39 protein-coding genes are annotated in these 44,550 nt (G+C 72.1%); 32 read left to right on the top strand and 7 right to left on the bottom strand.

The genetic code is table 11. From position 1 onward, the window contains the following. Positions 1–700: polysaccharide deacetylase family protein (locus IH45_RS0129035; protein ID WP_030674931.1), on the top strand; the 700-nt coding region annotated here is incomplete at its 5' end. Then, positions 700–1,905: a YncE family protein gene (locus tag IH45_RS0129030; protein ID WP_030674928.1), complete on the top strand. Its 1,206-nt coding sequence runs from the start codon at positions 700–702 to the stop codon at positions 1,903–1,905. The genes IH45_RS0129035 and IH45_RS0129030, both read left to right, overlap by 1 nt. Before the next feature lie 58 nt (positions 1,906–1,963). Here the strand turns inward: IH45_RS0129030 and IH45_RS0129025 are convergent, their stop codons facing one another. Continuing rightward, positions 1,964–3,634 carry a hypothetical protein gene (locus IH45_RS0129025; protein ID WP_030674923.1) on the bottom strand — a complete coding sequence of 557 codons (1,671 nt, stop codon included), beginning with the start codon at positions 3,632–3,634 and terminating at the stop codon, positions 1,964–1,966. A 130-nt stretch (positions 3,635–3,764) separates the two neighbouring features. Next, positions 3,765–5,960 carry an elongation factor G-like protein EF-G2 gene (locus IH45_RS0129020; RefSeq protein WP_030674920.1) on the bottom strand — a complete coding sequence of 732 codons (2,196 nt, stop codon included), beginning with the start codon at positions 5,958–5,960 and terminating at the stop codon, positions 3,765–3,767. A 321-nt stretch (positions 5,961–6,281) separates the two neighbouring features. Between IH45_RS0129020 and pgsA the strand changes: the two genes are divergently transcribed. From pgsA to IH45_RS0129005, 3 genes are read left to right on the top strand one after another with little or no spacing between them, the layout of a single operon-like run. After that, positions 6,282–6,938 carry a phosphatidylinositol phosphate synthase gene (pgsA, locus tag IH45_RS0129015; protein ID WP_003984818.1) on the top strand — a complete coding sequence of 219 codons (657 nt, stop codon included), beginning with the start codon at positions 6,282–6,284 and terminating at the stop codon, positions 6,936–6,938. After that, positions 6,935–7,900, top strand: coding sequence for a phosphatidylinositol mannoside acyltransferase (locus IH45_RS0129010; RefSeq protein ID WP_030674918.1), 966 nt, complete (start codon positions 6,935–6,937; stop codon positions 7,898–7,900). The genes pgsA and IH45_RS0129010 overlap by 4 nt, the downstream gene beginning before the upstream one ends. Then, positions 7,897–9,057, top strand: a complete 1,161-nt coding sequence (locus tag IH45_RS0129005) for a glycosyltransferase family 4 protein (RefSeq protein ID WP_030674915.1) — start codon at positions 7,897–7,899, stop codon at positions 9,055–9,057. Before IH45_RS0129010 ends, IH45_RS0129005 begins: the two co-directional genes overlap by 4 nt. Positions 9,058–9,281: 224 nt before the next feature. Here IH45_RS0129005 and IH45_RS0129000 read toward each other — a convergent pair whose 3' ends face one another. Beyond that, a complete protein-coding gene (locus tag IH45_RS0129000) occupies positions 9,282–9,995 on the bottom strand; it encodes a VC0807 family protein (protein ID WP_063763066.1) in 714 nt (237 codons plus the stop codon). Between the two features lie 184 nt (positions 9,996–10,179). Between IH45_RS0129000 and IH45_RS0128995 the strand changes: the two genes are divergently transcribed. From IH45_RS0128995 to IH45_RS0128940, 12 genes are all read left to right on the top strand, one after another. Then, a complete protein-coding gene (locus IH45_RS0128995) occupies positions 10,180–10,725 on the top strand; it encodes a membrane protein (protein ID WP_030674908.1) in 546 nt (181 codons plus the stop codon). Between the two features lie 131 nt (positions 10,726–10,856). Next, complete coding sequence (gene pdxS / locus IH45_RS0128990) at positions 10,857–11,786, top strand: pyridoxal 5'-phosphate synthase lyase subunit PdxS (protein ID WP_030674906.1); 930 nt, start codon at positions 10,857–10,859, stop codon at positions 11,784–11,786. Positions 11,787–11,832: 46 nt separating this feature from the next. Next, a complete protein-coding gene (gene pdxT, locus IH45_RS0128985; RefSeq protein WP_030674905.1) occupies positions 11,833–12,420 on the top strand; it encodes a pyridoxal 5'-phosphate synthase glutaminase subunit PdxT in 588 nt (195 codons plus the stop codon). Between the two features lie 111 nt (positions 12,421–12,531). Beyond that, entirely contained in the window at positions 12,532–13,284 is a 753-nt protein-coding gene (locus tag IH45_RS0128980) for a YebC/PmpR family DNA-binding transcriptional regulator (protein ID WP_030674903.1), read from the top strand. A 156-nt stretch (positions 13,285–13,440) separates the two neighbouring features. Continuing rightward, positions 13,441–14,064 (top strand): crossover junction endodeoxyribonuclease RuvC, encoded by a 624-nt coding sequence (gene ruvC, locus IH45_RS0128975; protein WP_030674900.1) that lies wholly within the window; start codon positions 13,441–13,443, stop codon positions 14,062–14,064. Further along, positions 14,061–14,681, top strand: coding sequence for a Holliday junction branch migration protein RuvA (gene ruvA, locus IH45_RS0128970; protein ID WP_030674897.1), 621 nt, complete (start codon positions 14,061–14,063; stop codon positions 14,679–14,681). Before ruvC ends, ruvA begins: the two co-directional genes overlap by 4 nt. A gap of 169 nt (positions 14,682–14,850) precedes the next feature. Beyond that, positions 14,851–15,879 (top strand): Holliday junction branch migration DNA helicase RuvB, encoded by a 1,029-nt coding sequence (gene ruvB / locus IH45_RS0128965; protein WP_050515265.1) that lies wholly within the window; start codon positions 14,851–14,853, stop codon positions 15,877–15,879. A 162-nt stretch (positions 15,880–16,041) separates the two neighbouring features. Then, complete coding sequence (gene yajC, locus IH45_RS0128960) at positions 16,042–16,599, top strand: preprotein translocase subunit YajC (RefSeq protein WP_030674891.1); 558 nt, start codon at positions 16,042–16,044, stop codon at positions 16,597–16,599. Positions 16,600–16,749: 150 nt separating this feature from the next. After that, positions 16,750–18,537, top strand: coding sequence for a protein translocase subunit SecD (gene secD / locus IH45_RS0128955; RefSeq protein WP_030674888.1), 1,788 nt, complete (start codon positions 16,750–16,752; stop codon positions 18,535–18,537). A 1-nt stretch (position 18,538) separates the two neighbouring features. After that, positions 18,539–19,687, top strand: coding sequence for a protein translocase subunit SecF (gene secF / locus IH45_RS0128950; RefSeq protein WP_030674885.1), 1,149 nt, complete (start codon positions 18,539–18,541; stop codon positions 19,685–19,687). Then, positions 19,684–20,232 (top strand): adenine phosphoribosyltransferase, encoded by a 549-nt coding sequence (locus IH45_RS0128945; RefSeq protein ID WP_030674881.1) that lies wholly within the window; start codon positions 19,684–19,686, stop codon positions 20,230–20,232. The genes secF and IH45_RS0128945 overlap by 4 nt, the downstream gene beginning before the upstream one ends. Before the next feature lie 219 nt (positions 20,233–20,451). Next, the gene (locus IH45_RS0128940; protein WP_030674878.1) at positions 20,452–22,959 is read left to right on the top strand and encodes a RelA/SpoT family protein; all 2,508 of its coding nucleotides are present in this window, start codon (positions 20,452–20,454) and stop codon (positions 22,957–22,959) included. 61 nt (positions 22,960–23,020) lie between these two features. On the opposite strand, the gene IH45_RS0128935 is transcribed toward IH45_RS0128940, so the two are convergent. Then, a complete protein-coding gene (locus IH45_RS0128935) occupies positions 23,021–24,250 on the bottom strand; it encodes a DUF349 domain-containing protein (RefSeq protein ID WP_030674875.1) in 1,230 nt (409 codons plus the stop codon). A gap of 252 nt (positions 24,251–24,502) precedes the next feature. Continuing rightward, positions 24,503–25,330: a peptidylprolyl isomerase gene (locus IH45_RS0128930; protein ID WP_030674872.1), complete on the bottom strand. Its 828-nt coding sequence runs from the start codon at positions 25,328–25,330 to the stop codon at positions 24,503–24,505. Between the two features lie 155 nt (positions 25,331–25,485). On the opposite strand from IH45_RS0128930, the gene IH45_RS0128925 reads away from it, so the two are divergent. The 4 genes from IH45_RS0128925 to IH45_RS0128910 all read left to right on the top strand — a co-directional run bounded on the left by IH45_RS0128925 (position 25,486) and on the right by IH45_RS0128910 (position 29,773). After that, positions 25,486–26,205, top strand: a complete 720-nt coding sequence (locus IH45_RS0128925) for an MBL fold metallo-hydrolase (RefSeq protein WP_030674869.1) — start codon at positions 25,486–25,488, stop codon at positions 26,203–26,205. A gap of 10 nt (positions 26,206–26,215) precedes the next feature. Beyond that, positions 26,216–27,478: a histidine--tRNA ligase gene (hisS, locus tag IH45_RS0128920; RefSeq protein WP_030674866.1), complete on the top strand. Its 1,263-nt coding sequence runs from the start codon at positions 26,216–26,218 to the stop codon at positions 27,476–27,478. A gap of 209 nt (positions 27,479–27,687) precedes the next feature. Continuing rightward, the gene (locus IH45_RS0128915; protein ID WP_030674863.1) at positions 27,688–28,332 is read left to right on the top strand and encodes a vitamin K epoxide reductase family protein; all 645 of its coding nucleotides are present in this window, start codon (positions 27,688–27,690) and stop codon (positions 28,330–28,332) included. Positions 28,333–28,417: 85 nt separating this feature from the next. Further along, the gene (locus tag IH45_RS0128910; RefSeq protein WP_030674860.1) at positions 28,418–29,773 is read left to right on the top strand and encodes a replication-associated recombination protein A; all 1,356 of its coding nucleotides are present in this window, start codon (positions 28,418–28,420) and stop codon (positions 29,771–29,773) included. 58 nt (positions 29,774–29,831) lie between these two features. Here the strand turns inward: IH45_RS0128910 and IH45_RS0128905 are convergent, their stop codons facing one another. Next, on the bottom strand, positions 29,832–30,590 hold the full coding sequence (locus tag IH45_RS0128905; protein WP_030674858.1) for a DUF2470 domain-containing protein: 759 nt from the start codon (positions 30,588–30,590) through the stop codon (positions 29,832–29,834). Positions 30,591–30,775: 185 nt separating this feature from the next. Between IH45_RS0128905 and rpsD the strand changes: the two genes are divergently transcribed. Further along, a complete protein-coding gene (rpsD, locus tag IH45_RS0128900) occupies positions 30,776–31,387 on the top strand; it encodes a 30S ribosomal protein S4 (protein WP_003984683.1) in 612 nt (203 codons plus the stop codon). 51 nt (positions 31,388–31,438) lie between these two features. On the opposite strand, the gene IH45_RS0128895 is transcribed toward rpsD, so the two are convergent. Then, positions 31,439–33,667 carry an ATP-binding protein gene (locus IH45_RS0128895; RefSeq protein WP_030674856.1) on the bottom strand — a complete coding sequence of 743 codons (2,229 nt, stop codon included), beginning with the start codon at positions 33,665–33,667 and terminating at the stop codon, positions 31,439–31,441. Positions 33,668–33,846: 179 nt separating this feature from the next. Between IH45_RS0128895 and IH45_RS0128890 the strand changes: the two genes are divergently transcribed. From IH45_RS0128890 to aroQ, 10 genes are all read left to right on the top strand, one after another. After that, positions 33,847–34,281, top strand: a complete 435-nt coding sequence (locus IH45_RS0128890; RefSeq protein ID WP_030178044.1) for a DUF948 domain-containing protein — start codon at positions 33,847–33,849, stop codon at positions 34,279–34,281. Positions 34,282–34,289: 8 nt separating this feature from the next. Further along, the gene (locus IH45_RS0128885; RefSeq protein ID WP_030674854.1) at positions 34,290–34,643 is read left to right on the top strand and encodes a DUF6167 family protein; all 354 of its coding nucleotides are present in this window, start codon (positions 34,290–34,292) and stop codon (positions 34,641–34,643) included. Beyond that, positions 34,643–37,312, top strand: a complete 2,670-nt coding sequence (alaS, locus tag IH45_RS0128880) for an alanine--tRNA ligase (RefSeq protein WP_030674852.1) — start codon at positions 34,643–34,645, stop codon at positions 37,310–37,312. Before IH45_RS0128885 ends, alaS begins: the two co-directional genes overlap by 1 nt. A 13-nt stretch (positions 37,313–37,325) precedes the next feature. Further along, positions 37,326–37,790, top strand: coding sequence for a Holliday junction resolvase RuvX (gene ruvX, locus IH45_RS0128875; RefSeq protein ID WP_030674850.1), 465 nt, complete (start codon positions 37,326–37,328; stop codon positions 37,788–37,790). A 125-nt stretch (positions 37,791–37,915) separates the two neighbouring features. Next, entirely contained in the window at positions 37,916–39,763 is a 1,848-nt protein-coding gene (gene mltG, locus IH45_RS0128870) for an endolytic transglycosylase MltG (protein WP_030674848.1), read from the top strand. 120 nt (positions 39,764–39,883) lie between these two features. After that, on the top strand, positions 39,884–40,723 hold the full coding sequence (locus IH45_RS0128865; RefSeq protein WP_030674845.1) for a shikimate dehydrogenase: 840 nt from the start codon (positions 39,884–39,886) through the stop codon (positions 40,721–40,723). Positions 40,724–40,839: 116 nt separating this feature from the next. Further along, positions 40,840–42,024 (top strand): chorismate synthase, encoded by a 1,185-nt coding sequence (gene aroC, locus IH45_RS0128860; protein ID WP_030674842.1) that lies wholly within the window; start codon positions 40,840–40,842, stop codon positions 42,022–42,024. Continuing rightward, positions 42,021–42,602 carry a shikimate kinase gene (locus IH45_RS0128855; protein WP_030674840.1) on the top strand — a complete coding sequence of 194 codons (582 nt, stop codon included), beginning with the start codon at positions 42,021–42,023 and terminating at the stop codon, positions 42,600–42,602. The genes aroC and IH45_RS0128855 overlap by 4 nt, the downstream gene beginning before the upstream one ends. Further along, entirely contained in the window at positions 42,599–43,690 is a 1,092-nt protein-coding gene (gene aroB / locus IH45_RS0128850; RefSeq protein WP_030674837.1) for a 3-dehydroquinate synthase, read from the top strand. Before IH45_RS0128855 ends, aroB begins: the two co-directional genes overlap by 4 nt. Beyond that, positions 43,687–44,124: a type II 3-dehydroquinate dehydratase gene (gene aroQ / locus IH45_RS0128845; protein WP_030674834.1), complete on the top strand. Its 438-nt coding sequence runs from the start codon at positions 43,687–43,689 to the stop codon at positions 44,122–44,124. The genes aroB and aroQ overlap by 4 nt, the downstream gene beginning before the upstream one ends. Positions 44,125–44,550 lie beyond the last annotated feature (426 nt).

The following is a 44,550-nucleotide window of genomic DNA, read 5'->3' as shown; positions in this document are numbered from 1 at the left end:
GGCCTCCGGCTCCCCGTCGCCGGGCGGCACCGGCCCGCCGGCCCCGGGGGCGCGCCCCTCGGGTCCGGGCGCCGCCCGGCCGCCGACCCGCGCCCCCGGCCTGCCCGTACAGATCCAGCACGGCCCGCCGCGCGGCAGCGCGGTCGCCCTCACCTTCCACGGCCAGGGCGACCCGAAGACGGCCACCGCGCTGCTCGGCGAGGCCGAGCGGGCCGGCGCCCGGGTGACCGTACTGGCCGTCGGCAGCTGGCTCGACGAGCAGCCCGCGATGGCCCGCCGCATCCTCGACGGCGGCCACGAGCTGGGCAACCACACCCTGCGCCACCTCGACATCTGCGCCCTGCCGGCGGACGCCGCGTACGCCGAGATCACCGGCTGTGCACAGCGGCTGCGCGCGCTGACCGGCACGATCGGCAGCTGGTTCCGGCCCTCCCGCGCGCAGTACGCCACCGAGCTGGTGATCCGGCTGGCCCGCCGGGCCGGATACCCGCACGTCCTCTCCTACGACGTCGACTCCCTCGACGCGGACGACCCGGGCGCTCCCGCCGTCCGGCGCACCGTACTGGACCGGACCCGTGCCGGATCCATCGTGAGCCTCCACCTCGGGCACCCCGGCACGGTTGCCGCGCTGCCCCCGATCCTCGACGGCCTGCACCGGCGCGGACTGCGCGCGGTGACGACAACGGAGCTTGTGACCTGATGGCTGACCGCACCCGTATCCAAGACCCGAAGCGTGTACGCGGCGGCCGCCGGGCCGCGCTGCTGGCCGTCGCCTGCGCACTGGCGGCGGCGGGGTGTGGTGACGGCGGGACGAAGGCCGCCCGCCACAGCCCCGGCGCCTCGGCCCCGGCCTCGCCCGCGAAGGCCGCCCGGCCCCTGCTGCCGGGCATGCCGCCGCTGCTGGACGAGCACGACCTGTACGCGGCGGACCGCCCCGGCAAACTGGCGCCGCAGGTCAAGGACTTCCCCTCGCGGGTGTACGTGCCGAACACCGGCTCCGACACGGTGAGCGTCATCGACCCCAAGACGTACAAGGTCATCGAGACCATCCCGGTGGGCGTGCAGCCGCAGCACGTCGTCCCGTCGTGGGACATGAAGACGCTGTGGGTGAACAACAACCGCGGCCACGACCTGACGCCGATCGACCCGGCGACCGGCCGGTCCGGCGGGGCGGTGGACGTGCACGACCCTTACAACCTCTACTTCACGCCGAACGGCAAGTACGCGGTCGTGATGGCCTCCATGGACAAGGAGCTGGTCTTCCGCGACCCGAAGACCATGGAGGTGCGCAAGACCGTCCCGGTGACCTGCGCGGGCGTCAACCACGCGGACTTCTCGGCGGACGGCAAGTACTTCATCGTCTCCTGCGAGTTCTCCGCCGAGCTGCTGAAGGTCGACACCGAGAAGATGAAGGTCATCGGGCAGCAGAAACTGCCGTTCCGGGGCGCGATGCCGCAGGACGTGAAGATCTCGCCGGACGGGCGGACCTGGTACGTCGCGGACATGATGGCCGACGGCATGTGGGTGCTGAACGGCGACACATTCGAACAGCCCCGGCTGATGCCGACCGGCAAGGGCGCCCACGGGCTCTACGTCAGCCGCGACTCCAGGACGATGTACATCTCCAACCGCGGCGAGGGCTCGGTGTCCCTGCTCGACTTCAAGAGCGGCAAGCTCGTGGACAAGTGGCACATCCCCGGCGGCGGCAGCCCCGACATGGGCGGCGTCTCCGCCGACGGCAAGGTGCTCTGGCTCTCCGGCCGCTACAACTCCGAGGTCTACGCGATGGACACCCGGACGGGGAAGACGCTGGCCAAGATCCCGGTGGGGGAGGGGCCGCACGGACTGGCGGTCTATCCGCAGCCGGGGCGGTATTCACTGGGGCACACGGGGATCTTCCGGTAGGCGGTGCCGCGGGTGGCGGGCCCGGCCGAAGTCGCCGGCCGCCCGCCGCGACCGGCGGCTACGCGTGGTACTCGTCCGCCTTCTTCGGCTCCGCCGCCTGCACCTGACCGCTCAGCACCAGCGAACGGCTGTCGAAGCGCGCGATGTCCACGCCGTTCTCCTTGAGCACGCCCAGCGCGGCGGAGTGCACCACGCGCAGTACCGGCGTCGCGGCGCGCAGCGCGTCGTCGGCCATGAAGCGGTGCCGCCAGGGCTTGTCGGCCCAGGCGTGCCGCAGGCCGAACGGCTCCGGCAGGGTCAGCTTCCCGCCCAGGAACTCCAGGAAGCCGGGGAACCAGGTCAGCGGGGCGCGGGCGGCGAGGCGCACCACCTCGCTCGCGTTGACCAGCGGCAGGTTCACGGACTTGGTCTCCCAGAACTTGACCGTCTTGGAGACGCTCTTGGTCTTCGGCGAGGGCTTGGAGGTGAACAGCGGGTTGACCGGGCCGAGGGCGTGCCCGGTGACCTCGACGCGCAGCGTCTCGTGCAGCACGGTGACGGTGATCAGCAGCGTTATCACCAGCTGGCCGTCCCACAGCACGAACTGCACACCGAGGTAGTGCCGGCTGCCGGCGCCGAACTGCTGCTCGTTGCAGATCCGCTCTATCTCGTGGCCGCGGACCTGGAACGCCTCCACCTCCGTGCCCGAGGGGCGGGAGACCGAACCGGCCTTCTCGCCGACCGGCACCACGATCCAGTGGCGTACGGAAGGGGCGTCCTTGAAGCCGCCGGTGTGCAGCGGGCTGCGCTCCAGCAGGCGCAGCCGGTCGTGGATGGCGCGGATGACATCGTAGCTGCGGAACGGGTTGATCTCGCCGCCCTCGTCGACGGGCCGCAGTTCCTCGGCCATCTGCCAGCTGCCCCAGCGGGTGCCCATGCCGAGTATGCCGTTGGGGCCCGCGTAGAAGGCGACGTTGCTCTGCTGCTCGGCGGTGAGCTTGGCCAGGTTCTGGCGCATCTGCTCGGCGGCGGTCTCGTTCGGGTCGCGGGGCACCGCCTCGGGGATCTTGGCGCCCACGCCGCCGCCTTCGAGCAGGCCCTTCCAGGCGTCCCGCAGGTCCCGCGCGGTGGCCTCGCTGATCCGCTTCGCCCACCACCAGCCGATCACCGGCACCACGACCATGGCCCGCAGATACACCGACCAGAAGCCGGTGAACGGCAGCTTGACCAGGAACAGCACGGCGAGCCCGGCCATCGCGATCATCAGCGCCACGCCGAGCGCCGAGGTGCCGGTGCCCTGCGCCCTGGCGAGCAGCTTCTTGAGCTGGAAGGCGCCCAGCCACAGCAGCACGCCGGGCAGGAAGAGCAGCCCGAAGACCAGCATGATGACGGTCAGTTTGACGTCCCGGATCTTGCGGATGCGGCTGGCCGCCAGGCAGTGCTCGACGACCGTCTGCGGTTCGATGCCGAAGGACTGGATGAGCGCGCCGCGGGCCCCGCCGAGCATCCGCAGTTGCAGCGCGCGGGAGAACGCCTCACCCAAGTTCGGCTCGAAAAGGGAGAGTTTGGGCGGCTTGATCGTCGACTTCGCGGTGTCGGAGTCCGCCTTCGCGATGTCGGCGAGCGGATTGTCCCGGTACGCCGCCGAGGCCAGCGCCTGGGTGGCCGCGGTCTGCCCGGCACCGCCGGACAGCGGGACCTGTGCCCCGGGACTGAAGTCGAAGCCGTCTGCTGCCACTGCCGCCCCCATCGCCCGCACGCATCCGCTGCTGCGGCCTTCTTCCCAACTACCGCCGATCGCACACCTTCTGAGCTGCGATCACAGCCTACCGGCCGACGGCCGCCCGGGAAGTGCCGAGGGGCCGACGGCCGGCCAGGCCTCACGAGCCGTCGTCCTCCTGCTCCCGCAGCCGCGCGGCGAGCTGCGGCGGCATCGGCTCGTGCCGCGCGTAGGACCGGTGGAAGCGCCCGGTGCCGTGCGAGAGGGAGCGCAGGTCCACGGCGTACCGGCTGATCTCGATCTCCGGCACCTCGGCCCGTACGAGGGTGCGGCCGTGCCCGGCCTGCTCGGTGCCCACCACCCGGCCGCGCCGCCCGGACAGATCGCTCATCGCCGCGCCGACGTACTCGTCCGCCACCAGGACGGTCACCTCGGCCACCGGCTCCAGCAGGTGGATACGGGCGTCCGAGGCGGCCTCGCGCAGCGCCAGGGCGCCCGCCGTCTGGAACGCGGCGTCCGAGGAGTCGACCGAGTGGGCCTTGCCGTCCAGCAGCGTGACCCGGACGTCGACCAGCGGATACCCGGCCGCCACCCCGCGCGCCGCCTGGGCCCGTACGCCCTTCTCGACGGACGGGATGAACTGCCGGGGCACCGCGCCGCCCACCACCTTGTCCACGAACTCGATGCCACTGCCGCCGGGCAGTGGCTCCACCTCGATCTCGCAGATCGCGTACTGGCCGTGCCCGCCGGACTGCTTCACGTGCCGCCCCCGGCCCGCCGCCTTGTCGCCGAAGGTCTCGCGGAGCGGGACCTTGTACGGCACGGTGTCGACCTGTACGCCGTAGCGCGACCGCAGCCGCTCCAGCGCCACGTCCACATGGGCCTCGCCCAGGCACCACAGCACGACCTGATGGGTGCCCTGGTTGTGCTCCAGGCGCATCGTCGGGTCCTCGGCGACCAGGCGGGACAGGCCCTGCGACAGCTTGTCCTCGTCCGCCTTGCTGTGCGCCTGGATGGCCACCGGCAGCAGCGGGTCCGGCATGGACCACGGCTCCATCAGCAGCGGCGCGTCCTTGTCGGAGAGCGTGTCGCCGGTCTCCGCGCGGGTCAGCTTCGCCACACAGGCCAGGTCACCGGCGATCGCCCTGGTCAGCGAGCGCTGGGCCTTGCCGAACGGGGCGGACAGCGCGCCGATCCGCTCGTCCACGTCGTGGTCCTCGTGGCCCCGGTCCGTGAGGCCGTGCCCGGACACGTGCACCGTCTCGTCCGGGCGCAGGGTGCCGGAGAAGACCCGTACCAGCGAGAGCCTGCCGACGTACGGGTCGGAGGAGGTCTTGACCACCTCGGCGACCAGCGGGCCGGCCGGGTCGCAGGTCAGCGCGGGGCGCGGCTTGCCGTCGGGGGTGGTGACGGCGGGGGCCTCACGCTCGGCGGGGGTGGGGAAGCCGCGGGCGATCAGGTCGAGCAGCTCGATGGTTCCCAGCCCCTGCCGGGCGCCCTCGGCGGCCGGCGCCGCGGCGAGCACGGGGTGGAAGGTCCCGCGCGCGACCGCCGTCTCCAGATCCCCGACGAGCGTCTTCAGGTCGATGTCCTCGCCCGCCAGATAGCGGTCCATCAGGGACTCGTCCTCGCTCTCGGCGATGATGCCCTCGATGAGCCGGTTGCGGGCCTCCTCGATCAGCGGCAGCTCGTCGGCCTCCGGCGCGCGCTCGATACGTTCGCCGGAGGAGTAGTCGAAGACCCGCTGGGTGAGCAGGCCGATCAGTCCGTGCACGGGGGCGTGGCCGTCGGCGCCCGCCGTGCCGTACAGCGGCAGGTACAGGGGGAGCACGGCGTCCGGGTCGTCGCCGCCCAGCGTGCTGCCGCACAGCCGGGTCATCTGGTCGAAGTCCGCGCGGGCCGCTTCCAGGTGGGTGACGACCAGCGCGCGCGGCATGCCCACCGCGGCGCACTCGTCCCAGACCATACGGGTCGCGCCGTCCACCCCGTCCGCCGCCGAGACGACGAAGAGGGCCGCGTCCGCTGCCCGCAGACCGGCCCTCAATTCCCCGACGAAGTCGGCATACCCGGGGGTGTCCAGCAAATTGATCCGGATGCCGCCCCAGTCCACCGGGACCAGGGACAGCTGTACCGACCGCTGCTGCCGGTGTTCGATCTCGTCGTAGTCCGACAGGCAGCCGCCGTCCTCGACCCGGCCCGCCCGGTTGACCGCGCCGGTCGCCAGCGCCAGCGCCTCCACCAGCGTCGTCTTCCCCGCACCACTGTGGCCGACCAGCACCACATTCCTCAGGGACGTGGGCTGGTCGGCCGATGTCGCCCTGCCGGCGGCTCCTGGATGTGTCCTCTTCTCGCCCATGTGTCTCGCCTCCCGGTCGACACTTTGCGGTGGTTCGAGCTTTCCACCCTGGTCATGGCACGTCCATACATCGCACAAGGGACGATCAGGGATCTTGCGGGACGCGCCGTACGGCGCGCCCGCGGCGGTGCGACCGTCCGCGCCCCGCGGTGTGACGCCCCGCACCCCGGCGGCGCGACGGCCGCCGCGGCGCCGTCCTGGCCGGTCACCGGCAGTGCCCCGGGCCGTGGTGCGTTCGCGGTACGCGGGTGCCGCCTGGCTACGATGGGCCAGCCGGTGGCCCCTTGACCGCGCGGCCCGTATCGACCTTTCGGGAAGGCCATGCTGAACACGTACGCGCGTGCATTCTTCACGCGTGTCCTCACGCCATTCGCCGCCCTGCTCATCCGCCTCGGGGTCAGCCCGGACGCGGTCACCCTCGTCGGCACGGGGGGTGTGGTGGCGGGGGCCCTGGTCTTCTTCCCGCTCGGCGAGTTCTTCTGGGGCACCATCGTCATCACGCTCTTCGTCTTCTCCGACCTGGTGGACGGCAACATGGCGCGGCAGCTGGGCCGCTCCAGCCGCTGGGGGGCCTTCCTCGACTCCACCCTCGACCGGGTCGCCGACTCGGCGATCTTCGGCGGGCTGGCGCTCTGGTACGCGGGGGCCGGCGACAGCCTGTGGCTCTGCGCGGTGGCGATCTTCTGCCTGGCCAGCGGGCAGGTGGTCTCGTACACCAAGGCCCGGGGCGAGAGCATCGGACTGCCGGTGAACGTCAACGGACTCGTGGAGCGGGCCGAGCGGCTCGTCATCACGCTGGTCGCGGCCGGCCTCGCCGGGCTGCACGCCTTCGGGGTGCCCGGCGTGCAGTACCTGCTGCCGGTCGCGCTGTGGGTGGTGGCCGTCGGCAGCGCGGTCACCCTCGCCCAGCGCGTGGTGACCGTACGCCGGGAGTCCGCCGAGGCCGACGCCATCGCACAAGGGGGGAACAGCGCGTGAAGCGCCCGACCATCGACCGTGAGCAGCTGACCGACCGGGCGTACGCCCTGGGCTGGAGCGCGGTGAAGAGACTGCCCGAACCGGCCGCCAACGCACTGGGCCGGCGGATCGCCGACGCGGTGTGGAAGCGGCGCGGCAAGGGCGTGCTGCGCCTGGAGGCGAACCTCGCGCGGGTGGTGCCGGACGCCACGCCGCAGCGGCTCGCCCAGCTGTCCCGGGCCGGGATGCGCTCCTACCTGCGCTACTGGCTGGAATCCTTCCGGCTGCCGGTCTGGAGCAAGGAGCGGATAAGGAACGGCTTCGCCCCGGCGGACGTGCACCACCTGGAGGAGGGGCTCAAGAGCGGCCGCGGCGTGATCCTCGCCCTGCCGCACATGGGCAACTACGACATCGCCGGCGCCTGGGTCACCACCAAGCTGGGCGTGCCCTTCACCACCGTCGCCGAACGCCTCAAGCCCGAGTCGCTCTACGACCGGTTCGTCGCCTACCGCGAGGGCCTGGGCATGGAGGTGCTGCCGCACACCGGCGGCGCCGCGTTCGGCACCCTCGCCCGGCGGCTGCGGGCGGGCGGCCTGGTCTGCCTGGTCGCCGACCGGGACCTGTCCGCCTCCGGCATCGAGGTGAAGTTCTTCGGCGAGGCGGCGAAGATGCCGGCCGGGCCCGCGATGCTCGCGGTGCAGACCGGGGCGATGCTGCTGCCGGTCACCCTGTGGTACGACGGGAGCCCCGTCCTGCAGGGGCGGGTGCACCCGGAGATCGAGGTGCCGCAGACCGGTACCCGGGCGGAGAAGGCCGCCGCCATGACGCAGGGGATGGCCGACGCGTTCGCCTCCGGCATCGCCGATCATCCGGAGGACTGGCATATGCTGCAGCGGTTGTGGCTCGGTGACCTGGAGCCGCGCCGGCCCGCCCCGGCCCCCGCCGCGTCCCCCGCCGACGCCCTGCGAACGGAGCAGCCTTGAGGATCGGGATCGTCTGCCCGTATTCGTGGGACGTCCCCGGCGGCGTCCAGTTCCATGTGCGGGACCTGGCCGAGCACCTGATCCGGCTGGGGCACGAGGTGTCCGTACTCGCCCCGGCGGACGACGAGACACCGCTGCCGCCGTACGTGGTCTCCGCCGGACGTGCCGTACCCGTGCGGTACAACGGCTCGGTCGCCCGGCTCAACTTCGGCTTCCTGTCGGCCGCCCGGGTCCGCCGCTGGCTGCACGACGGCGCCTTCGACGTCATCCACATCCACGAACCCGGCACGCCGTCGGTCGGACTGCTCGCCTGCTGGGCGGCGCAGGGCCCGATCGTGGCCACCTTCCACACCTCCAACCCGCGCTCCCGGGTCATGATCGCGGCGTATCCGATCCTGCAGCCCGCGCTGGAGAAGATCAGCGCGCGGATCGCGGTGAGCGAGTACGCCCGGCGCACCCTGGTCGAACACCTCGGCGGCGACGCGGTGGTCATCCCCAACGGCGTGGACGTGGACTTCTTCGCCCGGGCCGAGCCGCGGGAGGAGTGGCAGGGCCGCACCATCGGCTTCATAGGGCGCATCGACGAGCCCCGCAAGGGCCTGCCCGTCCTGATGCGGGCGCTGCCGGGGATCCTCGCCGCGGTGCCGGACGCGCGGCTGCTGGTCGCGGGCCGCGGCGACGAGGAGGAGGCCGTCGCGGAACTGCCCGCCGAGCTGCGCTCGCGGGTGGAGTTCCTCGGCATGGTCAGCGACGAGGACAAGGCGCGGCTGCTGCGCAGCGTGGACCTGTACGTCGCGCCCAACACCGGCGGCGAGTCGTTCGGCATCATCCTCGTCGAGGCGATGTCGGCGGGGGCGCCGGTGCTGGCCAGTGACCTCGACGCGTTCGCGCAGGTGCTGGATCAGGGGGAGGCGGGCGAGCTGTTCGCCAACGAGGACGCGGAGGCGCTGGCCGCCGCGGCGGTGCGGCTCCTCGGCGATCCGGCGCGGCTGGCCGAACTGCGCGAGCGCGGCAGCCGTCACGTGCGGCGGTTCGACTGGTCCACTGTCGGTGCCGACATCCTCGCGGTGTACGAGACGGTTGCCGCGGGGGCGGCGGCGGTGGCTACGGATGAGCGGACGGGGCTGCGGGGGCGGTGGGGGGCGGCTCGGGAGTAGGTGGGGTGCCTGGCCCGCGCTTCGCGCGGATGCGCATTTGCTTGGTCGTGGGGCGGGGGCGCGCAGAAGGCCAACTCCTCGTTGCCGGGGACGCGACCTTGTGTTCATTCGCGGCCGGGGCCTCGGTCGCCTGCGGGGATGGCCCCCTACACGCCCCCGTCGGTTGGGCGAGTGCGGGCCGGTGGGGGAGGTTGAAGGAAGCCTGGTGCGCGCCCACCAGGTGGTCAGGTCCGCGTGAGCGTGGGTGCCACGGGCGTGTCCTGGGGCTTGGGTGGTGCTGTCGTGCTGCGAGTACCCAGCAGGGACATCCCGTACCGGGCGCGGAAGCGGCGGGCGCGGCGGAGTGTGATCAGTACGGTGGCGCCCAGTACGACCACTGTCTGGCAGCGGCCGATCAAGGGGACCACGTCCACGGGGAGTGTCAGGGCCGTGATGGTGCTCACGGCCGCGTCGAAGAGCTGGCCGCCGCCCCATATCGCGGTGAGTTTGCGTAGTTCTCGGCGTAGGGCGGGGGTTGTCTGCCACAGGTGGTCGCGTTCGGCCGCCGCTGCTTCGCCTCCGAGTCGGATGCCGAAGTGGTAGGCGAACGGGCGCCGGGCCAGCAGTGAGCCGGCTATCCACGCGCCCAGGGCCAGCGACATGCCCACGTCCTTGAGCAGGAGTACGCGTGGGCTGCCGCTGATCAGTGAGGTGGCGGCGGAGACGGCGAGCAGGCCGGCGACGAACAGGTCGATGCTGTCCGCCCGGCGGCGGGCGGCCAGGGACCAGGCCACCCGCAGGGCCGGGACCGCGCTGCTGAGCAGGAGCGCCAGCCACTGTTCGGCGCCGCGTGCCCGCAGGATGTAGAAGAGCGCGAGGGGCAGTACGGCGTTGATGGTGACGGAGCGGGTCAGCGGGCCCCAGGGGCCGCGGCCGCGGTGCCGTTCGGGCTGTGACACGGGACGGCCTCCTGTTCGGTGTGGGAGGGAATCGGGCTTGCCCTGTACGGAAAACGCTAGGGACGGGGGCCGTCGGGCGGATCGGAGTACGGGTGGGTTCCCGGGGACGCCGCCTCCACCCGTACGTCCAGCACCGGCGTCCACCCACGGGTTGACCGCGGGTGGGCCGGTACTGTGACCCGGCGTGACCACTTTGATCTGGATCGCGGCCGCCCTCGTCGTCATCGGCGTCTATCTGAGCTGGACCGCGGGGCGGCTGGACCGTCTGCACGCCCGCATCGACGCGGCCCGCGCGGCGCTGGACGCGCAGCTGCTGCGCCGGGCCTCGGTGGCCCAGGAACTGGGGACGTCGGGCCTCCTCGACCCGGCCGCGTCGATCGTGCTCTACGAGGCGGCCCACGAGGCGCGGCAGGCGGCCGAGGAGCAGCGGGAGGTCGCCGAGAGCGGGCTGAGCCAGGCGCTGCGCGCGGTCTTCGACGACGAGGGGCAGCTGGAGGCCGTACGGGAGGCGCCCGGCGGTGAGCAGACGGTCACTGAGCTGACGGCGGCGGTGCGCCGCGTGCCGATGGCGCGGCGGTTCCACAACGACTCCGTGCGGGCGGCCCGCGCCGTACGCCGGCACCGGGTGGTGCGCTGGTTCCGTCTCGCGGGCCACGCGCCGTTCCCGATGGCGTTCGAGATGGATGACGAGCCGCCGGCCGGTTTCGGGGACCGTTCGGGAGGCCGTTGATCTGGGGGCCTGGTTCCGGCGCCCGCGGGCCGCACGAGCCACCGCCTGGTAATTGGCCCTTTTCAGTGGCCCGGGGCAAACGGTTTTGTGGGCGGCGGAGTACATCCGCCTGCATCGAGTGAGGTCATACCGTGTCCACCACGCCCAACGCCACGCCCGCCACCGCTCCCGCCGGTACGCCCGAGACCGGAACCGCCCGAGTCAAGCGCGGCATGGCCGAGCAGCTCAAGGGCGGCGTGATCATGGATGTCGTCACGCCGGAAGAGGCGAAGATCGCCGAGGACGCCGGCGCCGTCGCGGTCATGGCCCTGGAGCGGGTCCCCGCGGACATCCGCAAGGACGGCGGCGTGGCCCGCATGTCCGACCCGGACATGATCGACGGGATCATCGACGCGGTGTCCATCCCCGTCATGGCCAAGTCCCGCATCGGCCACTTCGTGGAGGCCCAGGTCCTGCAGTCGCTCGGTGTCGACTACATCGACGAGTCCGAGGTCCTCACCCCGGCCGACGAGGTCAACCACTCCGACAAGTGGGCCTTCACCACGCCGTTCGTCTGCGGCGCCACCAACCTGGGCGAGGCCCTGCGCCGGATCGCCGAGGGCGCCGCCATGATCCGCTCCAAGGGCGAGGCCGGCACCGGCAACGTCGTCGAGGCGGTGCGCCACCTGCGCCAGATCAAGGGCGAGATCGCCAAGCTGCGCGGCTGTGACAACAACGAGCTGTACGCCGCCGCCAAGGAGCTGCGCGCCCCGTTCGAGCTGGTCAAGGAGGTCGCCGAGCTGGGCAAGCTGCCGGTCGTGCTGTTCTCCGCGGGCGGTGTGGCCACCCCGGCCGACGCCGCGCTGATGCGCCAGCTCGGCGCCGAGGGCGTCTTCGTGGGCTCCGGCATCTTCAAGTCCGGCGACCCGGCCAAGCGCGCCGCCGCCATCGTCAAGGCCACCACCTTCTACGACGACCCGAAGGTCGTCGCGGACGTCTCCCGCAACCTGGGCGAGGCCATGGTCGGCATCAACTGCGACACCCTCCCCGAGGCGGAGCGCTACGCCAACCGCGGCTGGTGAACGGGCCCGGACACGAGGCGACGGCGAGCGGGAGAGCGACGGACGGATGAGTAACCCCACCATCGGCGTGCTGGCCCTCCAGGGCGACGTGCGCGAGCACCTGACGGCGCTGGCCACCGCGGACGCCCTGGCCCGGCCGGTGCGCCGGCCCGAGGAACTGGACGAGGCCGACGGCCTGGTCATACCGGGCGGCGAGTCGACGACCATGTCGAAGCTGGCGGTCGTCTTCGGCATGCTGGAGCCGCTGCGCGCGTTCGTACGCTCCGGGAAGCCGGTCTACGGCACCTGCGCGGGCATGATCATGCTGGCGGACAAGCTGCTGGACGGGCGCGCGGACCAGGAGACCCTGGGCGGCATCGACATGATCGTGCGCCGTAACGCGTTCGGACGGCAGAACGAGTCCTTCGAGGCGGCCGTCGAGATGGCCGGCGTCGAGGGCGGACCGGTCGAGGGCGTCTTCATCCGGGCGCCCTGGGTGGAGTCGACGGGCGCCGCCGTCGAGGTACTGGCCACGTACGACGGGCACACGGTGGCGGTCCGGCAGGGTAACGTCCTCGCCACGTCCTTCCACCCGGAACTCACCGGCGACCACCGGGTGCACGCGTCCTTCGTGGACATGGTGCGCCGGGCCTGACGGTCCCGCCGGGCCGGGGCCGCCGCCCTCGTGTGTGCGGCGGCCCGATCCCGTCCCGGTAGGATCTGTGGCGTTCGTTTCTCAATCTGGTTACGCGAAGGAGACAGGCGGATGTCCGGCCACTCTAAATGGGCTACGACGAAGCACAAGAAGGCCGTGATCGACGCCAAGCGCGGCAAGCTCTTCGCGAAGCTGATCAAGAACATCGAGGTCGCGGCCCGCATGGGCGGCGTCGACCTGGACGGTAACCCGACGCTCTACGACGCCGTCCAGAAGGCGAAGAAGCAGTCGGTCCCGAACAAGAACATCGACTCGGCGATCAAGCGCGGCGGCGGCCTGGAGGCCGGCGGTGCCGAGTACGAGACGATCATGTACGAGGGTTACGGCCCCAACGGTGTCGCGGTGCTCATCGAGTGCCTTACCGACAACCGCAACCGTGCCGCCTCGGACGTCCGCGTGGCCATGACCCGCAACGGCGGCTCGATGGCCGACCCGGGCTCGGTGTCGTACCTGTTCAACCGCAAGGGCGTGGTGATCGTCCCCAAGGGCGAGCTGACCGAGGACGACGTGCTGGGCGCGGTCCTGGACGCCGGCGCCGAGGAGGTCAACGACCTCGGTGAGTCCTTCGAGGTGCTCAGCGAGGCCACCGACGTGGTCGCGGTCCGCACCGCGCTCCAGAAGGAGGGCATCGACTACGACTCGGCCGACACCAACTTCGTGCCGACCATGCAGGTCGAGCTGGACGAAGAGGGCGCGCGCAAGATCTTCAAGCTGATCGACGCGCTGGAGGACAGCGACGACGTGCAGAACGTCTTCGCCAACTTCGACGTCTCGGACGAGGTCATGGCCAAGGTCGACGCCTGACGGGCGGACGGCCGCGCACGTGCCGGCGGGCCGGCGGGGACACACCCCGCCGGCCCGTTCTGCGTTGTCAGTGGCAGCCGATACTGTGCTGATCAGGGGTTACCCGGCCCCGCGTCGAACAGCTGGTGCACAAGGCAGAAGTGGGGGAGCGGGCCGATGAAGGTGCTGGGGGTGGACCCGGGGCTGACCCGCTGCGGCGTCGGCGTGGTCGACGGCGTCGCGGGCCGTCCGCTGACGATGGCCGGCGTCGGCGTCGTACGGACGCCCGCCGACGCCGACATCGCGCACCGCCTGGTGCTCATCGAGGGCGGCATAGAGACCTGGCTGGACGAGCACCGGCCCGACTGCGTCGCCGTCGAGCGCGTCTTCAGCCAGCACAACGTCCGTACGGTCATGGGCACCGCCCAGGCCAGCGCCGTCGCGATGCTGTGCGCCGCGCGCCGCGGACTGCCCGTCGCGCTGCACACCCCCAGCGAGGTCAAGGCCGCCGTGACGGGGTCGGGCCGCGCCGACAAGGCGCAGGTCGGCGCGATGGTCACCCGGCTCCTCCGGCTGGACGCGCCGCCCAAGCCGGCCGACGCGGCGGACGCGCTCGCGCTGGCCATCTGCCACATCTGGCGCGCCCCCGCCGTCAATCGCCTCCAGCAGGCCCACGCGGCCAACCGCCTCCAGCAGGCCCAGGCCGCCGCCCGGGCCCGCCCGGCGCCCGCCGCCACCCGACGCATCCCCGCACGCGCTCCCGGACTCCGGTCCGAAGCACCCCAGAAGGGCACCCGATGATCGCCTTCCTCTCCGGCCCGGTCGCGGCCCTGGCCCCGGACACCGCCGTCGTGGAGGTCGGCGGCATCGGCATGGCCGTGCAGTGCACCCCGGGCACCCTGTCCGGCCTGCGCGTCGGCCAGCAGGCCAAACTGGCCACCTCCCTCGTCGTACGGGAAGACTCCCTCACCCTGTACGGCTTCGCCGACGACGACGAGCGCCAGACGTTCGAACTCCTCCAGACCGCCAGCGGAGTGGGCCCGCGCCTGGCGCAGGCCATGCTCGCCGTGCACTCCCCGGACACGCTGCGGCTCGCCGTCGCCAACGGCGACGAGAAGACGCTCACGGCCGTGCCCGGCATCGGCAAGAAGGGCGCCCAGAAGCTGCTGCTGGAGCTGAAGGACCGGCTCGGCGCACCCGTCGGCACGGGCGCCGCGGGCGTCGGCAGCGCCGTGACGGCCGGGTGGGGCGATCAGCTGCACGCCGCGCTGATCGGCCTCGGGTACGCCACCCGTGAAGCCGACGAGGCGGTGGCCGCCGTCGCGCCGCAGGCCGAGGCGGCGCTCGCCGAGGGCGCGGCACCGCAGGTGTCGCAGCTGCTCAAGGCGGCCCTCCAGTCGCTGAACCGGGCCCGGTGAGCCCGGTGCGAGCCCGGGCCGACGCCGTCGGCCACCCCCGTAAGAACCGCGACGCGCAGCCGGCCGACCGAGCCGGTACGACCACGTGAGGCAGGACGCAGTGAACTGGGACGAGCCCACCGAGACCGCGGCCGGCCCGCTCCAGGGCGGTACGGACGAGCGCGACCGGCTGGTGGGGCCCGACGCGGACGGCGAGGACACCGCGGTCGAGGCCGCCCTGCGCCCCAAGGACCTGGCGGAGTTCGTGGGCCAGGAGCGGGTGCGCGAACAGCTCGACCTGGTCCTGCGCGCGGCCCGCGCCCGCGGCGCCACCGCCGACCATGTGCTGCTCTCCGGCGCCCCCGGCCTCGGCAAGACCACCCTCTCCATGATCATCGCCGCCGAGATGGGCGCCCCGATCCGCATCACCTCGGGCCCCGCCATCCAGCACGCCGGCGACCTCGCCGCGATCCTGTCCTCCCTCCAGGAGGGCGAGGTGCTCTTCCTCGACGAGATCCACCGGATGTCCCGGCCCGCCGAGGAAATGCTCTACATGGCCATGGAGGACTTCCGCGTCGACGTGATCGTCGGCAAGGGCCCCGGAGCCACCGCCATCCCCCTGGAGCTGCCGCCCTTCACCCTGGTCGGCGCCACCACCCGGGCCGGTCTGCTGCCCCCGCCGCTGCGCGACCGCTTCGGCTTCACCGCCCACATGGAGTTCTACGCCCCCGGCGAACTGGAACGCGTCATCCACCGCTCCGCCGGACTCCTCGACGTCCACATAGAGGCGGACGGCGCCGCGGAGATCGCCGGCCGCTCCCGCGGCACCCCCCGTATCGCCAACCGTCTGCTGCGCCGCGTGCGCGACTACGCCCAGGTCAAGGCGGACGGCGTGGTCACCCGCGAGACCGCCGCCCAGGCCCTGGACGTCTACGAGGTCGACGTCCGCGGCCTGGACCGCCTGGACCGTGCGGTGCTGACCGCGCTGCTCAAGCTGTTCGGCGGCGGCCCGGTGGGCCTGTCCACCCTGGCGGTCGCGGTGGGGGAGGAGCGGGAGACGGTCGAGGAGGTGGCCGAGCCCTTCCTCGTACGGGAGGGCCTGCTCGCCCGTACGCCCCGGGGCCGCATCGCCACCCCCGCCGCGTGGGCCCACCTGGGTCTGACCCCGCCACACCAGCAGGCGGGGGGCGCCGGGCAGCAGGGCCTCTTCGGGGCGTGACGGCGCGGGGACTCGCCGGGTCAGGAACCGCGGTGCCATGCTGGGCGTTGTTCCACTGGTGCGGACTCGCTTAGACTCCGCCGATGCCGACCGTATGGTCCGGCATTCCCACCCCCGTATATCAGACCGCCGCGCCGCGGTCGTGCGAAGGATTTCCGTCCCGTGAGTATCGTGACTCTCCTCCCCTTCATCGTCCTCATCGGGGCCATGTTCCTGATGACCCGGTCCGCCAAGAAGAAGCAGCAGCAGGCGGCCCAGATGCGCGACGAGATGCAGCCCGGCACCGGCGTCCGGACGATTGGGGGCATGTACGCCACCGTCAAGGAGATCCACGACGACACCGTCCTCCTGGAGGTGGCCCCGGGCGTGCACGCCCTCTACGCCAAGAACGCCGTCGGCGCGGTCCTCGCGGACGAGGAGTACAACCGCATCCTCGACGGTGCCGAGGGCAAGGACCACCCGGTCGTTCCGGACGACGCCTCCTCGCTGACCGAGGGCGCCACCTCCGCCTCCGCCACCACCTCCGACGACAAGCCCGCGAACCTGGACAAGTCGCCGAAGGCCGACCTCTCCAAGTCCGAGCCCGCCGCCGACGCGAAGGACGTCGAGGACGTCAAGGACGCGAAGGACGCCGGCAAGGCCGAGGACGCCGACGAGGCCGGCACCGGCACGCAGGCGGGCAAGGCCGACAAGAAGGACGGCGGCGCCGACGCGAAGTAGCCACGCGCCGACGGAACCGCGGCGCGCCGTCCGAGCGGTGCACCGCGGTTCCCGGACGGTCTAGGCTCCGGCGGGGGCACGTCCCCACTACACTTCGTGGCCGCCCGGCACGGCACCGTGCCGGGCGGTTGGACAGGGAGATACGAGAAGGTGGCAGCACCGAAAAAGGGCCGCAGGTCTCCTGGGGGTCAGGGAAGGCCGGGGCGCACCCTGGTCCTGATCATGATCGCCATGGTGGCGCTGATCGCGGGGATGTTCATCTCCGGCACCTCGACGCCCCGGCTGGGCATCGACCTCGCCGGCGGTACGAGCTTCACGCTGCAGGCGCGCAACATGCCGGGCAAGCCCAACGCGATCAACGAGACCAACATGAAGACCGCCGCGGGCATCATGGAGCGGCGGGTCAACGGTCTCGGCGTGTCCGAGGCCGAGGTCCAGACCCAGGGCACCAACCACATCGTCGTCAACATCCCCAAGGGGACGGACGCGAAACAGGCCCGCCAGCAGGTCGGTACCACCGCTCAGCTCGGCTTCCGGCCGGTGCTGACCACCACCGCCGGTACGAAGACGCCGTCGGCCACCCCGACCCCCAGCCCTTCCGCGAGCAGCGGCAAGAAGGACGACGGGAAGAAGGGCGACGACAAGAAGGACGGCGACAAGGCGGACGGGAAGCCCTCCGCGACGCCGTCCGCGAGCAACACCACCCAGGGCCGCGCCGTGACCAGCGCCCTCAAGAAGGGCCCGTCCGACCCGCCCAGCGTCTCCGGCAGCCCCTCGGCCAAGCCGAGCGGCTCCCCGTCGCCGCAGCCCTCCACGGGCGCCGACGAGATCCCGGCCGCGCTGCAGAAGCAGCTCGCCGACCTGGACTGCTCCACCGACAAGCTGCGCTCGCAGGCCGGTGAGAAGGCCGCCAACACCAAGCCCACCGATCCGGTCGTGGCCTGCAAGGACGACGGCTCGCAGAAGTACGTGCTGGGCCCGGTCGGCGTGGAGGGCACCGACGTCAAGGACGCCTCCGCGGTCTTCGACAGCCAGGGCGGCCAGGGCTGGATCGTCCAGATGGACTTCACCGGCGCCGGCGGCAAGAAGTTCGCCGACATCACCGGCAAGCTGGCCGCCAAGGCCCAGCCGCAGAACCAGTTCGCCATCGTGCTGGACGGCGCGGTCGTCTCCGACCCGCGGGTCAGCCAGCAGCTCAACGGCGGCAGCGCCACCATCTCCGGCGGCTTCACCCAGCAGACCGCCGAGGACCTGGCGAACATGCTGTCCTACGGTGCCCTGCCGCTCTCCTTCAAGATCGCCGACGAGACCACGGTCACCGCGGCGCTCGGCGGCGAGCAGCTCCAGGCGGGCCTGATCGCGGGCGCCATCGGCCTGGCGCTGGTCGTCATCTACCTGGTCGCCTACTACCGCGGGCTGGCGCTGGTCGCGCTGGCGAGCCTCGGGGTCTCCGCGGTCCTGACGTACGCGATCATGACGTTGCTGGGCCCGGCCATCGGCTTCGCGTTGAACCTGCCGGCCGTCTGCGGCGCCATCGTCGCCATCGGCATCACGGCCGACTCCTTCATCGTCTACTTCGAACGCATCCGGGACGAGATCCGCGAGGGCCGCACGCTGCGTCCGGCCGTCGAACGCGGCTGGCCGCGGGCCCGGCGCACCATCCTGGTCTCCGACTTCGTGTCGTTCCTGGCCGCGTTCGTGCTGTTCATCGTCACCGTCGGCAAGGTGAAGGGCTTCGCGTTCACGCTGGGCCTGACCACTCTGCTGGATGTCGTCGTGGTCTTCTTCTTCACCAAGCCGCTGATGACGCTGCTGGCCCGGCGGAAGTTCTTCGCGAGCGGCCACCCCTGGTCCGGGCTGGACCCCAAGCGCCTGGGCGCCAAGCCGCCGCTGCGCCGCCGTCGCACCACCGCCCCCACCGAGACGAAGGAGGCGTGAGATGTCGAAGCTCGGCAACATCGGCGCCCGGCTCTACCGCGGTGAGGTCGGTTACGACTTCATCGGCAAGCGGAAGATCTGGTACGGCATCTCGATCCTGATCACCATCACGGCCATCGTGGGCCTGGCGGTGCGCGGCCTGAACATGGGCATCGAGTTCTCCGGCGGCGCGGTCTTCACCACGCCGAAGACGAGCGTGTCCTCCTCCGAGGCGGAGCACAGGGCCGAGGCCGCGGCCGAGGGCCACCAGGCCGTCGTGCAGAAGCTCGGCGGCGGCGGCCTGCGCATCCAGATCAGCGAGCTGGACACCGAGCAGTCGGTGCCGGTGCAGGAGGCCCTGGCCAAGGACCTGAACGTCCCGGTCAAGGACATCAACACCCAGCTGGTCGGCCCCAGCTGGGGTGAGGAGATCGCCAACAAGGCCTGGATGGGCCTGGGGATCTTCATGATCCTCGTGGTGATCTACCTGGCCATCGCCTTCGAGTGGAGAATGGCGCTGGCGGCCCTGATCGCGCTGATCCACGACCTGACGATCACCGTCGGCGTGTACGCGCTGGTCGGCTTCGAGGTCACCCCGGGCACCGTCATCGGTCTGCTGACCATCCTCGGTTACTCGCTCTACGACACCGTCGTGGTCTTCGACAGCCTCAAGGAAGCGTCCAGGGACGCCACCAAGCAGACCCGCTTCACCTACAGCGAGCTGGCCAACCGCAGCATCAACTCGACCCTGGTGCGCTCCATCAACACCACGGTCGTGGCGCTGCTGCCGGTCGCCGGTCTGCTCTTCGTGGGCGGCGGTCTGCTCGGCGCCGGGATGCTCAACGACATCTCGCTCGCCCTGTTCGTCGGCCTGGCGGCCGGCGCGTACTCCTCGATCTTCATCGCGACCCCGCTGGTCGCCGACCTCAAGGAGCGCGACCCCGCCATGAAGGCGCTGGCCAAGCGGGTGCGCGCGAAGCGTGCCGCGGCCGCCGCCAAGGCCGACGCGCCGGAGCGCCGGGAGGACGCCGCGGCGGACGCCGTGGACGAGGACGCGCCGCAGGACGCGGACGGCGCCGAGGACGCGGCCGCGGCCGGCATGGTCGGCCAGCGCAACCAGCCCGCGGCCCGCAACCGCGGCCGCGGCCGCCCGTCGGGCAAGCGCCGGTGAGCGCCCCCGAGGGCCTGCGGGAGCTGCTGCTCAGCCGTATCGCCGACGTCCCCGACTATCCGAAGCCCGGCGTGGTCTTCAAGGACATCACGCCGCTGCTCGCCGACCCGGCCGCCTTCGGCGCGCTGACCGACGCGTTCGCCGCGCTGTGCGAGCAGTACGCGGCCGACAAGGTCGTCGGCCTGGAGGCGCGCGGGTTCATCCTGGCCGCTCCGGTGGCCGTACGGGCCGGCATCGGCTTCGTGCCCGTACGCAAGGCGGGCAAGCTGCCCGGGACGACGCTCCGGCAGGCGTACGACCTGGAGTACGGCACGGCCGAGATCGAGATGCACGCCGACGCCCTGAAGCCGGGCGACCGGGTGCTGGTCATCGACGACGTGCTGGCCACCGGCGGGACGGCCGAGGCGTCGCTGGAGCTGATCCGGCGGGCCGGGGCCGAGGTCGCGGGTGTCGCGGTGCTGCTGGAGCTCGGTTTCCTGGCCGGGCGGCAGCGGCTGGAGGCGGGCCTGAAGGGCGCTCCGACGGAGGCGCTGATCACGGTCTGAGGGGTTCCGGCCGGGCCGTACGGCAGGTGAGCGCACCGCCGCCGTCCGACCGCGAATTCCGCAAAAAGCGAGCAAAAGGGCATCCGGAACAAACCCGGGTGCCCTTTTGCTGTCATGTGCGGACCCGGCGGCCGCGGAAGAGCCCGGGCGCCGGGGTCGATACCATGGCAGCCCGACCCGTTCGTGGTCTTGTGGTCCGGACCCTCTTGAGGAGTGCTCTTGCCAGACGAGGCCCAGCCGCTTTCTCCCGGACTCCGCCCGGGGGCGTCGCAGCCCGCCCACCCGGACCGGCCCGGCCCCGCGGACGCGGCCGCCTCGGGAACGCAGAAGGCGCACCAGCCGAGCGACGGCACCGGTGTGCCCAGGTCCCAGCCGCCCGCCGTCCGGCCCGCCGCGTCGCCCGTACCGGCCAAGCCCACCCCGCCCGTCTACACCGGCCGTTCGGGCTCCTCGAACCGGGTACGGGCCCGCCTGGCCCGCCTCGGCGTGCAGCGGCAGAGCCCGTACAACCCCGTGCTCGAACCGCTGCTGCGGATCGTGCGCAGCAACGACCCGAAGATCGAGGCCGCCACCCTGCGGCAGGTCGAGCGCGCCTACCAGGTCGCCGAGCGCTGGCACCGCGGCCAGAAGCGCAAGAGCGGCGACCCGTACATCACCCACCCCCTCGCGGTCACCACGATCCTCGCCGAGCTGGGCATGGATCCGGCCACCCTCATGGCGGGCCTGCTGCACGACACCGTCGAGGACACCGAGTACGGCCTGGACACCCTGCGCCGCGACTTCGGCGACCAGGTCGCGCTGCTGGTGGACGGCGTCACCAAGCTGGACAAGGTCAAGTTCGGCGAGGCCGCGCAGGCCGAGACCGTGCGCAAGATGGTCGTGGCGATGGCCAAGGACCCGCGGGTCCTGGTGATCAAGCTGGCCGACCGGCTGCACAACATGCGCACGATGCGCTACCTCAAGCGCGAGAAGCAGGAGAAGAAGGCCCGCGAGACGCTGGAGATCTACGCTCCGCTGGCGCACCGCCTGGGCATGAACACCATCAAGTGGGAGCTGGAGGACCTCGCCTTCGCGATCCTCTACCCCAAGATGTACGACGAGATCGTGCGGCTCGTCGCCGAGCGCGCCCCCAAGCGGGACGAGTACCTGGCCATAGTGACCGACGAGGTCCAGGCCGACCTGCGCGCGGCGCGCATCAAGGCCACCGTCACCGGCCGGCCCAAGCACTACTACAGCGTCTACCAGAAGATGATTGTGCGGGGCCGCGACTTCGCCGAGATCTACGACCTGGTGGGCATCCGCGTCCTCGTCGACACCGTCCGCGACTGCTACGCGGCGCTCGGCACCGTCCACGCCCGGTGGAACCCGGTCCCGGGGCGGTTCAAGGACTACATCGCGATGCCCAAGTTCAACATGTACCAGTCGCTGCACACGACCGTGATCGGTCCCAGCGGCAAGCCGGTCGAGCTGCAGATCCGTACGTTCGACATGCACCGGCGCGCGGAGTACGGCATCGCCGCGCACTGGAAGTACAAGCAGGAGGCCGTCGCCGGGGCGTCCAAGGTGCGGACCGACGTACCGAAGAACAAGGACGATGCCGTCAACGACATGGCGTGGCTGCGCCAGCTGCTGGACTGGCAGAAGGAGACCGAGGACCCGGGCGAGTTCCTGGAGTCGCTGCGCTTCGACCTGTCCCGCAACGAGGTCTTCGTCTTCACGCCGAAGGGTGACGTGATAGCGCTGCCCGCCGGTGCCACCCCCGTGGACTTCGCCTACGCGGTGCACACCGAGGTCGGCCACCGGACCATAGGCGCACGGGTCAACGGGCGGCTCGTACCGCTCGAATCGACCCTGGACAACGGCGACCTGGTGGAGGTCTTCACCTCCAAGGCGCCCGGCGCGGGACCGTCCCGCGACTGGCTGGGCTTCGTGAAGTCGCCGCGCGCCCGCAACAAGATCCGCGCCTGGTTCTCCAAGGAGCGCCGGGACGAGGCCATCGAGCAGGGCAAGGACGCCATCGCCCGCGCGATGCGCAAGCAGAACCTGCCGATCCAGCGCATCCTCACCGGCGACTCGCTGGTCACCCTCGCCCACGAGATGCGCTACCCGGACATCTCGTCCCTGTACGCCGCCATCGGCGAGGGCCACGTCACGGCGCAGAGCGTCGTACAGAAGCTGGTCCAGGCGCTCGGCGGACAGGACGAGGCGACCGAGGACATCGCCGAGTCCACCCCGATCCGGCCGCGCTCCAAGCGGCGCTCCAGCGCCGACCCGGGCGTGGTGGTCAAGGGCGTCGAGGACGTGTGGGTGAAGCTGGCCCGCTGCTGTACGCCGGTGCCGGGCGACCCGATCATCGGCTTCGTCACCCGCGGCAACGGCGTCTCGGTGCACCGCGCCGACTGCGTCAACGTCGACTCGCTGTCCAAGCAGCCGGAGCGCATCCTGGACGTCGAGTGGGCGCCCACCCAGTCCTCGGTGTTCCTGGTCGCCATCCAGGTCGAGGCACTGGACCGCTCCCGCCTGCTGTCGGACGTCACCCGCATCCTCTCCGACCAGCACGTCAACATCCTGTCCGCGGCCGTCCAGACCTCCCGCGACCGGGTGGCCACCTCCCGCTTCACCTTCGAGATGGGCGACCCGAAGCATCTGGGGCACGTGCTGAAGGCGGTGCGGAGTGTGGAGGGCGTGTACGACGTGTACCGGGTGACGTCGGCGCGCAGGCCGTAGCGATCACGTACGAGGGCCCCGGTACGAAGATTCGTACCGGGGCCCTCGTTTGTGGCTTTGGTCAGCCGCCGAACTCCTCAAGGCCCTTCAGCGCCTGGTCCAGCAGCGCCTGGCGCCCCTCCAGCTCACGGGCGAGCTTGTCCGCCTTGGCGTCGTTGCCCGCCGCGCGGGCCGCGTCGATCTGCTTCTGCAGTTTGTCGACCGCGTCCTGGAGCTGGCCGGTCAGGCCGGCCGCCCGCGCCCGCGCCTCCGGGTTCGTGCGCCGCCACTCGGCTTCCTCGGACTCCTGGATGGCGCGCTCGACGGCGTGCATCCGGCCCTCGATCTTCGGGCGGGCGTCCCGCGGCACGTGGCCGATGGCCTCCCACCGCTCGTTGATCGAACGGAACGCGGCCCGCGCCGCCTTCAGGTCGGAGACGGGGAGCAGCTTCTCGGCCTCGGCGACCAGCTCCTCCTTGCGCGTCAGATTCTCCCGCTGCTCGGCGTCGCGCTCCGCGAACACCTCGCCGCGCGCCTGGAAGAAGATGTCCTGGGCGCCGCGGAAGCGGTTCCACAGGTCGTCCTCGTGCTCGCGCTGGGCGCGGCCCGCGGCCTTCCAGTCCGCCATCAGCTCGCGGTAGCGGGCCGCGGTGGGCCCCCAGTCCGTCGAGCCGGACAGCGCCTCGGCCTCGGCGACCAGCCGCTCCTTGGCCTTACGGGCCTCCTCGCGCTGCGCGTCCAGCGAGGCGAAGTGCGCCTTGCGCCGCTTGGAGAACGCGGAGCGGGCGTGCGAGAAGCGGTGCCACAGCTCGTCGTCGGACTTGCGGTCCAGGCGCGGCAGGCTCTTCCAGGTGTCCACCAGGGCCCGCAGCCGCTCGCCGGCCGCCCGCCACTGCTCGCTGGCCGCCAGCTCCTCGGCCTCGGCGACCAGCTTCTCCTTGGCGTCCCGGGCCTCGTCGCTCTGCCGCGCCTTCTGGGCCTTGCGCTCCTCGCGGCGCGCCTCGACATCGGTGACGAGCTGGTCCAGCCGCTTGCGCAGCGCGTCCAGGTCGCCCACCGCGTGGTGCTCGTCGACCTGCTCTCGCAGATGGCCGATGGCGGCCGTCGCGTCCTTGGCGGACAGGTCGGTGGTCCTGACCCGCCGTTCGAGGAGGCCGATCTCGACGACCAGGCCCTCATACTTGCGCTCGAAGTAGGCGAGGGCCTCTTCGGGGGTTCCCGCCTGCCACGATCCGACGACCTGCTCGCCGTCGGCGGTACGCACGTACACGGTCCCCGTCTCGTCGACGCGGCCCCATGGGTCGCTGCTCACAGCGCCTCCTCCACATGATGCCGACGGGAGCGCGTCGCCCCCCGGCATCGTCCACAGTTTCTGTCCGGCGGGGCAGCGCCCCGGCCGGTCCGACGGGTGTCTTGCGGGTGCGGGTGGCAGCCGTCGGAGCAGGCACCCTACACAACGCCAATCTAGGCGACCGGCGGGCCGGCTGTCCGCATCCAGCGCGACCGAAATTTCGCGGTTCGCACACCGCAAGGGCGGCTCCGGCGCGCCCGGGGCGCACCGGGGTCAGGATTTCGCGACGGTCGCCCGGTTGATCACCACCGTCGCGTTCGGCGCGGTGTTGCCCGTCGAGGGATCGGGCGTCGAGCCCGCCCCGGCGATCTTCTTCAGGACGTCCATGCCCTCGGTGATCGTCCCGAAGGGTGTGTAGTTCGGGGGCAGCTTGCTGTCCTGGTAGACGAGGAAGAACTGGCTGCCGCCGCTGTTGCGGGTCTTGTCGTCCTTGCCGTCGTAGCGGTTGGCCATCGCGACCGTGCCCGCCGGGTAGACGTCGCCCTTGAGCCTGGAGTCCTTCAGGTTCTCGTCCGGGATCGTGTAGCCGGGCGTGCCCGCGCCGGTGCCGGTCGGGTCACCGCACTGCAGGACGTAGATGCCCTCGTCGACCAGCCGGTGGCACTTGCTGTGGTCGAGGAACTTCTCGCCCGCCAGGAAACTGAAGGAGTTGACGGTGTGCGGCGCCTTCGCGGCGTCCAGCTTGATCCCGATGTCGCCGCAGGTCGTCTCCAGCTTCATCGCGTACGCCGCGGAGGTGTCGACGGACATCTCCGGCTCCTTCTTCCAGGTCTTCTTGGAGGGCGAGCCCGGGGCCGGCTTGCCGCACGGGTCGGCGGCCTTGCTGGGGCTCGGCGCCGCGGCGTCCGTGGTGCTGTCGCCGCCGCCGGCCAGCCCGACCGAGGCGTACGCCGCCGCGCCCGCGGCCAGCGCGACCGCCACGGCCGACGCGACGATCACGTTGCGGCGCTTGGCCTTGCGCCGGGCCGCGTCCCGCCGCTGCCGCTGGCGCTCGTACTTCTCGCGGGCGAGCTGCCGCCGCCGCTGATCGCTGCTGACCACCGGTCGTCTCCTAGGTGTGCGCTGAGGTGGGCCGTGGGCCGTACCGTATACGGGTTCGCCGGGGCGGGAGTGCCGCCGGTAGGCTCTGGAACAGCCGAAATCTTCCGGATCGCCGTCGGTGATCCGTCCGCCGCTGTCGAATGTTGAGGACGAACGTGCTCATTGCCGGGTTCCCCGCCGGGGCCTGGGGGACCAACTGTTACCTGGTCGCCCCGGCCGCGGGTGAGGAGTGCGTGATCATCGACCCGGGCCACCGGGCCGCGCCGGGTGTCGAGGAAGCGCTGAAGAAGCACCGGCTCAAGCCCGTCGCCGTGGTCCTCACCCACGGCCACATCGACCATGTCGCCTCGGTCGTCCCGGTGTGCGGCGCGCACGACGTGCCCGCGTGGATCCACCCCGAGGACCGCTACATGATGAGCGACCCGGAGAAGGCCCTCGGCGCCTCGATCGGGCAGCAGCTCATGGGCGAGCTGACCGTGGGGGAGCCGGACGACGTCAAGGAGCTGGGCGACGGCGCGAAGCTGGAGCTGGCCGGGCTGGAGTTCTCGGTCGCGCACGCCCCGGGCCATACCAAGGGGTCGGTGACCTTCCGGATGCCCGAGCAGGCCGACATTCCGCCGGTCTTCTTCTCGGGCGACCTGCTGTTCGCCGGCTCCATCGGACGTACCGACCTGCCGGGCGGCGACCACGCCGAGATTCTGCGGTCGCTGGAGCGCGTGTGCCTGCCGCTCCAGGACGAGACCGTCGTGCTGTCCGGCCACGGCCCCCAGACCACCATCGGCCACGAGCGCGCCACCAACCCGTTCCTGCGGGAGGTGGCCGCCGGCCTCGGAGACGGCGCACCGCACAGCCCGGCTCCGCGACGAGGAATGTGACGAGAACTTCGTGAGCACCTTCAAGGCCCCCAAGGGCACCTACGACCTGATCCCGCCGCAGTCCGCCACCTACCTGGCGGTCCGCGACGCGATCTCCGGACCCCTCAAGCGCTCCGGCTACGGCTACGTCGAAACGCCCGGTTTCGAGAACGTCGAGCTGTTCGCGCGCGGCGTCGGCGAGTCCACCGACATCGTGACCAAGGAGATGTACGCCTTCGAGACCAAGGGCGGCGACAAGCTCGCGCTGCGCCCCGAGGGCACCGCCTCCGTCCTGCGCGCCGCGCTGGAGGCCAACCTGCACAAGGCGGGCAACCTCCCCGTCAAGCTCTGGTACTCCGGTTCGTACTACCGCTACGAGCGTCCGCAGAAGGGCCGCTACCGCCACTTCTCCCAGGTCGGCGCGGAGGCCATCGGCGCCGAGGACCCGGCGCTGGACGCCGAGCTGATCATCCTGGCCAACGACGCCTACCGCTCGCTGGGCCTGAAGAACTTCCGCATCCTGCTCAACTCGCTCGGCGACAAGGAGTGCCGCCCCGCCTACCGGGCCGCCCTCCAGGAGTTCCTGTACGGGCTCGACCTGGACGAGGACACCCGCCGCCGCGCCGGGATCAACCCGCTGCGGGTGCTGGACGACAAGCGCGCGGACGTGCAGAAGCAGCTGGTCGGCGCGCCGCTGCTGCGCGACCACCTGTGCGAGGCGTGCAAGGCGTACCACGAGCAGGTGCGCGAGCTGCTGACCGCGGCGGGCGTCGCGTACGAGGACGACCCGAAGCTGGTGCGCGGGCTGGACTACTACACCCGTACGACCTTCGAGTTCGTCCACGACGGCCTGGGCTCGCAGTCCGCGGTCGGCGGCGGCGGGCGCTACGACGGCCTCTCCGAGATGATCGGCGGCCCCGCGCTGCCGTCGGTGGGCTGGGCGCTCGGCGTGGACCGCACGGTCCTCGCGCTGGAGGCCGAGGGCGTCGAGCTGGAGCTGCCCGCGACGACGGCCGTCTTCGCCGTGCCGCTCGGCGAGGAGGCCCGGCGGACGCTGTTCGCCACGGTCACCGAGCTGCGCCGGGCCGGGGTCGCCACCGACTTCGCGTACGGCGGCAAGGGCCTGAAGAACGCCATGAAGTCGGCGAACCGCTCGGGCGCCCGCCTCGCGGTCGTCGCCGGTGAGCGCGATCTGGCCGAAGGCGTCGTCCAGCTCAAGGACCTGGAGAGCGGCGAGCAGGCGCCGGTCGCGCTGGCCGAGGTCGTCGAAGAGGTCCGCCGCAGGCTCGGCTGATCCCGTCCGCCTCTGTACGGGGCGCCCGTCATCGGGTAGGAGGCCCCCTTCCGGCCGTCCGCCGCGCTGTGCGCGCGATGGCTCGGAAGGGGGCCTTTATGCGCAGCGAACGGTGGCCGCGTGTCCGGTTGGGGCAGAATGAGGGCCCGGCGCGCGCCAGTTGGCACGCGCTCTCCGCTCACTCCCCAAGGCACCGACGGAACGGCGATATGACGACGACAGCGCTTGACGACGTGTCCACCGGCGACGATCACCCCGGCCGCGGCGGCGGCACGACCGGCTCGGGGCGGGGCCTGGCCTGGCTGCTGGTGGTCACCAGTGCCCTGGGGCTCCTCGCGTCCTGGGTGATCACCTTGGACAAGATCGAGCTGCTGAAGGACCCCAACTTCAAGCCGGCCTGCAGCCTGAGCCCGATCGTCTCCTGCGGCAGCGTGATGCAGAGCCCGCAGGCCGAGGTCTTCGGCTTCCCCAACCCGGTCGCCGGTCTCATCGCGTTCGGCGTGGTCATCGGGATCGGCGCCGGACTGCTCGCGGGCGCCCGCTACCGCGCTTGGTACTGGATCGGCCTGAACATCGGCACGCTCGCGGGCTCCGTCTTCTGCATGTGGCTGATGTCGCAGTCGCTGTACGTGATCAACTCGCTGTGCCTGTGGTGCACGCTGACCTGGTGCGTCACGATCCTGATGTTCTGGTACACCACCGTGCACAACCTCAAGCACGGGATCATCCCGGCGCCGGAGGGGCTGCGCAAGGTGGTGCTGGAGTTCCACTGGGTCGTGCCGGTGCTCTGGTACGGCGTGATCGCGCTGCTGATCCTGACCAAGTGGTGGTCGTACTGGAGCAGCCTGATCTGAGGTACGGAACGCGGCCGGGGGCCGACCGGTGCACACCGGTCGGCCCCCGGCCGCGTTGTCAGTGGGGTGGCTTAGGCTCTGAAGCGTGGAGCCCGACCTGTTCACCGCCGCTGCCGAAGACCGCCAGGAGAAAGACCCCGCGGGGTCGCCCCTCGCCGTACGGATGCGTCCGCGCACCCTCGACGAGGTCGTCGGCCAGCAGCACCTGCTCAAGCCGGGCTCGCCCCTGCGCCGCCTGGTCGGCGAGGGCAACGGCGGCCCCGCCGGACCGTCCTCCGTCTTCCTGTGGGGCCCGCCCGGCATCGGCAAGACGACCCTCGCGTACGTGGTCAGCCAGGCCACGAACAAGCGCTTCGTCGAGCTGTCGGCGATCACCGCCGGCGTCAAGGAGGTGCGGGCCGTCATCGACGGCGCCCGCCGCGCCTCCGGCGGCTACGGCAAGGAGACCGTTCTCTTCCTCGACGAGATCCACCGCTTCAGCAAGGCCCAGCAGGACTCCCTGCTGCCCGCCGTCGAGAACCGCTGGGTGACGCTGATCGCCGCGACGACCGAGAACCCGTACTTCTCGGTGATCTCCCCGCTGCTCTCCCGCTCCCTCCTGCTCACGCTCGAACCGCTCACCGACGACGACCTGCGCGGCCTGCTGCGGCGCGCGCTCACCGACGCGCGGGGGCTGGCGGGCGCGGTCACGCTGCCCGAGGACACCGAGGCGCACCTGCTGCGCATCGCCGGCGGCGACGCCCGCCGCGCGCTCACCGCCCTGGAGGCCGGGGCCGGGTCCGCGATCTCCAAGGGGGAGAAGGAGATCACCCTCCAGACGCTGGAGGAGTCCGTCGACCGGGCGGCCGTGAAGTACGACCGGGCCGGTGACCAGCACTACGACGTCGCCAGCGCGCTGATCAAGTCCATCCGCGGCTCCGACGTGGACGCGGCGCTGCACTATCTGGCGCGGATGATCGAGGCGGGGGAGGACCCGCGGTTCATCGCCCGGCGGCTGATGATCTCGGCGAGCGAGGACATCGGGCTCGCCGACCCGTCCGCCCTGCAGACCGCGGTGGCCGCGGCGCAGGCCGTCGCGATGATCGGCTTCCCGGAGGCCCGGATCACCCTCAGCCAGGCCACGATCGCGCTGGCGCTGGCCCCCAAGTCGAACGCGGCCTACCTGGCGATCGACGCCGCCCTCGCAGACGTACGGGCCGGGCTCGCGGGCCCGGTGCCGCCGCATCTGCGCGACAGCCACTACAAGGGCGCCGAGAAGCTGGGACACGGCAAGGGGTACCAGTACCCCCACGACCTCCCCGGCGGGATCGCGGCCCAGCAGTACGCGCCCGACGAGGTGCACGGGAAGCGGTATTACACGCCCACGCGGTACGGCTCCGAGGCGCGGTATGCGGATGTGACGGAGCGGGTGCGGGGCCGCTTGCGCGGCGAGGAACCGTGATCGGCCTGCGGCCCCCCGGACGGGCTTGATCCGGCCCGCCCGGGGGCGGCCCCACGCTTCACCCCGACGCCGCCGCGTCGAACAGCGTGTGCATCGCCCGTCGCAGCTCCGAGACGTCCCGGACCGGTTCCGGGAAGTCGAAGCGGGCGTCGAAGGAGCGGTGTGCGGGGTCGGTGAAGCGGACGCGGAGGCCGAAGCGGTCCAGGGCCACCGGTACGGCCCGGTCGCGGAAGTCGCAGGCGCGTTGGGAGCGGTCGCCGAGCAGGGTGCACAGGCCGCGTACCTGGTCGCTGTGGGCCGAGTGCAGGTGCTGGAGCAGCTCCGCCTCGTGGGCCGCCAGCGGGTCCGGCTCGGCCGCGGCGAACTTCTCCGGTTCCACGGACTGCGCGCCCCACAGGTCGTCCACGGCGGCCTCGCCGACCTCCATGCGCAGCATCATCCAGGCGGGCCGCCCGAGCATGCCCGGTGGCGGGTCCGGCTGGAGGGCCTCGCCGATGCCGAGCAGTTCGCCGACGGGGTGCCGCTCGGCGAGCAGCATCGCCGCGCGGGCGCGCTCCTCGTTGCGTACGGGGGTGAGCCAGCCGGCGACCCAGGCCCGGCCGCGGATGCGGTGGGGCACCGAGACGGGTGCCACGTCGGTGATCTCCATCACCGCGGTGAGGTCGTCGTCCTGGGCGTGTGCGGCGGCCCTGGCGGCCGCGGAGTCCCCGGGAACCAGCAGGAGCACGTCACCAGCACCGGTGACCGTACGGCATACTGGTGCGGAGAGTCCGGCGTCGTCGGGGTCCTCGATTCCGGGGATGTTCAGCGAGGCCATACCATTGGACTCGACGAGGGTTCGTACGCGCTCGGCGGCGGTTGGCTGCTGGGCGTCTTCCACGGGACGCGGCTGACCCATCCCAGTGCTCTGACCAGCACCGGGCAGGGGGATCCCAGGTCGAAACATGCGTTCTCCTCGCAGTAAGGTAAGCCTAACCTAACTTACACGGAGGTCTGTTCCACGTGAACCAGTCGCGTCCCAAGGTCAAGAAGTCGCGCGCGCTCGGCATCGCGCTGACGCCGAAGGCCGTCAAGTACTTCGAGGCCCGTCCCTACCCGCCCGGCGAGCACGGCCGTGGCCGCAAGCAGAACAGTGACTACAAGGTCCGTCTGCTGGAGAAGCAGCGTCTGCGCGCTCAGTACGACATCAGCGAGCGTCAGATGGTGCGCGCCTACGACCGCGCTCGGAAGGTCGAAGGCAAGACAGGCGAAGCGCTGATCATCGAGCTTGAGCGCCGTCTGGACGCGCTCGTCCTGCGTTCGGGCATCGCCCGGACGATCTACCAGGCCCGTCAGATGGTCGTCCACGGCCACATCGCGGTCAACGACCGCAAGGTCGACAAGCCGTCCTTCCGCGTCCGTCCCGACGACGTCGTGATGGTCCGCGAGCGCAGCCGCGAGAAGCACCCCTTCCAGGTCGCGCGTGAGGGTGGCTACGCCCCCGAGGGCGAGACCCCCCGCTACCTGCAGGTCAACCTCAAGGCCCTGGCGTTCCGCCTGGACCGTGACCCGCAGCGCAAGGAGATCCCGGTGATCTGCGACGAGCAGCTCGTCGTCGAGTACTACGCCCGCTGATCCAGGCGTAGTCACCGCACGGCCGCGCCCCGCGCGCGGCCGGTCGCGTGCTCAGCCCGCCGTCTCCCCGCCGTTCGCGGAGGGGGAGGCGGCGGGTTCGTCCGTTTCCGGGGGCGTTTCCGGCGCCCTGCCGGAGCGCGTGCCCAGTACCGGGCCCTCCGGCCGGGAAGCCGTGCCGCCGCCGAGAATCCGCGCCACCACCGCGTCCAGGTCCAGCCGGGCGCCCTCCCGCAGACAGCGTCCGTACCGCTCGGCCCCCAGCGCCTCCTGCGCCCGCTCCTCGCACAGCCGGTGCGGCTGGTTGAAGTACCGCGAGCCGAACAGCGGCAGCCCCACCGCCGGCCAGATCCGCCCGGCGGCACCCTGGAGCCGCGCCGCCTCGGCCGCGTCCCCCTCGCCCAGCGTGACCAGCGCCAGCATCTCGATGGCCAGCACCGCGCCCAGCAGGTCGTGGAAGGTGTGGTCGATGGCCAGGCACTCGGTCAGCAGGGCACGGGCCCGCGCCGTCTCGCCACGGCTCCAGGCCGCGTACCCCAGCACGTACAGCGCGTACGCCAGGGTCCACCGCTCCCCGTGGTCGTCGCAGACCTGCCGTACGTCCTCGCACAACCGCACCGCCTGCGCGAGGTCGCCCTGGAACGCCACCGCCATCGCCAGCTCGACCTGCCCCATCAGCACATTGCTGTTGAGCTCGCCGATCTCCCGGTAGCGGCTGAGCGCGTCGCGCAGCAGCCGCTCGGCGCGCGGCATGTCGTCGCGGACCAGCGCCAGGCAGCCGGTGCGGTGCAGGGCGTAGGCGGCGGCGGTGGCGTTGCCGGTGCGCTCCGCGCCCTCGCGGCACTCCTGGAGGGCGCTTATCGCGCCGACCGCGTCGCCCTGGAGCACCGCCACGTACCCGGCCACCCACAGCGCCTTCAGCCGGGCGTCGTCGTGGTCGCCCTCCAGCTCCAGGGAGCGGTCGAGCCAGTGCCGCCCTTCGGAGAGCCGCCCGCATCCGGCCCAGTAGAACCACAGCGTGCCCGCCAGGTACTGGCCCAGGTGCGCGTCCCCGGTGCTGTCGAGGCTGTACTCCAGGGCGACCCGCAGGTTCGGCAGTTCGCACTCGATACGGGCGGCCACCTCGGCCTGCCGCGGGCTGAACCAGTCCAGCTCGCACCAGGTCGCCAGGCCCACGTACCAGTCGCGGTGCCGCCGGCGCAGCCGCTCGGCGTCGCCCGCCGCGTCCAGCCAGCCCGCCCCGTACTCCCGGACGGTGTCCAGCATCCGGTGGCGCACGCCCGCCGGGGTCTCCTCCCGTACGACGACCGACTGGGCCACCAGTTCCCCGAGCACGTCGACCAGTTCGTCCGCCGGCAGGTCCGGGCCCGAGCAGACGTACTCCGCCGCGTCCAGGTCGAACTGCCCGGCGAACACCGACAGCCGCGCCCACAGCAGGCGCTCGGCGGGCGTGCACAGCTCGTGGCTCCAGCCGATGGCCGTCCGCAGCGTCCGGTGGCGGCACTCGGCCGCGCCCCGCGGGGCCGAAAGGCCCGCGCGGGCGCCGGGATAGCCGCCGGTCAGCAGCCGGAAGCGGTCGTCGAGCCGGTGCAGCACCTGTTCCACCGACAGGGCCCGCAGCCGCCCGGCGGCCAGTTCCAGCGCGAGCGGGATGCCGTCCAGCCGGCGGCACAGTTCGGCGACGGCGGCCTCGCCCGACGGGTCCGTGGCGAAGCCGGGGACCACGGCCGTGGCGCGGTCGTGGAACAGCCCCGCCGCGTCCGGGCCGTCCATCGGCGGCAGCGGCAGGTTCTGCTCGCCGGGCAGGCCGAGCGGGCGCCGGCCCGCCGCCAGTACGCGCAGGCCCGGCGCGCGCCGCAGCAGGTCGGCGGCGAGGTCGGCGCAGTCGTCGACCAGGTGCTCGTAGCCGTCCAGGACGAGCAGCAGATCACGGCCGGCGAGGTGGTCGCGCAGCGCGGCGCGCGGCGGCCGGCCCGTGTGGTCGGCGAGGCCCAGCGCCTCGGCGACCGCGTGGTCCAGCAGGTGCCCGTGGCGCAGCGGGGCCAGCTCGGCCAGCCACACCCCATCGCAGAAGCGATCCTGCAAGATTGTCGCGGCTTGGGTGGCGAGCCGGGACTTCCCCACGCCGCCGACCCCGGTGAGCGTCACCAGCCGGGCGGACTCCAGATGTCCGGCCAGCGCGGCGAGTTCGCCGTCGCGGCCGATGAACCGGGTCAGCTCCGCGGGCAGATTGCCGGGCACCCGCAGGCGAGCGGAGGAAGGGCGGGGCAGGGGGCGTCGCATGGGACACGGAGCGTACTCGCAGGTGTGCGGACCGTACAATCGCCCGGCGGTGGCCCCGTGCTGCCCGGGTGTCGCACGGGCAGTGCGGTACGGGCGCGCGCCCGCGGCGCGATAGGCTCGGGATCTGCCGTTCGAGCAGGACGGAACCGGAACAGAATCAGTCGGAGAGTGGTGCCAACGTGACCGGTGGAGAGGTGGCCGGGATCCTCGTGGCCGTCTTCTGGGCGATCCTCGTGTCCTTCCTCGCCCTCGTGCTGGTGAGGCTCGCGCAGACGCTCAAGGCGACGACCCGGATGGTCGCCGAGGTGTCCGAGCAGGCCGTACCGCTGCTGGCCGACGCGTCCGCGACCGTCCGCTCCGCGCACACCCAGCTCGCCCGGGTCGACGCCATCGCCTCCGACGTCCAGGAGGTCACCGCCAACGCCTCCGCGCTCTCCTCGACCGTCTCCTCCGCCTTCGGCGGACCGCTGGTCAAGGTCGCGGCGTTCGGCTACGGCGTGCGCCGCGCGATCGGCAGGAAGGGCGCACCGCCCGAGCCGAAGCGCACCGTCGTCGGCCGTACCCTGCCCGCCGCCCGCCGCGGCGGGCGCCGCAACCGTCGCTCCAAGGACTGATCGCCGCGATGTTCCGCCGCGCATTCTGGTTCACCACCGGCGCCGCCGCCGGAGTGTGGGCCACCACCAAGGTCCACCGCAAGCTGCGCAAGCTCCAGCCCGACAGCCTGGCCGCGCAGGCCGCCGGCAAGGCCGTCGAGACCGGCCACCGGCTGCGCCAATTTGCAGTGGACGTCCGCACGGAAATGTCGGACCGTGAAGGGCAGCTGTACGAAGCGCTGGGCCTGACGGACCGGGGCGACGCACGCGCACTGCCCCCGGCGCGCTCCCGCGCCGCGCTCGACACGCCGCAGTACCAGATCACGCAGCACCGAACGATTACCCCCGGACCGACCGGACCGACCGGAAATGAGGACCACTGATGGAGTCGGCTGAAATCCGCCGCCGCTGGCTGCGCTTCTTCGAGGAGCGCGGGCACACCGTCGTGCCGTCGGCGTCGCTCATCGCGGACGACCCGACGCTGCTGCTGGTCCCCGCGGGCATGGTGCCCTTCAAGCCGTACTTCCTCGGCGAGGTCAAGCCGCCGTGGCCGCGCGCCACCAGCGTCCAGAAGTGCGTGCGCACGCCGGACATCGAAGAGGTCGGCAAGACCACCCGGCACGGCACGTTCTTCCAGATGTGCGGCAACTTCTCCTTCGGCGACTACTTCAAGGAAGGCGCCATCAAGTACGCCTGGGAACTGCTGACCGGCTCCCAGGACGACGGCGGCTTCGGCCTGGACCCGGAGAAGCTCTGGATCACCGTCTACCTGGACGACGACGAGGCCGAGCGCATCTGGCACGAGGTCGTCGGGGTGCCCAAGGAGCGCATCCAGCGCCTGGGCAAGAAGGAGAACTACTGGTCCATGGGCGTCCCGGGCCCCTGCGGCCCGTGCTCCGAGATCAACTACGACCGCGGCCCGGAATTCGGCGTCGAGGGCGGCCCGGCCGTCAACGACGAGCGCTACGTGGAGATCTGGAACCTGGTCTTCATGCAGTACGAGCGCGGCGCGGGCACCGGCAAGGAGGACTTCGAGATCCTCGGTGACCTGCCGAGCCAGAACATCGACACCGGCCTCGGCCTGGAACGCCTGGCGATGATCCTCCAGGGCGTCCGCAACATGTACGAGACCGACACGCTGCGCGTCGTCATCGACAAGGCCGGCGACCTGACCGGCGTACGCTACGGCGCCACCGACGACACCGACGTGTCGCTGCGCGTCGTCGCCGACCACATGCGTACGTCCACCATGCTCATCGGCGACGGCGTCACGCCCGGCAACGAGGGCCGCGGCTATGTGCTGCGCCGCATCATGCGCCGCGCCATCCGCAACATGCGCCTGCTCGGCGCCACCGGCCCGGTCGTCGCCGACCTGCTGGACGTGGTCATCAAGACGATGGGCCAGCAGTACCCGGAGTTGCTGGAGGACCGCAAGCGCATCGAGACGGTCGCGCTGGCCGAGGAGGCCGCCTTCCTCAAGACGCTGAAGGCCGGCACCAACATCCTCGACACCGCCGTCACCGAGACCAAGGCCGCCGGCAGCACGGTGCTCCCCGGCGACAAGGCGTTCCTGCTCCACGACACCTGGGGCTTCCCCATCGACCTCACCCTCGAAATGGCCGCCGAACAGGGCCTTTCGGTGGACGAGAACGGCTTCCGCCGGCTGATGAAGGAGCAGCGGGAGCGCGCCAAGGCCGACGCCCAGGCCAAGAAGCACGGCCACGCCGACCTGTCCGCCTACCGCGAGGTGGCCGACCGCTCCGGCGCCACCGTCTTCACCGGCTACACCCACACCGAGGGCGAGTCCTCCGTCGTGGGCCTGCTGGCCAACGGTGTGTCGGCCCCCGCCGCCCAGGAGGGCGACGAGGTCGAGGTCGTCCTGGACCGCACGCCCTTCTACGCCGAGGGCGGCGGCCAGCTCGCCGACACCGGCCGGATCAAGCTGGAGTCCGGCGCCGTCGTCGAGGTCCGCGACGTGCAGCAGCCGGTGCCCGGCGTCACGGTGCACAAGGGCGTCGTGCAGGTCGGCGAGGTCGTGGTCGGCTCGCCCGCGTACGCCACCATCGACGTCAAGCGCCGCCGGGCCATCGCCCGCGCCCACAGCGCCACCCACCTCACCCACCAGGCCCTGCGCGACGCGCTCGGCCCCACGGCCGCCCAGGCCGGTTCGGAGAACTCCCCGGGCCGCTTCCGGTTCGACTTCGGCTCGCCGGCCGCCGTGCCCGGCACGGTCCTGACCGACGTGGAGCAGCGCATCAACGAGGTGCTCTCCCGCGAACTGGACGTCCAGGCCGAGGTCATGAGCATGGAGGACGCCAAGAAGCAGGGCGCCATCGCCGAGTTCGGCGAGAAGTACGGCGACCGGGTGCGCGTGGTGACCATCGGCGACTTCTCCAAGGAGCTGTGCGGCGGCACCCACGTGGCCAACACCGCTCAGCTCGGTCTGGTCAAGCTGCTCGGCGAGTCGTCCATCGGCTCCGGCGTGCGCCGCGTGGAGGCCCTGGTCGGCGTGGACGCGTACAACTTCCTCGCCCGTGAGCACACCGTCGTCTCGCAGCTGACCGAGCTGGTCAAGGGCCGCCCGGAGGAGCTGCCGGAGAAGATCTCCGGCGTGCTGGCCAAGCTCAAGGAGGCCGAGAAGGAGATCGAGCGCTACCGCGCCGAGAAGGTCCTCCAGGCCGCCGCCGGGCTGGCCCAGGAGGCCAAGGACGTGCGAGGCGTCGCGCTGGCCGCCGCCCAGATCGCCGACGGCACGTCCGCCGACGACCTGCGCAAGCTGGTGCTGGACGTGCGCGGCCGCATCCCGGGCGACCGCCCGGCCGTGGTCGCCCTGTTCACCGTCGCGGGCGGCCGCCCGCTGACCGTCATCGCCACCAACGAGGCCGCCCGCGAGCGCGGCATCAAGGCCGGCGACCTGGTCCGTACGGCCGCCAAGACGCTCGGCGGCGGTGGCGGCGGCAAGCCGGACGTGGCCCAGGGCGGCGGCCAGAACGCCGCCGCGGTGCCCGAGGCCATCGAGGCCGTCGAGCGTCTCGTGGCCGAGGCGGCCTGAGCGCGTGAGTGAGATGCGGCGCGGCAGGCGCCTCGCCATCGACGTGGGGGACGCCCGGATCGGGGTCGCCTCGTGCGACCCCGACGGGGTCCTCGCGACGCCCGTGGAGACGGTGCCCGGCCGGGACGTCCCGGCCGCGCACCGGCGCCTGAAGGCGCTCGTCGAGGAGTACGAGCCCCTTGAGGTCGTCGTCGGCCTGCCCCGCTCCCTGAACGGGGGAGAGGGGCCGGCCGCGGCCAAGGTGCGGGCCTTCGCGCAGGAGATGGCGCGCGGGATCGCTCCGGTGGCGGTGCGCCTGGTCGATGAGCGCATGACAACCGTCACAGCCACGCAGGGCCTGCGGGCATCCGGAGTGCGCAGCAAGAAGGGCCGCTCCGTGGTGGATCAGGCCGCTGCGGTGGTCATTCTCCAGAGTGCACTGGAGACCGAACGGGTGTCTGGTCACCCACCCGGCGAGAGCGTCGAAGTGGTCATCTGATCGCGGTACGGTAACGTTCCGCGCGACGTCGCGGCGGATCGAACAACCGCACGTGCAGAAAGAGGCGGTCGGTACCGCAGGCGCTGCCACCCAGGAGCGCGCCGCCTCGCGGCTCTAGGGGATCGATGACTGAGTATGGCCGGGGCTACGGCTCCGAACCGTGGCATCCCGACGACCCTCTCTACGGAGACCAGGGTCGTTACGGAGGTCAGCCGCAACAGCCTCAGCAAGGTCACTACGGGGGACAGTACGGCGGCCAGCACCAGCAGCAGGCCGCCTACGGAGGCCAGCCGCAGGGTGGCCAGCAGCAGCACTACGGTCAGCAGCCGCACGGCCAGCAGCACCAGGGGCCGCATCCGCAGGGCCAGCAGCACCAGGGGCCACACCCCCAGGGCCAGCAGCAGCCCCAGTGGGATGAGCTGTCCGGCCCGCATCAGGCCCAGCAGCAGTACAATGGCGGCTGGGACGCCTCCCAGGGCGGCGCCCCGTACGACCCGTACGGCCAGCAGCCGCCGGTCGACCCCTACAGCGGCCAGAGCCCCGACTACTACGGGACCCAGGACGCGTTCCCGCCGCCGCAGCCGCAGCACCTGCGTCAGCAGCAGGCCGGGCCGCACGACCCGCAGGGCCAGGGCGAGCAGGGCGAGCAGATCTCGCAGACCGCGCAGTTCGAGGCGGTGCGCCCGGAGCAGCTGCGCCAGCCGCCGCACCCCTCCCCGCCCGGCGACGACTTCCGGGCCGCTCCCGGACCCGAGCAGGACGAACAGGTCCGGGAACCGGCGCACTCCTTCTTCAAGGACGACCCGGACGGTGACGGCTACGACGACGACGCCGACCCGCGCGAGGAGCGCCGGGCCGGCCGGGAGCGCCGCGGCAAGGGCGGCAAGAAGGGCAAGAAGCGCAGCCGTACGGCCTGCCTGGTCGTCGCGGGCGTCTTCCTCGTCGGCGGCGGCGCGGTCGCCTACTTCGGCTACGACTTCTGGAAGAGCCACTTCGGCCCGGCCCCCGACTTCCAGGGCGAAGGCGCCGGTGATGTCCAGGTCCAGATCCCGTCGGGCAGCACCGTCCTGCAGATGGGCCTGATCCTCAAGCGCGAGGGCGTGGTCAAGAGCGCCGACGCCTTCACCGAGGCGGCGAACGAGAACGACCAGGGCAAGAAGCTCCAGGCCGGCGCCTACTCGATGCGCAAGCAGATGTCGGCGGCGTCCGCGGTCAAGCTCATGCTGGACCCCAAGAGCCGCAACGGCCTCACCGTCCGCGAGGGCCTGCGCAACGGCGCCGTCTACGACCTGATCGACAAGAAGCTGCACCTGAAGGCCGGTACGACCAAGGACGTCGCCGCCTCCGAGGCCAAGAACCTGGGGCTGCCCTCCTGGGCGAACAGCAACCCGAAGATCAAGGACCCGCTGGAGGGGTTCCTCTACCCCTCCACCTACAGCGTCAGCGGCAAGGCCAAGCCGGCCGAGGTCCTCAAGGAGATGGTGACGCGGGCCAACCGGGAGTACGCCAAGTACGACCTGGAGGAGAACGCGAAGAAGTTCGGCCTGAAGTCGCCGCTGGACCTCATCACGGTCGCCAGCCTCACCCAGGCCGAGGGCATCACCCACGACGACTTCCGCAAGATGGCCGCGGTCGTCTACAACCGGCTCGCGCCGAGCAACACGGTCACCAACCAGAAGCTCGAATTCGACTCGACGTACAACTACCTGAAGAACCAGAGCAAGATCGACATCAGTACGCGCGAGATCCGCAACTACAACGACGCGTACAACACGTACTTCTACAAGGGGCTGCCGCCCGGCCCGATCGGCAACCCCGGCGAGGACGCGCTGAAGGCGTCGATCGACCCGGACCAGAGCGCCAAGTGGCTGTTCTTCATCTCCATCGACGGGAAGAAGACCGACTTCACGACCAACCTCAAGGACCACGAGAAGCTGGTCCAGGAGTTCAACAAGCGCAAGCGCCAGTCGTAGGCTCCGGCCCCCGGTCGCCGCGGTCCGGCGGCGGCCGGTCCAGGGGCGGCCGGTCCGGGGGCGCCTCGGTCACCGCGCGGTGTTCGTCTATCGTTTCGCGGGTCCGAGCTGAGGAGCACCATGTCCAGTGAAGTCCAGGTCCGCCGCCGCGCCGCGGTCCTCGGGTCGCCCATCGCCCACTCCCTCTCCCCGGTCCTGCACCGGGCCGCCTACGCCGAACTGGGCCTGGCCGACTGGGAGTACGGCCGCCACGAGGTCGACGAGGCCGCGCTGCCCGGCTTCCTCGAACGGCTGGACGGCGCGTGGGCGGGCCTGTCCCTGACCATGCCGCTCAAGCGGGCGGTGATCCCGCTGCTGGACGCGATCAGCGACACCGCCGCCTCCGTCGAGGCCGTGAACACCGTCGTCTTCACCGAGGACGGGCGGCGCACCGGTGACAACACCGACATCCCCGGCATGCTGGCCGCGCTGCGCGAGCGCGGCGTGCAGCAGGTCGAAGGGGCGGCGGTCCTCGGCGCGGGCGCCACCGCCTCCTCCGCGCTCGCCGCCCTGTCCCGGATCTGCACGGGCGAGGTGACCGCCTATGTACGCAGCGAGGCGCGGGCCGCGGAGATGCGCGGCTGGGGCGAACGGCTGGGCGTCGCCGTCCGTACCGCCGACTGGTCGAAGGCGGCCGCGGCCTTCGAGGCGCCGCTGGTGGTCGCCACCACCCCGGCCGGCACCACCGACGCGCTGGCCGCCGCCGTGCCCGAGCGGCCCGGCACCCTCTTCGACGTGCTGTACGAACCGTGGCCGACCGCCCTGGCCGCCGCGTGGAGCGCCCGCGGCGGCGCGGTCGTGGGCGGCCTGGACCTCCTCGTCCACCAGGCCGTGCTCCAGGTGGAGCAGATGACGGGACGCTCGCCGGCGCCGCTGGCGGCGATGCGCGCGGCGGGGGAGAAGGCGCTCGCCGGACGGTGACCCGCCCGGCGTGTCCACCGCCGGTCCGCTTCCTGGACGGGGAGCGGTCCGCCGGGGCGGACGTGGGAGGATCAGGGGGAGACTGTTCGCGCAGTAGCAGGACATGAGGAGCATCGTTGAGCAGGTTGCGCTGGCTGACGGCGGGGGAGTCGCACGGCCCCGCACTCGTGGCGACGCTGGAGGGCCTCCCGGCCGGCGTCCCGATCACCACGGACATGGTGGCGGACGCCCTGGCCCGTCGCCGGCTCGGCTATGGCCGCGGTGCCCGCATGAAGTTCGAGCGCGACGAGGTCACCTTCCTCGGCGGCGTCCGGCACGGACGCACCCTCGGCTCGCCCGTCGCGATCATGGTCGGGAACACCGAGTGGCCCAAGTGGGAGAAGGTCATGGCGGCCGACCCGGTCGACCCCGCGGAGCTGGCCGAGCTGGCCCGTAACGCGCCGCTGACCCGCCCCCGCCCCGGCCACGCCGACCTCGCCGGCATGCAGAAGTACGGTTTCGACGAGGCCCGCCCGATCCTGGAGCGCGCCTCCGCCCGCGAGACCGCCGCCCGCGTCGCGCTCGGCACGGTCGCCCGCTCCTACCTCAAGGAGACGGCCGGCATCGAGATCGTCTCGCACGTGGTCGAGCTGGCCGCCGCCAAGGCCCCGTACGGCGTCGTCCCCGAGCCCTCGGACGTCGAGCGGCTGGACGCCGACCCGGTGCGCTGCCTGGACCCGGAGGCGAGTGCCGCGATGGTCGCCGAGATCGACCAGGCCCACAAGGACGGTGACACCCTCGGCGGTGTGGTCGAGGTGCTGGCGTACGGCGTGCCCGTCGGCCTCGGCTCGCACGTGCACTGGGACCGCCGGCTGGACGCGCGGCTGGCCGGTGCCCTCATGGGCATCCAGGCCATCAAGGGCGTCGAGGTCGGCGACGGCTTCGACCTGGCCCGGGTGCCCGGCTCGAAGGCGCACGACGAGATCGTCTCCACCGACGAGGGAATCCGCCGCGCCACCGGCCGCTCCGGCGGCACCGAGGGCGGCCTGACCACCGGCGAGCTGCTGCGCGTACGGGCCGCGATGAAGCCGATCGCGACCGTCCCGCGCGCCCTGGCCACCATCGACGTCACCACCGGCGAGGCCACCCAGGCCCACCACCAGCGCTCCGACGTGTGCGCGGTCCCCGCGGCCGGCATCGTCGCCGAGGCGATGGTGGCGCTGGTGCTGGCCGACGCGGTGGCGGAGAAGTTCGGCGGCGACAGCGTGCCGGAGACCCGCCGCAACGTGCGGTCCTTCCTCGACAGCCTGGCGATCAAGTGACGCCGCCGCTCGTGGTGCTGGTGGGTCCCCCGGGCGCGGGGAAGTCCACCGTGGGGGCCCTGCTGGCCGAACGGCTCGGCGCGGGCTACCGGGACACCGACGCGGACATCGAGGCGGGCGCGGGCAAGCCGATCCCGGAGATCTTCATCGACCACGGCGAGCCGCACTTCCGCGAGCTGGAGCGGCAGGCCGTACGGGCCGCCGTCGGTACCCACCCCGGCGTGCTCTCGCTCGGCGGCGGCGCGGTCATGGACGAGGGCACCCGTGCCCTGCTGACCGGTCTGCCCGTCGTCTTCCTGGACGTCCAACTGGCCGACGCCGTACGGCGCGTGGGCCTCGACGCGCCCCGCCCGCTGCTCGCCGTCAACCCGCGGCAGCGCTGGCGCGAGCTGATGGAGGCGCGCCGCCCGCTGTACACGGAGGTCGCGCGCGCCGTGGTCGCCACGGACGGCCGCACGCCCGAACAGGTCGCCGACGCCGTACTGGACGCATTGCAGCTACACACATCACCGGAGACCGGGGCCCCGGCGGCGGACGCCGCGGCCCCCGGGACGCCCGGGAGAGAGGATCACCCGTGACGGAGCAGCCCATCCGCATCCAGGTCGGCGGCACCGCGGGCACCGACCCGTACGAGGTCCTGGTCGGCCGGCAGCTGCTGGGCGAGCTGGCAGGCCTGATCGGCAAGAAGGCGCAGCGGGTCGCCGTGCTGCACCCGGAGGCACTGGCCGCCACCGGTGAGGCGCTGCGCGAGGACCTGGCCTCGCAGGGGTACGAGGCCATCGCCGTCCAGCTGCCCAACGCGGAGGAGGCCAAGACCGCCGAGGTCGCCGCGTACTGCTGGAAGGCGCTGGGCCAGACCGGTTTCACCCGTACCGACGTGATCGTGGGCGTCGGCGGCGGCGCCACCACCGACGTCGCGGGCTTCGTCGCCGCGACCTGGCTGCGCGGTGTGCGCTGGATCGCCGTACCGACCACCGTGCTCGGCATGGTGGACGCCGCGGTCGGCGGCAAGACCGGCATCAACACCGCCGAGGGCAAGAACCTGGTCGGCGCCTTCCACCCGCCGGCCGGCGTGCTGTGCGACCTGGCCGCGCTGGACTCCCTCCCGGTCCACGACTACGTCTCCGGGCTCGCCGAGGTCATCAAGGCGGGCTTCATCGCCGACCCGGCCATCCTGGAGCTGATCGAGTCCGACCCCGAGGGCGCCAAGCGCCCCGACGGCCCGCACACCACCGAGCTGATCGAGCGGGCCATCCGGGTCAAGGCCGAGGTGGTCTCCGCGGACCTGAAGGAATCCGGGCTGCGCGAGATCCTCAACTACGGCCACACCCTGGGCCACGCCATCGAGAAGAACGAGCGCTACAACTGGCGGCACGGCGCCGCGGTCTCCGTCGGCATGGTCTTCGCCGCCGAACTGGGCCGCATCGCCGGGCGCCTGGACGACGCGACCGCCGACCGGCACCGCGCCGTCCTGGCGTCGGTGGGCCTGCCGCTGACCTACCGCGGCGACCAGTGGCCCAAGCTGCTGGAGACCATGAAGGTGGACAAGAAGTCGCGCGGTGACCGGCTGCGCTTCATCGTCCTGGACGGCCTGGCCAAGCCCACCGTCCTGGAGGGCCCGGACCCGGCGATGCTGCTCGCCGCGCACGCGGAGATCGCCGCGTGAGGCGCGTCCTGGTCCTCAACGGGCCCAACCTCGGCCGCCTGGGCTCCCGCGAGCCCGACGTCTACGGCTCCACGTCGTACGCCGGCCTGGTCGAGCGCTGCACCGCGCTCGGCGAGGAACTGGGCCTGGCGGCCGAGGTCCGGGAGACCAACGACGAGGGCGAGATGATCCGCTGGCTGCACGAGGCGGCCGACGGCTCGATCCCGGTCGTCATCAACCCCGGCGCGTTCACGCACTATTCGTACGCGATGCGGGACGCAGCCGCCCAGCGCACCGCGCCGCTCATCGAGGTGCACATCTCCAACCCGTACACCCGCGAGGAGTTCCGCCACACCTCGGTGATCGCGGCGGTCGCCAGCGGCACGGTGGCGGGCTTCGGCATCGGCTCGTACGAACTCGCGTTGCGCGCGCTGGCCGCCGAACCCACCGGCTGACCACCGCGCCCCGGGCGCCCCGCGCCGCACCCCCGGCCGCCGCTCCGGCGACGGCCGGGGCCGCCGGCCGCCCCGCCGGGGGAGGACTGCGGTCACCTTCTGCGGGTACCGTTCGCCGGACAACCACATCGGCCCACCCGGGCCGGACGCCCGGCGCGCACCCGAGCGCCGTACGGACGACAGCCCCGCCCGTACGGTGAGCACCACGCACCGCGGGCGGCCACGAGATCGACCGCACGAGACGGAGAGCCACCGGATGCAGCACGCAGTGGGGGCGCCGCTGCCACCGCCTCACGGACCGGTGCCGGGGCCCGTGTCCGCGATGAGCTGGACCCCGGGCCATCCCGTACCGCAGCAGCAGCCGGCCGCGCCGCCCGCGCCGGGCTGGCCCGCGGCTCCGCCGCCCACCGCCCCGCCGCACGGCGC

This window comes from Streptomyces rimosus subsp. rimosus, from assembly GCF_000720725.1.
GTDB lineage: Bacteria > Actinomycetota > Actinomycetes > Streptomycetales > Streptomycetaceae > Streptomyces > Streptomyces rimosus_A.
The sequence above is the reverse complement of the archived record's forward strand: the minus strand, read 5'-3'. Positions and strand labels throughout refer to the sequence as shown.

Bases quoted from the DNA above. Each gene is read 5' to 3' on its own strand.
- IH45_RS0129030 (WP_030674928.1), top strand. From the start codon at position 700: ATGGCTGACCGCACCCGTATCCAAGACCCGAAGCGTGTACGCGGCGGC.
- IH45_RS0129025 (WP_030674923.1), bottom strand. From the start codon at position 3,634: ATGGGGGCGGCAGTGGCAGCAGACGGCTTCGACTTCAGTCCCGGGGCA.
- IH45_RS0129020 (WP_030674920.1), bottom strand. From the start codon at position 5,960: ATGGGCGAGAAGAGGACACATCCAGGAGCCGCCGGCAGGGCGACATCG.
- pgsA (WP_003984818.1), top strand. From the start codon at position 6,282: ATGCTGAACACGTACGCGCGTGCATTCTTCACGCGTGTCCTCACGCCA.
- pdxT (WP_030674905.1), top strand. From the start codon at position 11,833: ATGAGTAACCCCACCATCGGCGTGCTGGCCCTCCAGGGCGACGTGCGC.
- IH45_RS0128980 (WP_030674903.1), top strand. From the start codon at position 12,532: ATGTCCGGCCACTCTAAATGGGCTACGACGAAGCACAAGAAGGCCGTG.
- ruvC (WP_030674900.1), top strand. From the start codon at position 13,441: ATGAAGGTGCTGGGGGTGGACCCGGGGCTGACCCGCTGCGGCGTCGGC.
- ruvA (WP_030674897.1), top strand. From the start codon at position 14,061: ATGATCGCCTTCCTCTCCGGCCCGGTCGCGGCCCTGGCCCCGGACACC.
- secF (WP_030674885.1), top strand. From the start codon at position 18,539: ATGTCGAAGCTCGGCAACATCGGCGCCCGGCTCTACCGCGGTGAGGTC.
- IH45_RS0128915 (WP_030674863.1), top strand. From the start codon at position 27,688: ATGACGACGACAGCGCTTGACGACGTGTCCACCGGCGACGATCACCCC.
- IH45_RS0128905 (WP_030674858.1), bottom strand. From the start codon at position 30,590: ATGGCCTCGCTGAACATCCCCGGAATCGAGGACCCCGACGACGCCGGA.
- IH45_RS0128895 (WP_030674856.1), bottom strand. From the start codon at position 33,667: ATGCGACGCCCCCTGCCCCGCCCTTCCTCCGCTCGCCTGCGGGTGCCC.
- IH45_RS0128885 (WP_030674854.1), top strand. From the start codon at position 34,290: ATGTTCCGCCGCGCATTCTGGTTCACCACCGGCGCCGCCGCCGGAGTG.
- alaS (WP_030674852.1), top strand. From the start codon at position 34,643: ATGGAGTCGGCTGAAATCCGCCGCCGCTGGCTGCGCTTCTTCGAGGAG.
- ruvX (WP_030674850.1), top strand. From the start codon at position 37,326: ATGCGGCGCGGCAGGCGCCTCGCCATCGACGTGGGGGACGCCCGGATC.
- mltG (WP_030674848.1), top strand. From the start codon at position 37,916: ATGACTGAGTATGGCCGGGGCTACGGCTCCGAACCGTGGCATCCCGAC.
- IH45_RS0128865 (WP_030674845.1), top strand. From the start codon at position 39,884: ATGTCCAGTGAAGTCCAGGTCCGCCGCCGCGCCGCGGTCCTCGGGTCG.